At 72.8% G+C, this 54,734-nt stretch carries 56 protein-coding genes (2 of these 56 cut by a window edge); 21 read left to right on the top strand and 35 right to left on the bottom strand.

All coding sequences use genetic code 11. The features are described 5' to 3' along the window. The 4 genes from argC to AC6H2I_RS10780 all read right to left on the bottom strand — a co-directional run. A protein-coding gene (gene argC, locus AC6H2I_RS10795; protein ID WP_497500634.1) for an N-acetyl-gamma-glutamyl-phosphate reductase crosses the window boundary here: on the bottom strand, positions 1-6 show its 5' end (the start). Its footprint begins 1,047 nt before the window's first position; 6 of the gene's 1,053 nt are visible here — the first part of the coding sequence; it begins with the start codon at positions 4-6; its stop codon lies off the left edge, out of view. Between the two features lie 136 nt (positions 7-142). After that, entirely contained in the window at positions 143-637 is a 495-nt protein-coding gene (gene rpsI / locus AC6H2I_RS10790) for a 30S ribosomal protein S9 (RefSeq protein ID WP_497500633.1), read from the bottom strand. A gap of 4 nt (positions 638-641) precedes the next feature. Continuing rightward, a complete protein-coding gene (gene rplM / locus AC6H2I_RS10785; RefSeq protein WP_497500632.1) occupies positions 642-1,106 on the bottom strand; it encodes a 50S ribosomal protein L13 in 465 nt (154 codons plus the stop codon). A 236-nt stretch (positions 1,107-1,342) separates the two neighbouring features. Beyond that, entirely contained in the window at positions 1,343-1,774 is a 432-nt protein-coding gene (locus AC6H2I_RS10780; protein WP_497500631.1) for a PaaI family thioesterase, read from the bottom strand. Positions 1,775-1,961: 187 nt separating this feature from the next. Between AC6H2I_RS10780 and AC6H2I_RS10775 the strand changes: the two genes are divergently transcribed. The 5 genes from AC6H2I_RS10775 (at position 1,962) to AC6H2I_RS10755 (ending at position 6,569) form a co-directional block, all read left to right on the top strand. Beyond that, complete coding sequence (locus tag AC6H2I_RS10775) at positions 1,962-2,903, top strand: DMT family transporter (RefSeq protein ID WP_497500630.1); 942 nt, start codon at positions 1,962-1,964, stop codon at positions 2,901-2,903. A 141-nt stretch (positions 2,904-3,044) separates the two neighbouring features. Then, entirely contained in the window at positions 3,045-3,851 is an 807-nt protein-coding gene (locus AC6H2I_RS10770; RefSeq protein WP_497500629.1) for an enoyl-CoA hydratase, read from the top strand. A 40-nt stretch (positions 3,852-3,891) separates the two neighbouring features. Beyond that, entirely contained in the window at positions 3,892-4,392 is a 501-nt protein-coding gene (locus tag AC6H2I_RS10765; protein WP_497500628.1) for a CoA-binding protein, read from the top strand. 58 nt (positions 4,393-4,450) lie between these two features. Continuing rightward, a complete protein-coding gene (locus AC6H2I_RS10760) occupies positions 4,451-5,743 on the top strand; it encodes an O-acetylhomoserine aminocarboxypropyltransferase (protein WP_497500627.1) in 1,293 nt (430 codons plus the stop codon). Between the two features lie 76 nt (positions 5,744-5,819). Further along, positions 5,820-6,569 (top strand): glycosyltransferase family 2 protein, encoded by a 750-nt coding sequence (locus AC6H2I_RS10755; RefSeq protein ID WP_497500626.1) that lies wholly within the window; start codon positions 5,820-5,822, stop codon positions 6,567-6,569. A gap of 18 nt (positions 6,570-6,587) precedes the next feature. On the opposite strand, the gene AC6H2I_RS10750 is transcribed toward AC6H2I_RS10755, so the two are convergent. Continuing rightward, positions 6,588-6,830 (bottom strand): hypothetical protein, encoded by a 243-nt coding sequence (locus AC6H2I_RS10750; protein ID WP_497500625.1) that lies wholly within the window; start codon positions 6,828-6,830, stop codon positions 6,588-6,590. A 280-nt stretch (positions 6,831-7,110) separates the two neighbouring features. Here AC6H2I_RS10750 and AC6H2I_RS10745 point away from each other — a divergent pair, with 280 nt between their 5' ends. Together AC6H2I_RS10745 and AC6H2I_RS10740 are read left to right on the top strand one after the other, a co-directional pair. Then, positions 7,111-7,332: a hypothetical protein gene (locus AC6H2I_RS10745; protein ID WP_497500624.1), complete on the top strand. Its 222-nt coding sequence runs from the start codon at positions 7,111-7,113 to the stop codon at positions 7,330-7,332. 183 nt (positions 7,333-7,515) lie between these two features. Further along, the gene (locus tag AC6H2I_RS10740; protein ID WP_497500623.1) at positions 7,516-8,445 is read left to right on the top strand and encodes an NAD-dependent epimerase/dehydratase family protein; all 930 of its coding nucleotides are present in this window, start codon (positions 7,516-7,518) and stop codon (positions 8,443-8,445) included. Here AC6H2I_RS10740 and AC6H2I_RS10735 read toward each other — a convergent pair. Further along, on the bottom strand, positions 8,420-8,869 hold the full coding sequence (locus AC6H2I_RS10735) for a hydrogenase maturation protease (protein WP_497500622.1): 450 nt from the start codon (positions 8,867-8,869) through the stop codon (positions 8,420-8,422). The two genes, AC6H2I_RS10740 and AC6H2I_RS10735, sit on opposite strands and share 26 nt — an antisense overlap. A 2-nt stretch (positions 8,870-8,871) precedes the next feature. Continuing rightward, a complete protein-coding gene (locus tag AC6H2I_RS10730) occupies positions 8,872-9,774 on the bottom strand; it encodes a LysR substrate-binding domain-containing protein (protein ID WP_497500621.1) in 903 nt (300 codons plus the stop codon). 117 nt (positions 9,775-9,891) lie between these two features. Here AC6H2I_RS10730 and AC6H2I_RS10725 point away from each other — a divergent pair, with 117 nt between their 5' ends. After that, positions 9,892-10,824, top strand: a complete 933-nt coding sequence (locus AC6H2I_RS10725) for a DMT family transporter (RefSeq protein ID WP_497500620.1) — start codon at positions 9,892-9,894, stop codon at positions 10,822-10,824. Here the strand turns inward: AC6H2I_RS10725 and AC6H2I_RS10720 are convergent. From AC6H2I_RS10720 to AC6H2I_RS10700, 5 genes are read right to left on the bottom strand one after another with little or no spacing between them, the layout of a single operon-like run. Then, a complete protein-coding gene (locus AC6H2I_RS10720; RefSeq protein WP_497500619.1) occupies positions 10,799-12,112 on the bottom strand; it encodes a Ni/Fe hydrogenase subunit alpha in 1,314 nt (437 codons plus the stop codon). The two genes, AC6H2I_RS10725 and AC6H2I_RS10720, sit on opposite strands and share 26 nt — an antisense overlap. Next, positions 12,109-12,975: an NADH-quinone oxidoreductase subunit B family protein gene (locus tag AC6H2I_RS10715; RefSeq protein ID WP_497500618.1), complete on the bottom strand. Its 867-nt coding sequence runs from the start codon at positions 12,973-12,975 to the stop codon at positions 12,109-12,111. The genes AC6H2I_RS10720 and AC6H2I_RS10715 overlap by 4 nt, the downstream gene beginning before the upstream one ends. 2 nt (positions 12,976-12,977) lie before the next feature. Then, the gene (locus tag AC6H2I_RS10710) at positions 12,978-13,850 is read right to left on the bottom strand and encodes an FAD/NAD(P)-binding protein (protein ID WP_497500617.1); all 873 of its coding nucleotides are present in this window, start codon (positions 13,848-13,850) and stop codon (positions 12,978-12,980) included. Positions 13,851-13,861: 11 nt separating this feature from the next. After that, positions 13,862-14,344 carry a cyclic nucleotide-binding domain-containing protein gene (locus tag AC6H2I_RS10705; RefSeq protein WP_497500616.1) on the bottom strand — a complete coding sequence of 161 codons (483 nt, stop codon included), beginning with the start codon at positions 14,342-14,344 and terminating at the stop codon, positions 13,862-13,864. Between the two features lie 3 nt (positions 14,345-14,347). Then, positions 14,348-15,595 carry a 4Fe-4S dicluster domain-containing protein gene (locus AC6H2I_RS10700; protein WP_497500615.1) on the bottom strand — a complete coding sequence of 416 codons (1,248 nt, stop codon included), beginning with the start codon at positions 15,593-15,595 and terminating at the stop codon, positions 14,348-14,350. A gap of 280 nt (positions 15,596-15,875) precedes the next feature. Here AC6H2I_RS10700 and AC6H2I_RS10695 point away from each other — a divergent pair, with 280 nt between their 5' ends. After that, entirely contained in the window at positions 15,876-16,307 is a 432-nt protein-coding gene (locus AC6H2I_RS10695) for a GIY-YIG nuclease family protein (RefSeq protein ID WP_497500614.1), read from the top strand. On the opposite strand, the gene AC6H2I_RS10690 is transcribed toward AC6H2I_RS10695, so the two are convergent. Both AC6H2I_RS10690 and AC6H2I_RS10685 read right to left on the bottom strand, forming a co-directional pair. Then, positions 16,280-16,498, bottom strand: a complete 219-nt coding sequence (locus tag AC6H2I_RS10690; protein ID WP_497500613.1) for a hypothetical protein — start codon at positions 16,496-16,498, stop codon at positions 16,280-16,282. The genes AC6H2I_RS10695 and AC6H2I_RS10690 overlap by 28 nt on opposite strands. 57 nt (positions 16,499-16,555) lie before the next feature. Beyond that, entirely contained in the window at positions 16,556-17,197 is a 642-nt protein-coding gene (locus AC6H2I_RS10685) for a class I SAM-dependent methyltransferase (RefSeq protein ID WP_497500612.1), read from the bottom strand. Between the two features lie 84 nt (positions 17,198-17,281). Between AC6H2I_RS10685 and AC6H2I_RS10680 the strand changes: the two genes are divergently transcribed. Continuing rightward, positions 17,282-17,656, top strand: coding sequence for a hypothetical protein (locus AC6H2I_RS10680; protein ID WP_497500611.1), 375 nt, complete (start codon positions 17,282-17,284; stop codon positions 17,654-17,656). A 63-nt stretch (positions 17,657-17,719) separates the two neighbouring features. Here the strand turns inward: AC6H2I_RS10680 and AC6H2I_RS10675 are convergent, their stop codons facing one another. The 12 genes from AC6H2I_RS10675 to AC6H2I_RS10620 all read right to left on the bottom strand — a co-directional run bounded on the left by AC6H2I_RS10675 (position 17,720) and on the right by AC6H2I_RS10620 (position 27,960). After that, entirely contained in the window at positions 17,720-18,511 is a 792-nt protein-coding gene (locus AC6H2I_RS10675; RefSeq protein WP_497500610.1) for a rhomboid family intramembrane serine protease, read from the bottom strand. 150 nt (positions 18,512-18,661) lie between these two features. Further along, positions 18,662-20,872: a TonB-dependent receptor gene (locus AC6H2I_RS10670; RefSeq protein WP_497500609.1), complete on the bottom strand. Its 2,211-nt coding sequence runs from the start codon at positions 20,870-20,872 to the stop codon at positions 18,662-18,664. Positions 20,873-21,016: 144 nt separating this feature from the next. Next, positions 21,017-21,451, bottom strand: a complete 435-nt coding sequence (locus AC6H2I_RS10665) for a DUF2946 family protein (protein WP_497500608.1) — start codon at positions 21,449-21,451, stop codon at positions 21,017-21,019. 78 nt (positions 21,452-21,529) lie between these two features. Beyond that, on the bottom strand, positions 21,530-21,955 hold the full coding sequence (locus AC6H2I_RS10660; protein ID WP_497500607.1) for a YqaA family protein: 426 nt from the start codon (positions 21,953-21,955) through the stop codon (positions 21,530-21,532). A 79-nt stretch (positions 21,956-22,034) separates the two neighbouring features. Beyond that, positions 22,035-22,211, bottom strand: a complete 177-nt coding sequence (tatA, locus tag AC6H2I_RS10655; RefSeq protein WP_497500606.1) for a twin-arginine translocase TatA/TatE family subunit — start codon at positions 22,209-22,211, stop codon at positions 22,035-22,037. Positions 22,212-22,214: 3 nt separating this feature from the next. Then, positions 22,215-22,634: a hypothetical protein gene (locus AC6H2I_RS10650; protein ID WP_497500605.1), complete on the bottom strand. Its 420-nt coding sequence runs from the start codon at positions 22,632-22,634 to the stop codon at positions 22,215-22,217. A gap of 140 nt (positions 22,635-22,774) precedes the next feature. Further along, positions 22,775-23,419 carry a DUF2076 domain-containing protein gene (locus AC6H2I_RS10645; protein WP_497500604.1) on the bottom strand — a complete coding sequence of 215 codons (645 nt, stop codon included), beginning with the start codon at positions 23,417-23,419 and terminating at the stop codon, positions 22,775-22,777. A 52-nt stretch (positions 23,420-23,471) separates the two neighbouring features. Then, positions 23,472-24,200: a Bax inhibitor-1/YccA family protein gene (locus tag AC6H2I_RS10640; protein WP_497500603.1), complete on the bottom strand. Its 729-nt coding sequence runs from the start codon at positions 24,198-24,200 to the stop codon at positions 23,472-23,474. 335 nt (positions 24,201-24,535) lie between these two features. Further along, positions 24,536-25,654, bottom strand: coding sequence for a molybdenum ABC transporter ATP-binding protein (gene modC / locus AC6H2I_RS10635; protein ID WP_497500602.1), 1,119 nt, complete (start codon positions 25,652-25,654; stop codon positions 24,536-24,538). A gap of 20 nt (positions 25,655-25,674) precedes the next feature. Continuing rightward, the gene (gene modB, locus AC6H2I_RS10630) at positions 25,675-26,343 is read right to left on the bottom strand and encodes a molybdate ABC transporter permease subunit (protein WP_497500601.1); all 669 of its coding nucleotides are present in this window, start codon (positions 26,341-26,343) and stop codon (positions 25,675-25,677) included. 31 nt (positions 26,344-26,374) lie between these two features. After that, the gene (modA, locus tag AC6H2I_RS10625; protein ID WP_497500600.1) at positions 26,375-27,139 is read right to left on the bottom strand and encodes a molybdate ABC transporter substrate-binding protein; all 765 of its coding nucleotides are present in this window, start codon (positions 27,137-27,139) and stop codon (positions 26,375-26,377) included. A 29-nt stretch (positions 27,140-27,168) separates the two neighbouring features. Continuing rightward, entirely contained in the window at positions 27,169-27,960 is a 792-nt protein-coding gene (locus AC6H2I_RS10620; RefSeq protein WP_497500599.1) for a TOBE domain-containing protein, read from the bottom strand. A gap of 406 nt (positions 27,961-28,366) precedes the next feature. On the opposite strand from AC6H2I_RS10620, the gene aroF reads away from it, so the two are divergent. The 6 genes from aroF (at position 28,367) to AC6H2I_RS10590 (ending at position 34,067) form a co-directional block, all read left to right on the top strand. Beyond that, a complete protein-coding gene (gene aroF / locus AC6H2I_RS10615; RefSeq protein ID WP_497500598.1) occupies positions 28,367-29,254 on the top strand; it encodes a 3-deoxy-7-phosphoheptulonate synthase in 888 nt (295 codons plus the stop codon). Positions 29,255-29,652: 398 nt separating this feature from the next. Then, positions 29,653-30,672, top strand: coding sequence for a matrixin family metalloprotease (locus tag AC6H2I_RS10610; protein WP_497500597.1), 1,020 nt, complete (start codon positions 29,653-29,655; stop codon positions 30,670-30,672). Positions 30,673-30,742: 70 nt separating this feature from the next. Continuing rightward, complete coding sequence (locus AC6H2I_RS10605) at positions 30,743-31,420, top strand: glycosyltransferase family 2 protein (protein WP_497500596.1); 678 nt, start codon at positions 30,743-30,745, stop codon at positions 31,418-31,420. Next, positions 31,417-32,100, top strand: a complete 684-nt coding sequence (locus tag AC6H2I_RS10600) for a glycosyltransferase family protein (protein ID WP_497500595.1) — start codon at positions 31,417-31,419, stop codon at positions 32,098-32,100. Before AC6H2I_RS10605 ends, AC6H2I_RS10600 begins: the two co-directional genes overlap by 4 nt. Beyond that, a complete protein-coding gene (locus tag AC6H2I_RS10595; protein WP_497500594.1) occupies positions 32,097-32,801 on the top strand; it encodes an acylneuraminate cytidylyltransferase family protein in 705 nt (234 codons plus the stop codon). Before AC6H2I_RS10600 ends, AC6H2I_RS10595 begins: the two co-directional genes overlap by 4 nt. Positions 32,802-32,852: 51 nt before the next feature. After that, on the top strand, positions 32,853-34,067 hold the full coding sequence (locus AC6H2I_RS10590; protein WP_497500593.1) for a hypothetical protein: 1,215 nt from the start codon (positions 32,853-32,855) through the stop codon (positions 34,065-34,067). 9 nt (positions 34,068-34,076) lie between these two features. On the opposite strand, the gene AC6H2I_RS10585 is transcribed toward AC6H2I_RS10590, so the two are convergent. Both AC6H2I_RS10585 and AC6H2I_RS10580 read right to left on the bottom strand, forming a co-directional pair. After that, complete coding sequence (locus tag AC6H2I_RS10585; protein ID WP_497500592.1) at positions 34,077-35,780, bottom strand: tetratricopeptide repeat protein; 1,704 nt, start codon at positions 35,778-35,780, stop codon at positions 34,077-34,079. A gap of 31 nt (positions 35,781-35,811) precedes the next feature. Beyond that, complete coding sequence (locus AC6H2I_RS10580) at positions 35,812-37,053, bottom strand: glycosyltransferase family 4 protein (protein ID WP_497500591.1); 1,242 nt, start codon at positions 37,051-37,053, stop codon at positions 35,812-35,814. A gap of 346 nt (positions 37,054-37,399) precedes the next feature. Between AC6H2I_RS10580 and AC6H2I_RS10575 the strand changes: the two genes are divergently transcribed. Genes AC6H2I_RS10575 through AC6H2I_RS10560 form a run of 4 tightly spaced genes read left to right on the top strand, consistent with a single transcriptional unit; the run spans position 37,400 to position 42,776 of the window. Continuing rightward, complete coding sequence (locus AC6H2I_RS10575; protein ID WP_497500590.1) at positions 37,400-39,172, top strand: type I secretion system permease/ATPase; 1,773 nt, start codon at positions 37,400-37,402, stop codon at positions 39,170-39,172. Between the two features lie 7 nt (positions 39,173-39,179). Next, entirely contained in the window at positions 39,180-40,562 is a 1,383-nt protein-coding gene (locus tag AC6H2I_RS10570) for an HlyD family type I secretion periplasmic adaptor subunit (RefSeq protein WP_497500589.1), read from the top strand. Between the two features lie 40 nt (positions 40,563-40,602). Further along, positions 40,603-41,547 carry a glycosyltransferase family 4 protein gene (locus AC6H2I_RS10565; protein ID WP_497500588.1) on the top strand — a complete coding sequence of 315 codons (945 nt, stop codon included), beginning with the start codon at positions 40,603-40,605 and terminating at the stop codon, positions 41,545-41,547. Continuing rightward, entirely contained in the window at positions 41,544-42,776 is a 1,233-nt protein-coding gene (locus AC6H2I_RS10560) for a tetratricopeptide repeat protein (protein ID WP_497500587.1), read from the top strand. The genes AC6H2I_RS10565 and AC6H2I_RS10560 overlap by 4 nt, the downstream gene beginning before the upstream one ends. Before the next feature lie 6 nt (positions 42,777-42,782). Here AC6H2I_RS10560 and AC6H2I_RS10555 read toward each other — a convergent pair whose 3' ends face one another. From AC6H2I_RS10555 to AC6H2I_RS10540, 4 genes are all read right to left on the bottom strand, one after another. After that, on the bottom strand, positions 42,783-45,152 hold the full coding sequence (locus AC6H2I_RS10555) for a tetratricopeptide repeat protein (RefSeq protein WP_497500586.1): 2,370 nt from the start codon (positions 45,150-45,152) through the stop codon (positions 42,783-42,785). Positions 45,153-45,341: 189 nt separating this feature from the next. Continuing rightward, positions 45,342-46,907, bottom strand: coding sequence for a hypothetical protein (locus AC6H2I_RS10550; RefSeq protein WP_497500585.1), 1,566 nt, complete (start codon positions 46,905-46,907; stop codon positions 45,342-45,344). A 416-nt stretch (positions 46,908-47,323) separates the two neighbouring features. Continuing rightward, positions 47,324-49,663: a tetratricopeptide repeat protein gene (locus tag AC6H2I_RS10545; RefSeq protein WP_497500584.1), complete on the bottom strand. Its 2,340-nt coding sequence runs from the start codon at positions 49,661-49,663 to the stop codon at positions 47,324-47,326. Then, positions 49,653-50,714 (bottom strand): Gfo/Idh/MocA family protein, encoded by a 1,062-nt coding sequence (locus AC6H2I_RS10540; RefSeq protein ID WP_497500583.1) that lies wholly within the window; start codon positions 50,712-50,714, stop codon positions 49,653-49,655. Before AC6H2I_RS10540 ends, AC6H2I_RS10545 begins: the two co-directional genes overlap by 11 nt. A gap of 107 nt (positions 50,715-50,821) precedes the next feature. Here AC6H2I_RS10540 and AC6H2I_RS10535 point away from each other — a divergent pair, with 107 nt between their 5' ends. Next, a complete protein-coding gene (locus tag AC6H2I_RS10535) occupies positions 50,822-52,498 on the top strand; it encodes a glycosyltransferase family 4 protein (RefSeq protein ID WP_497500582.1) in 1,677 nt (558 codons plus the stop codon). Between the two features lie 48 nt (positions 52,499-52,546). On the opposite strand, the gene AC6H2I_RS10530 is transcribed toward AC6H2I_RS10535, so the two are convergent. The 3 genes from AC6H2I_RS10530 to AC6H2I_RS10520 form a co-directional block, all read right to left on the bottom strand. Beyond that, positions 52,547-53,506, bottom strand: a complete 960-nt coding sequence (locus tag AC6H2I_RS10530) for a replication protein RepA (protein ID WP_497500581.1) — start codon at positions 53,504-53,506, stop codon at positions 52,547-52,549. Positions 53,507-53,582: 76 nt separating this feature from the next. Beyond that, positions 53,583-54,269 (bottom strand): formyltransferase family protein, encoded by a 687-nt coding sequence (locus AC6H2I_RS10525; RefSeq protein WP_497500580.1) that lies wholly within the window; start codon positions 54,267-54,269, stop codon positions 53,583-53,585. Positions 54,270-54,341: 72 nt separating this feature from the next. Further along, positions 54,342-54,734: the end of a peptidoglycan-binding domain-containing protein gene (locus tag AC6H2I_RS10520; RefSeq protein ID WP_497500579.1), read on the bottom strand. It continues 501 nt past the right edge of the window; only the last 393 of its 894 coding nucleotides appear in the window; its start codon lies off the right edge, out of view; its stop codon occupies positions 54,342-54,344.

Here is a 54,734-nt window from a genome sequence, read left to right as displayed (position 1 = left end):
GGCCATGAAGATCCCTCTCGACGCGCGTGGACCCGCGCTCCCGGCGGAACCAGGACAGCGGGCCGCGACGATACCACGAAAAAGGGGCGCCCCAGCGCGGGACGCCCCTCTTGTCGACGATGAACGGCGGGGCCGGGCGCGCTCAGCGCTTGGAGAACTGGAAGCTGCGGCGGGCCTTGGCGCGGCCGTACTTCTTGCGCTCCACGACGCGGGCGTCGCGGGTCAGGAACCCGGCGGCCTTCAGCGGCGGCCGCAGGGCCGGCTCGTAGTAGGTCAGCGCCTTGGAGATGCCGTGGCGGACGGCACCGGCCTGGCCCGAGAGGCCACCGCCGGCGACGGTGCACAGCACGTCGAACTGGCCGGCGCGGTCGACCAGGCCGAAGGGCTGGTTGATCATCATGCGCAGCACCGGGCGGGCGAAATAGACCTCGATGTCGCGGCCGTTGACGGTGATCTTGCCGGTGCCCGGCTTGACCCAGACGCGGGCGACGGCGTCCTTGCGCTTGCCGGTGGCGTAGGCGCGGCCGAACTTGTCCAGCTTCGGCGCGGCGTTCTCCACGGGCGCGGCGTCGGTGCCGGTCGCACCGGCAGCCTGCAGATCCCTGAGGCTGGAGATGGTGGTGGTGACCTGGGCCATGGAATTACGCGCTCCGCTTGTTCTTCGGGTTCATCGCGGCGATGTCGAGCACGTCGGGCTGCTGGGCCTCGTGCGGATGGGCGGGGCCCTTGTAGACCTTCAGGTGCGTCATCTGGCGACGGCCGAGCGGGCCGCGCGGGACCATCCGCTCCACCGCCTTGGTGATGACCCGCTCCGGGTACCGGCCGTCGAGGATCTGCCCCTTGGAGCGCCCCTTGATGCCGCCGGGATAGCCGGTGTGCCAGTAGAAGATGTCGTCGCGGCGCTTGTTGCCGGTCAGCTTCACCTTCTCGGCGTTGACCACGACGATGTGATCGCCGCAGTCCATGTGCGGGGTGTAGGTCGGCTTGTGCTTGCCGCGCAGAATGTTCGCCAGGATGCTGGCGAGCCGGCCGAGCACCATGCCCTCGGCATCGACGACGTACCACTTCTTGTCGATGTCGCTGGGCTTCAGATTGAAGGTCTTCATCGCCACACTCGTTCACGTGAATCGTGGGTCGGCGGACCGCCGGATCCCGCGGCGCCGAAGCGGCCGGTTTTGTACGGGGCGGCGGGGTCCGAGTCAACCGAAAAAAACGCCTTTTGTATCAATGGGTTGTCGGCGCGGTATTATGATACCGCTATCGCAAAGCTCTTGATCTGACACGCTTATTTCCGGCGACGCCGCGCCGTGGTATCATGATACCGCAGCGGCGGCGCCGAGGGTCACCGCCGCGGCGGGATGGAATAGGTGCCGGTGACATGGGCCACCGGCTCGGCCTCGCCGTCGGAATAGAGATGGATCTCGCCATAGGCCAGGCGCCGGCCGAGCTTGAGAAGGCGGGCCTCGCAGACCAGAGCGACCGGGGCGGGGCGGCGCAGGAAGTTGATGGTCATCGACGTGGTCACCGCCAGTTCGACGGGGCCGATCCTCGACAGCACCGCGCCATAGAGGGCGACGTCGGCCAGCCCGAACATGGCCGGGCCGGTGACGGTGCCGCCGGGCCGGACGAAATCCTCCTTGTAGGGCATGCGCATGCGCACGTAGCCGGGGCGCACCTCCTCGATCTCCACGCCGAAGCTCCCGACCAGCGGCACCCCCTCGCGGATCAGGGTCTCCAGGGCCTCTTTCGTGATCGCCGCGTCCTGACCACCCATTGCGCTCCCCCCGTCCCATCTGTTGGCGCACCGACCATAGCCCAGCGGCGGCGGCGGTGCACGTCGACCATACGGCGGCGAACGGGGCCCCGGCCGGGCGAGCAACGCTGCCATCCGGCAGCGTCGATTGCCGCAGCGCACCCTCTGTCCCTATCATTCGCAGTCTCCCCATCAGGATGCGGACACCGTGGATTCCCTGGACAGTGCGGCGGCGGCCGATCCCGCGCAGGCGCAGGCCGAAGAGGCGCGGGCCGAGGAGGCGCGGGCGGCGACACGGGCCGGCATCGTCTGGATGGTCGCCACGACCTTCCTGTTCGTCAGCCAGGACGCCATCACCCGGGTGCTGGTCCAGAGCTATCCGGTGATCGAGGTCGCCTGGGCACGGTTCGCCGTTCATCTCGTGCTCGCGGCCGGGCTGCTGGCCTGGCACTCGCCGCGGCTGATGGTGTCGCAGCGGCCGGGCCTGCAGATGGTGCGCTCGCTGCTGTTGCTGACGGTGACGCTGCTGATGATGACCGCGCTGGGGCTGCTGCCCTTCGTCGACGTCACCGCCATCCTCAACGCGACGCCGGTGCTGATCACCGTGCTGTCGGTGCCGCTCCTCAAGGAGACGGTGGGCTGGCGGCGTGGGCTGGCGGTGCTGGCGGGATTCGCCGGCGCCATGCTGATCGTCGGCCCGGCCAGCGGAGTCTTCCAGTGGACCGTGCTGCTGCCGCTCTGCGCCGCCCTGGCCAACGCCTTCTACCAGATCGTCACGCGGATGCTGAAGACCAGCGATCCGCCGCTGACGACCTTCTTCTACACCACCGTGGTCGGCGCGCTCGGCTGTTCGGTGGCGCTGCCCTTCCTGTGGGTGACGCCCACCGCGGCCGATGTCAGCCTGATGATGCTGCTGGGGGCGCTGGGGGCGGGCAGCCATTTCTGCATGATCCGCGCCTACACCGCGGCCCCCGCCGGGGTGGTGGCGCCGTTCGGCTACACCACCCTGGTGTGGGCGACCGTCTGGGGCGTGTTCGTGTTCGCCGAGGTGCCGGCCTGGACCACCCTGACCGGCGCCGCGATCATCGTCGCCAGCGGCGTCTACATCCTCTACCGCGAGCAGGTGCGGCGGCGGCCGCGCCGCCGCTGAGCACCGGCCGGCCATTTAACGGAATCGGGCTGTTGTACAGGGCGGCGATCCCCGATTCCCGTTGAACTTTGCGCCGCCTTGCCGTCAGATGCCCCGGCCCGCGGACGGGTGCCGCGGGATCACGAGGACGGGAGCACCGCCATGACCGCGTCCGGCACCCCCGCCGACGAGACCGAGCCGCTGGTCCGGCGCGACGACCGCGCCGGGGTGGCGACCCTCACCCTGAACCGGCCGGCCGCCCGCAACGCCCTGTCGCTGGCGATGATGCGCGCCCTGACGGCGGCGCTGGAGGGGGCCGCCGCCGACCCCGCCGTGGCCGCCGTCGTGCTGGCCGGCGCCGGGCCGGCGTTCTGCGCCGGCCACGACCTGAAGGAGCTGCGCGCCGCCCCCGACCAGGCCCTGGTGGAGGAGACCTTCGCCACGTGTACGGCGCTGATGGCGACGGTGCAGCGCGTGCGCACGCCGGTGATCGCCCGCGTCCACGGCGTGGCCACGGCGGCCGGTTGCCAGCTCGTCGCCACCTGCGACCTCGCCTACGCCGCCGACGACGCGCGCTTCGCCACCCCGGGCGTCAACATCGGCCTGTTCTGTTCGACCCCGATGGTGGCGCTGACCCGGGCGGTGGGCCGCAAGGCGGCCATGGAGATGCTGCTGACCGGCACGATGGTCGATGCCGCCCACGCCGAGCGGATCGGCCTGATCAACCGGGCGGTGCCGGCGGCCCGGCTGGACGCCGAGGTCGCCGCGGTCGCCGCGACCATCGCGGCGAAATCGCCGCTGACCCTGGCGGTGGGCAAGGAGGCGTTCCACCGGCAGGTGGAGATGCCAACGGCCGACGCGTACGCGTACGCGTCGGAGGTGATGGTGCGCAACATGGCGGCCGAGGACGCCCGGGAGGGGATCGACGCCTTCCTGGGCAAGCGCGCGCCGGTGTGGTGCGGCCGGTGAGCGGCCGCGGGCCGGGCGGACAGGGGATGGAGAGGGTGGCGTGAACCACGACACGTACAGCGACGCGTTGATCCGGGAGGTGCTGGGGCGGGTGCGTTCCATCGCCGTGGTCGGGGCCAGCGAGGACCCGGTGCGGGCCTCGTACTTCGTGGTGAAGTACCTGAAGGACAAGGGCTACCGCATGATCCCGGTGAATCCCAAACTGGCCGGGCGGGAGCTCCTGGGTGTGCGCGCATACGGCACGCTGGCCGACCTGCCGGAGCCGCCGGACATGGTCGACATCTTCCGCAACGCCGCCGCCGCCGACGCCATCGTCGACGAGGCCATCGCGGTCGGCGCCACGGTGGTGTGGATGCAGCTGGGCGTGCGCAACGACGCGGCCGCCGCGCGCGCCGAGGCGGCCGGGCTGACCGTGGTGATGAACCGCTGCCCCAAGATCGAGTACCAGCGCCTGTTCGGCGAGATCGGCCGGATCGGCGTCAATTCCAACGTGCTGTTCGGCGCGAAGCGGCCGACCAAGAGCTTCAAGAAACTGATGTGAGCGGCGCCGGGCCGACCCGGCGACCGCACCACCAAGCACGAACGAGAGGGACCCCACCATGAGCGAGAAGACCTTCGGCTTCGAAACCCGCGCCATCCACGCCGGTGCGGCCCCCGACCCGGCCACCGGGGCGCGCCAGGTGCCGATCTACCAGACCACCGCCTACGTGTTCGAGGACGCCGACGACGCGGCGTCGCTGTTCAACCTGCAGAAGCTCGGATACATCTATTCGCGTCTGACCAACCCGACGGTGTCGGCGCTGGAGGAGCGGATGGCCAACCTGGAAGGCGGCGCCGGCGCCACCTGCACCGGCTCCGGCCATGCGGCGCAGATGATGGCGCTGTTCCCGCTGATGGCGCCCGGCGACGACTTCGTCGCCTCCAACAAGCTCTACGGCGGCTCGATCAACCAGTTCAAGAACAGCTTCCCGCGCGCCTTCGGCTGGGGCGCCACGTTCGTCGACTTCGACGACCTCGACGCGGTGAAGCGCGCCATCGGCCCGAAGACCAAGGCGATCTTCTGCGAGAGCCTGGCCAACCCCGGCGGCGTGGTCAGCGACCTCGAGGCGCTGGGCCGCATCGCCGCCGACGCCGGCATCCCGCTGATCGTCGACAACACCCTGGCGACCCCGTACCTGTGCCGGCCCATCGAGTGGGGGGCCACCCTGGTGGTCCATTCCACCACCAAGTTCCTGTCGGGCAACGGCACGTCGCTGGGCGGCGCGGTGATCGACAGCGGCGCCTTCGACTGGTCCAAGGACGGCAAGTTCCCGGCCCTGACGGAGCCGGAGCCGGGCTACCACGGCCTGCGCTTCCACGAGACCTTCGGCCACCTCGCCTTCACCATCCACGGCCACGCCGTGGGACTGCGCGACCTCGGGCCGAGCCAGGCGCCGATGAACGCCTTCCTCACCCTGAACGGCATCGAGACGCTGCCCCTGCGCATGGAGCGCCACTGCGCCAACGCCCTGGCGGTGGCAGAGTTCCTGGAGGGCCACCCGGCGGTGGCCTGGGTCAGCTACGCCGGGCTCGACTCGTCCCCGTACAAGGCGGCGGCCGGCAAGTACCTGCCCCTGGGGGCCGGTTCGGTCTTCACCTTCGGCCTCAAGGGCGGCTACGAGATGGGCGTGAAGCTGGTGGAGAGCGTGGAGCTGTTCAGCCACGTCGCCAACCTCGGCGACAGCCGGTCGCTGATCATCCACCCCGCCTCGACCACCCACCGCCAGCTCGCCCCCGAGGCCCAGGCGATGGCCGGCGCCGGGCCGGAGGTCATCCGCCTGTCCATCGGCATCGAGACCGCCGCGGACATCATCGCCGACCTGGACCGGGCGCTGGCCGCCGCCGCCGGCTGAGGCCCTGCCGCTCCACGCCCTGCCCCCGCCGGGGCGCAGGGCGTGGAGCGGCGCCGCGCGCGAAGGACCGCCGCTCATGGCCGACCGGCCCCTCGTCAGCCTCGTCACCCCGACCTTCCAGCGCGAGGCGTTCCTGCCGCTGTGCCACGCCGGGGTGCTGCGCCAGACCTACCCGGCGCTGGAGTGGCTGGTCTACGACGACAGCCCGCAGCCCTCCGCCTATCTGGCGGCCCGCCAGGGGGACCGGCTGCGCTACTGGCACGACCCGCGCCGCGTCACCCTGGGCGAGAAGCGCAACGCCCTGGCCGAGCGGGCGCGGGGCGCCATCATCGTCCATTTCGACGACGACGACTTCTACGCCGCCGGCTATGTGGAGACGCTGGTCGGCTGGCTGGAGGAGGGCCACGACGTCGCCAAGCTGTCGGGGTGGTTCCTCTATTCCGCGGTGCACGGCCGCTTCGGCTATTGGGACACCGCCGCGGGGGGACCGCATTTCCGCTGGGCCCGCCGCTCGCATTCGCGGGTCGAGCAGGACGCCCCGGCCGCCGACGACAACCTCGTCGGCTACGGCTTCTCCTACGCCTACCGCCGCGCCGTGTGGGAGGCGGTGCCGTTCCCGCCGCTCAACGCCCTGGAGGACGCGCCGTTCGCCCGCGCCGCCCGCGCCCGGTTCCGCTTCACCGCCCGGCCCGACCAGACGGGGCTCTGCCTGCACGTGCTGCACGACCGCTCGACCAGCCTGTGCCTGCCCCAGCACGAGCTGCCCGCCTTCCTGGTGGAGCGCCTGTTCGGGGCCGAGGCGCTGCCCCACCTGCGCCAGCCCTGAGGGCGGCGCCGGTCGCCGTCACACCACGATGTCGAGGAACATGCCGCGGCGGTAGTTGCGCGGCAGGGTGAGGATGCCGTTGATGACCAGGCTGGCGAGTTGGCGCACCGACGGGATGCGGCCGCCGCGGCCGCCGATCTCGCCGGCGCGGGCGGCCCGTGCGCTGGGGCCGGCCGGAACCAGCCGGCCGCCGCCGACATCGGCGCCCGAGGCGGGCTGGATCGGTTCGTGACCGCGGTCACCGGGGCGACGTGTTTCCATGGGCCGTATTTACCATAAACCACGGCTCCCGGCAACAGCGGCCGCCGCCGGTGACCGGGAACCCGGAGGCCTGGCCGGCCCGCCTGGGAGACGGAGAACCCAGCCAAGCCATCCTCTTCGCTGTTCAAAGAGGACACTTGCTAGCGTATTTCGTGCATATTACGATTGAGTTTCTTTGAATATGGGTCCTCTGATGCCACCTATGCCGCACGATTGGAACACTTCGGTCGCCGCAGTGCTGCATCGCATACGCGAACGGCGCAAGGAGATCCACCTTGAGGTGATCGACGACGTCGTCGCCGGAATCCTCGACCGACCGTCGCTCATCGCCAAGCACGGGACGATGGATCGGGTAATGTCAGCCCTGGCCTACGTCACCATGACCCTGCAGGGCGGCGGCAGCGTCCGGCCGATTGCCGACGGCGGCTGGTATGCCCGCGAAGGCGATCACTACGTCGTCGCCCCCGGCTTTGCCGCGGCCTGGACCGCCGCTCGCGGTTAACCCCCCTCCTCTCCCACCCCCTTCGGGCAGGACCGACGGCACCGCGCCGCCGCGGACGCACCCCGGCCGGCGAGGCGCGGGTAACGCCGAAGAGGCTTTGCCGATCGCGCGCCCGATGCCCGATCTTCGCCGTTGTTGCGGCGACGGCTGCGACGACGGCAGCGGCGCACACGGAGGAGACGGATGGCGCACTACCTGGTCACCGGCGGCTGCGGCTTCATCGGCTCGCACCTCGCCGACCGCCTGCTCGGCGAGGGGCACGCCGTGTCCATCCTCGACGACCTCTCGACCGGGCGGCTGGAGAACAAGCCGCTGGGGGCGCGGCTGGTGGTCGGCGACGTCGCCGATCCGCAGGCCGTGGCCGAGGCGGCCGCGGGCGTCGACGGCGTCTTCCACCTCGCCGCCGTCGCCTCGGTCCAGCGCTCGCGCGAGCTGTGGTCGGAAACCCACCGCACCAACCTGACCGGCACGGTGTGCGTGTTCGAGGCGGCGCGCAGCGCCAACCCGGAGGGCCCGGTGCCGGTGGTCTACGCCTCCTCGGCCGCCGTGTATGGCGACAACCCGGCGACGCCGCTGGCCGAGGACGCGGCCACCCGGCCCCTCTCCGCCTACGGTGCCGACAAGCTGGGCTGCGAGCTGCACGGCCGCGTCGCCTGGTCGATCCACGGCGTGGCGACCGTGGGGTTCCGGTTCTTCAATGTCTACGGGCCGCGCCAGGACCCGCACTCCCCCTATTCCGGGGTGATCTCCATCTTCGCCCAGCGCATCGCCCGCTCCCAGGACCTCGACATCTTCGGCGACGGCGAGCAGGTCCGCGACTTCGTCTTCGTCCAGGACGTGGTCGACTACCTGGTCATGGCGATGCTGCGCCGGCCGCGCGGCGCCGGCGTGTTCAACCTGTGCACCGGCCGCCCCACCTCGGTCGGCATGCTCGCCACGGTGCTCGAGGAGCTGAGCGGCTGCCGGGTCGGCCGCCGCTTCCACGCCGCGCGCGCCGGCGACATCCGCGTCTCGATCGGCGACCCCGGCCGGCTGCGCCAGGCCTTCGGCACGCCCTGCCGGACCGGCCTGCTGGACGGGCTGGCCGCTACCCTGGACCGGGTTCCGGCGTGAGCTCGGCGCGGATGCGGCGCACCGCCTCCAGCGCCGCCGTCGCCACCGCCGGGCTCAGCGCCTCGCCGAAGTCGAAACAGGCGCCCTCCACCCCGTAGATCACCAGGGCCGGCGGCAGCCGGCCCAGCGCGCGCGCCATCTCCACCGCCTCGGCCACGCCGAACAGGTGGCTGGAGCAACGCAGCAGCCCGCCCGGCAGGGGGGCCGCCAGGGCATCGAGGCGCACCAGCGTGCCGGGTGCCGCGCCCGAGCGCACGGCGTCCACCAGCACCACCCGCGCCGCGCCGTCCCAGGCGTCCATCAGCCCGGCCCCCTCGCCGGAATGCTCCACCACCTCGACGCCGGGACCGGCCAGCCGCCGGGCGATCCACGGGCCGACGCCGTCGTCGCTGCGGAAGGGGTGGCCGACCCCGATCACCCGCACGGTCACAGCACCGCCCCCACCGGATCGGACACGGGTGTCCCCTCCGGCTCCGGCCCGCCATCGGCCAGGGAGCGCCGCAGCAGGTCGGCCACCAGCCCGACGCCGCCCGCGGCGGCGGGCGGCGCGAGCAGGGCCAGCTCGGTGTCGGGCAGTGCCGGCAACCCGTCGCCGGGACCGAGCACCACCGCCCCCGCCGGCACCGCCGAGCGCGCCAGCACGCCGATCCCCAGACCGGCCAGCACCGCCGCCTGGACGCCGGACAGGTTGGGGCTGCAATAGGCGACCCGCCACGGCCGGCCCACCGCGTCCAGTTCGTGCACCGCGCGGTGGCGGTAGACGCAGCCCTGCGGGAACACCGCCAGCGGCAGCGGGTCGGCGCGATGCGGCGGGTCGGCGGCCGACGCCACCCAGCACAACGGCTCGCGCCACACCGACACCGCCCCGGGACGGCCCGGCTCCTGCTTCAGCAAGGCCAGATCGAGCTCGCCGGCCTCGAACCCGGCGCGCAGGCGTTCGCTGATGTCGCAACGCACGTCGAGCCGGAGGGACCGGTTGCGCCGGGCGAAGCGCGACAGCAGCCGCGGCAGGCGGTCGACCGCGTAGTCCTCCGGCACGCCCAGACGCACCACCTCCGGCGGGGCGGCGCCGCCCAGCGCCATCCGCGCCTCGTCGTTGAGGCTCAGCATCCGGCGCGCGTAGGCGAGCAGGCGTTCCCCGTCGTCGGTCAGGGCGAGCGACCGGGTGCCGCGCTCCAGCAACACGACGCCCAGCCCGTCCTCCAGCCGGCGCACCTGCTGGCTGACGGTGCTCTGGGTGCGGTGGACGCGGTCCCCCGCCCGGGTAAAGCCGCCGGTCTCGACCACCGAGACGAAGGTGCGCAGCAGGGCGAGGTCCAGGTTGATCATGGTGGAACCATTCGCTTGTCGAATGATTGAGATTGGATCATTTAATTTCCCGATGCAAGGCGCGACGCCTACCCTCCGTCCGGCCCGCACAGGGGCGGGCCAGGGAGGGCGGACCGGATGGCGCAGGCGACGATCGGAGCGGGCGGGCAGAGTGAGCGCGGGGATGCGGCGGCGGGAGCCCCCTGGCCGCTGGTGGTCCCCTTCTGCCTGGGCTGGAGTTCGGCCTTCGCCGTGGGCAAGGTCGCCATGGCCGACATGCCACCGCTGCTGCTGCTGGCGACCCGGTTCGCGCTGGCCGGCGCAGTGCTGCTGGCGGCGGCGGCGGTGCGCGGACACCTGGCCCGGCTCGACGCGCGGGGCTGGGCGGTGCTGGGCGGGCTCGGCGTGGTGAACACGGCCCTCTACCTCGGGCTCGGCTTCCTGGCGATGGGCGCCGCCTCGTCCGGGCTGGTGGCGATCATCGTCGGCTGCGCCCCCGTGCTGACGGCGGCGGTCGCCGGTCCGCTGCTGGGCGAGGCGCTGACCCGGCGCACGGCGCTGGGGCTGCTGCTCGGGGTGCTCGGCGTGGCGGTGATCGTGCGGGGACGTCTGGACGGCGGGGCCGACACCCCGCTGGGTGTGCTCCTGGCGGCCGGCGCGCTGGTCGCCCTGGTGGCCGGGGCGGTCCTCTACAAGCGCCACGCCCCGCCGGCGGGGCTGCTGGTCAACGGCGGCGTGCAGACCATGGCCGGGGCGCTCGCCCTGCTGCCGGTGGCGGTCGCGGTGGAGGACGCCGGCGCGGTCACCGTCACGGTGCCGCTGCTGCTGGCCGTGGCCCACCTCGTGCTGGTGGTGTCGGTCGGCGCCCACGTCCTGTGGTACGCCCTGCTGGAGCGCACGACCGCGACCACCGCCAGCGCCACCCATTTCCTGATGCCGCCCCTGGGGCTGCTGTACGGGTGGCTGCTGCTGGGTGAGCCGGTGCACCCGCCCGACCTGCTCGGCATCGTGCCCGTGGCCGCCGGGATCTGGCTGGCGTCCCGTCCTACCCCCGCTCCACGGTCAGCCTGAGGAAATGGGTGGCGCACGAGATGCACGGATCGTAGTTGCGGATCGCCTGCTCGCAGCGCCATGTCAGCCGCTCGTCGGACAGGTCGAGGTTGGCGGCCACCACGTCCCACAGGTCGCGCTCGATCTGCTTCTGGTTCTGGGCGGTGGGCGGGACGATGCGGGCGGTGACGATCCGCCCCTCCCCGTCGAGGTCGTAGCGGTGCCAGCAGATGCCGCGCGGCGCCTCGGTGCAGCCGGTGCCGCGGCCGGCACGGACGGTGACGGGGGCGGCGGGCGGATCGGGTTCCTCGTACGCCTCGGCCAGCGCCAGCGCCTCCTCGCAGGCGTAGAGCGTCTCGATGGCCCGGACCAGGATGCTCTGGAACGGGTTGCGCACCACCGGCCCGAGCCCGGCCCCGGCCGCCGCCTCGCGGCACAGCGGCGAAAGCTGGTGGAAGTTGAGGGCGTAGCGGGCCAGCGGCCCGGTCATGTAGGGGCCGCTGCCATCCCGCAACACCCCGTGCAGGGCGTTTGAATGGCGGACGTGCTCCTCGTCGACATGCTCCTCGAAGGCGGCGATGGGGATGTCCAGGCCGCGGTTCGAGACCAGGCGGCCGCGCTCGATGGCGTAGTCGTCGGGGTGGTGCAGGGCGACGAAGGTGTAGTCCTGCTCGAAATCCGGGAAGTCGAGCCCCTGGAACAGGGCGACGGTGGCCAGGCTGTCCTCGATGGCGCGTTTCAGCGGCTCGGCCAGGGCCCGCACCGCGGCGCGCGGCGGCGCCTTGTAGAAGCCGCCGACCCGGGTGTTGACCGGGTGGACGGCGCGGCCGCCGATCACCTCGAGGATGCGGTTGCCCAGCTTCTTGAGGCCGAGCGCCCGCTCCACCACGCCGGGGTGGACCTTGGCGATCTGCAGGGCGTCCTCGAAGCCCATGAAGTCGGGGGCGTGCAGCAGATAGGCGTGCAGCACGTGGCTCTCGATCCACTCGCCGCAGTACATCAGCCGGCGGGTGCGTCGGATGGCCTCCGGCACCACCACCCCCAGCGCCTCCTCCATCGCCTGGCTGGCGCCCATCAGATAGGCGACCGGACAGATGCCGCAGATGCGCGCGGTGATGTCCGGCGCGTCGGAATGGGGGCGGCCCCGCAGCAGCGCCTCGAAGAACCGCGGCGGCTCGAAGATGCGGAACTTGACGTCCTTGAGGACGCCGTCCTTGACCCGCACGTACAGCGCCCCCTCCCCCTCGACCCGGGCGAGGGCGTCGACCTTGATGGTGCGGGTGCCGGCGCCCGCGTCGCGGCTGGTCATCGGGTCACCTCTGCGGGCTCGGCCAACGGGCGATCCCGCCCGTCGTCGTGGGCGTCGCCCTCCTGGCGGAAGGCTTCGGCGTTGGCGGTGAAGGAGCGGAAGGCCAGGGCGATGTCGCGGCGCTCCATCCCCAGCGCCGCCATGCGCCGCGCCAGGCTGGCCGTGTTGGGCGATTCCTGCGGGCCGAAGCAGGCGTAGCAGCCACGCCCCACACCCGGGCACAGGTTGCCGCAGCCCGCCTGGGTCACCGGGCCCAGGCACGGCGTGCCCTGGGCCACCATGACGCACACCGTCCCGGCCATCTTGCACTCCACGCACTGGCTGTGCGCCGGCACCACCGCCTTGCGGCCGTTGAGGAAGGCGTTCAGCACCTCCAGCAGCTGGCGCCGGTCGATCGGGCAGCCGCGCAGCTCGAAGTCGACCGCGACATGGTCCTGGATGGCGGTGGAGGTGGCCAGGGTGTCGATGTACTCCGGGTGGGCGTAGACCGCCCGGGTGAAGGCCTCGACGTCGCGGAAGTTGCGCAGCGCCTGGATGCCGCCGGCGGTGGCGCAGGCGCCGATGGTGATCAGCACCTTGGACTGGCGGCGGATGGCGCGGATGCGCCGGGCGTCGTGGGGGGTGGTGATCGACCCCTCGACCAGCGAGACGTCGTACGGCCCCTTGATCGCCACCCGCGTCGCCTCCAGGAAATAGGCGATCTCCACGGCGCCGGCGACCGCCAGCAGCTCGTCCTCGCAGTCGAGCAGCGAGAGCTGGCAGCCGTCGCACGACGAGAACTTCCAGACCGCCAGCTTGGGCCGCGGCGCGGCGGACCGGGGTGGGGCGGGACGGGGCGCCCTGGGCTTGCGGATCTCGGCCATGGTCAGAGCTCCCACACGGTGAGCAGCGACTCCAGCGCGTCGTAGCGGTAGACCGGCCCGTCGCGGCACACGAAGGTCGGCCCGAACTGGCAATGGCCGCAGAACCCGACGGCGCATTTCATGTTGCGCTCCATCGACAGCCAGGTGTTCTCGCGGGCCGTGCCGCGCTCCACCAGCGCCTCGGCGGCGTAGCGCATCATCACCTCCGGCCCGCAGACGAAGGCGACGGCGTTGCGGCGGTCGAAGCCGCCGGCCTTGATCAGGTTGGTCACCACCCCGACCTTGCCGCCCCAGCTCCCGGTCACCCGGTCGACGGTGACGTGGACCGACACGTCGAACCGGCCCCGCCACTGCTGCAACTCCCGCGCAAACAGCATGTCCTCGGGCGTGCGCGCGCCATAGAGGATCACCACATTGCCGTAGCGCGACCGCTCCGCCAGCACCCGCAGGATGGCCGGGCGCAGCGGGGCCAGGCCGACGCCGCCGGCGACGAACACCACGTCGTGGCCGTGGGCCGTCTCCACCGGCCAGGCCGAGCCGTAGGGGCCACGCACCCCCACCGTCGCCCCCGGGCCGAGGCGGCCCAGCGCCTCGGTCACCTTGCCGACGGAGCGGATGGTGTGGACCAGCACCGAGGGATCGGCCGGGTCGCCGGAGATGGAGATCGGCACCTCGCCCACCCCGAACGTGTAGAGCATGTTGAACTGGCCGGGGCGGAAGGGGAAGGGGCTGCCATCCGCCGCCTCCAGCCACACGGTGAAGGTGTCCGACAGCTCGCGCTTGAACCGCTGGATGCGGAACGGCCGCGGCGTCATCGGGTCGGCGGCCGGGGCGCCGGCCAAAGCGGCTGCGGAGTCGGGGAAGCGGATGGCCATGACCCCCTCCCCTACAGCACCGGCGCCCGGGAGGCGCCGTAGAGATCCTGCATCTGCAGGCGCGCCGCGGTCAGCCGCTCGGCCATCACCGGGACGAAGCGCTGCAGCAGGCGGTAGCCCAGCTCGTGGTTCTCCTCCATCTTGGCGCGCAGGCAGACGGCGTCCAGGCTGACCGCGCGCACCAGGGTGAGGGCGCGGGCGTCGAAGCTCCAGCGGTACGGCGGCACCAGCCACGACCAGCCCAGGATGTCGCCCTCATGCAGGGTTTCCAGCGGCACCCGGCCGCGCCCGGGGATGCCGACCTCCACCACCGCCATGCCGTGGCGCAGGATGTGGAAGCGGTCGGCCGGGGCGCCGCTGCGCAGGATCGCGGCGCCGGCCTCGAACACCTCGTTGCGGGCACAGCCCGCCATCAGGGCGAGCGCGTCCGGCTCGAAGTCCCGGAAGAACGGATGCTCCCGCAGGAGGCGATCCAACCCCTCGACCTGGACCATCGCTCAGCTCCCCTGTTCGCCGGCGCCGGCACCGGCGGTCCCGGGCGCGGTGTCGCGGCCGGACTCCCGGATGGCGCGGGCCTCCTCGGTGATGTCGATGCCGACCGGACACCAGGTGATGCAGCGGCCGCAGCCGGTGCAGCCCGACGTGCCGAACTGCGCGTGCCAGGTCGACAGCTTGTGGGTGATCCACTGCCGGTAGCGTGCGCGCGTCTCGCGCCGCACGCTGCCGCCGTGGATGTAGGAGAACTCGAGGCTGAAACAGGAATCCCACCGGCGCACCCGCTCGCTGGTGGTGCCTGCGAGATCGGTGGTGTCCTCCACGGTGGAGCAGAAGCAGGTCGGGCACACCATGGTGCAGTTGGCGCAGGACAGGCAGCGCGCCGCCACGTCGTCCCAGCGCGGGTGCTCCAGGTTGCCGGCCAGCAGGCCGGCCACGCCCGGCACCATCTCCCGCCCCATCCGCGTGCGCGCCCTCAGCGCCACCGCCTCGGCCATCGCCAGGTCGCGCGCCTCGGCCGGCCGCCCCGGCAGGCGCGCCAGCAACGCGGCCCCGCGCTCGCCCTCCGCCTCGACCAGGAAATCGTGGCGGCCGTCGCCCAGCAGTTCGGTGAGCGCGAGGTCGTAGCCGGACTCGGCCCGCGGGCCGCCGTCCATCGACACGCAGAAGCAGGTGCCGGACGGCCGCGCGCAGGTCACCGCCACCACGAAGGCGGCGCCCCGCCGCGCGGCGTAGCCGCGATCGATATAGGGCGCGGCGTCGCCGCGGTCGGTATAGGACGCGGCGTCGCCGGCCAGCCCGAACACCCGGTCCTGGACCGCCATCGCCCGCAGCTCGCACGCCCGCACCCCGAAGAAGGCGACGCGCGGCGGCGGCCCGGCCGGCGCGGCGATGGAGAACCCGTCCTCCGCGCGCTCCCCGCCCCCCCCGGCCACGCCCGCTGGCCGCCGCGCCGACCACAGGGTCTGGCGGGGCGGGTAGAGATGGCGCTTCCAGGAGTGCGGACCGAGGGTGTAGCCGAACAGCGCCCCGTCGCCTGCCTCCACCAGGCGGTAGCGGCCGCCGTCCTGCTCGTCGACGTAGCCGATGGGAAGGGCGGCGGTGGATTCCAGCGTGTCGTGGACGACGGCACCGTCGCGCACCCGCGGACCGATCACCGTGTAGCCGTCGCCGCGCAACGCCGCGATCAGGGCGTCGAGGCCGCTGCGCCCCACCACCCGGCGCCGCTCGGTCGTCTCGGTCCGATCCATGGCCTCGCCTCCCCGCAGCGACCCGTGGCACCGAGTGTGCGCCATCCCGATTGTGCGCTCCGTGATCTGCCTCAATCACCGCCGCGCCCGACCGGGGGATGCGACGCCATGCCGCTGGTCTTGCGAGGGGGCCGGCGGCCGGGCACGGCGCAGGGGGCCGGCGCGCGCCGCGGCATGAGGTCGCGGCCACGGCACCCATGGCGCCGGATCAGCCTGGACCGCCGTCGCCGGGCGGCGTCATATGATGGTCCGGACTCCGCGCAAACGAAAGGGGACGGCGGTGTTCCACACCTCGGCCGCGACGATTCCCGCGTCCCCCGGCGCGTACGTGCTGGCGGTGCGGCTCGATGGCCCGCTCGCCATCGCCCTGCCGCGCCGGCCGGCGCTGACCCTGCCGCCCGGGCGGTATCTCTATTGCGGCAGCGCCTGGGGACCCGGCGGCCTGCGGGCCCGGCTGGGCCGCCACCTGCGGCACCCGACGGTGGCGCGCTGGCACATCGACCGCCTGACGGAGGCCGGGGTGGTGCTGGGTGGCTGGGCGTTCCCCGGCGGCGACGAGTGCGCGCTCGCCGCCGCCCTCGGGGACCTGCCGGTGCCGGTGCCGGGCTTCGGCAGCAGCGACTGCCGGGGGTGCCGGAGCCACCTGCTGGCGTGGCCGGAGGGCGCCGCCGTGGCGCTTCCGGATCAGCCGCCGCGCGACGGCTCGTCGTAGCGGTCGGCCTTGCGGCGGTCGTCCTCGACCTCTTGCCCCATCTCCTCGCCGATCCTGGGATCGACCGTGCGGGCCTGCTTGGCGAGGTCGCGGGCCTTCGCCTCGTCGCCGGCGATCGCCTTGTCGATGGCGGTGTCGGCGAGGTCGTGGGCCTTGGCGTGCTCGGGGCTGCTCTCGTGCTTGCCGGCCATGGCGCGTCTCCTGCTGCGGTTCGGGGGTGTGGGTCGTCCCCCCTCAACCGCCGGCGGTCAGGGGCGTTCCGCGGCCCCCGCCGCACGGCGGCATTGCAGGACGCTGAACAGGCCCAGGGGCGGGACGGTGTCCATCTCCTCGACCTCGACCGCCGAGCCGGAGAGCAGGGCGTCCATCGTGAAGTCGGGGCGCCAGCCCAGCTTGCGCGAAAAAGGGGCGAGGCCGCGCTCGACGCTGCGGCGCAGCCCCGGGCGGGTCTCGGCGAAGTGGTTGACGATGACGATCTCGCCGCCGGGGCGGCACACCCGCTCCAGCTCGGCCAGGGTGCCCTGGGGATCCGGGACCACCGTCAGCACGTACATCGCGGCGACCACGTCGAAGCTGGCATCGGCGAAGGCCAGCCGGCCGGCGTCCATTTCCGCCAGCCCCGCCACATGGTCCAGCCCCTCGCGCCGGACGCGCTGGCGGGCCACCGCCAGCATGTCGCTCGACAGGTCGATGCCGACCACGGACAGGTCGCGGCGGTACCGGGGCAACGAGATCCCGGTGCCGACCCCCACCTCCAGCACCCGCCGGCCGCCCTGGCGGTTGATCCGCGCCACCGCGGCGCGCAGCCCCGGCGCCAGCAGCCGGCCGAACACCTCGTCGTAGAAGCCGGCGTAGCGGCGGTAGGCGGAGCGGATCGATTCGGTGTCCACGCTGTTCCTCCCCTTCGTGTCTCCGGCACGCGGCGGTCAAGGCCGCGATTGCGCGGGCGGCGATGAAACCTCATCTAGGAACAGATGACCAGCACCGACGCACCCATGAACGAGCAACAGCCCAGCGACACCGCGGAAGGCCACAGCCGCGGCGCCAAGGCCGACCGCATCATCGGCCGCCGCTTCGACCGGGCGGAGCGCCACCTGCCGGAGCTGTTCCGGGCGTGGCTCGTCCATTTGCGCAAACCGTCGGCGAGCTGGGTGCGCATTCCCGTGGGGCTGCTGCTGATCCTCGGCGGGCTGCTCGCCTTCCTGCCCGTCCTCGGCCTGTGGATGCTGCCCCTGGGGCTGCTGCTGCTGGCCCTCGACGTGGCGCTGCTGAAGCGGCCCACCGCCTTCATGGTGGTGATCGGCGAACGCCGCTGGAAGCGCCTCGTCCGCTGGTGGCGCCAGCGCTGAGCGCCGACCGGCGCCTCATCCCCAGCGCCGACCGGCGCCTCACCCCCAGCGCCGGCCGGCGCCTCACCCCCAGGGCCGGCCGCGGTCCCCGGACGCGGGCACGCTGCCACGCCGGCGCATGGCCGCGGAGGCCGGCAGGGTGCTGAAGGCCCGGCTGTGGGACGGCTGCCACAGCGCCACGCCGCGCCGCCGGAAGAAGGGGATCAGCACGACTCCGGCGACGAAGCCGCCGACATGGGCCCAGAACGCCACCCCGCCGTCGCCGCCGGTGGAGGTGGCGACGCCGCTGAGGATCTGGCCCAGGAACCACAGGCCCAGCACGATCACCGCGGGCACGTTGACCAGGGTCACGAAGACGATGATCCACACCAGCACACGCACATTGGCGCGGGGATGAAGGACGAGGTACGCGCCGAGCACGCCGCCGATGGCCCCGCTGGCGCCGATCATCGGCACCTGCGACTGCGGCGCCGCCAGCGCCTGGGCCAGCGCCGCGGCGATGCCGCACAGCAGGTAGAACAGCACGAAGCGGCCGCGCCCCATGCTGTCCTCCACGTTGTTGCCGAAGATCCAGAGGTACAGCATGTTGCCGGCGATGTGCAGGACCCCGCCGTGCAGGAACATGGATGTGATCACGGTCGCCCAGGCCGGCACCGGGGACAGGCCGGGCGGCAGCTCCGCATAGCCGAACAGCAGGGCCGGCACCGTTCCGTAGGTGTAGACGGCCACCGCCTCGGCCCGTGGCGCCAGGGTGAACTGCCAGGCGAACACCAGCGCGCACAGCGCCACGATCGCCAGGGTCACCAGCGGAAACCGCCGGGTCGGGTTGTCGTCGTAGAGGGGAAGGAAGAACATCGGCCGGTCCTGGCTGTCTCGTCGGTGCGCCCGCGTCCGAGCTTACACCGCGCCAACGCCGGCACGTAGGCTGCTGTTCCCACGCGGCCGGCGCCCGGTCCCATGGGTGCCGGCCGGGGGCGGCGGGTCGCCCCCGGGGCCGGACCGACGTCAGAAGGACGCCGTCAGGGTGGCGAAGACGGACCGGCCGGGACCGGGAACGGCCCCGACCATGCCCTGGCTTCCCTCCGCCCGGTAGTCGGCGTAGGCGACGCCGCCCAGCGGCAGGTCGTGGTCCTGGTCGAGCAGGTTCTCCACCCCGACGTCGAGGCGGACGGCGCCCCACTGGTACCCGGTGCGCAGGTTGACCAGGGCGTAGCTTGCGGTCTCCGGCTCGTTGCGGACGTCGGCCACCCGGCTCTTCCGGGACACCGCCTGGACCTCCAGGGCGCTGGCCCAGGGGCCCAGCCGGTGCTCGAGCGCCAGCGCGGCGTTGACCGGCATGATGTGGTAGAGCGCGTCGCCGGTGTCGAGGTTGCGGCCGTGCGTCCAGCCGACGGTGCCCGACAGCCGGAACCGGCCGAGGCGCTCGTCCTGATGGACGAGGGCGGCGGCGCTCAGATTGGCGCCGTAGAGCGCGGCGTCGTGGTTGGCGAAGCGCAGCTGGACGAATCCGTTGCTCAGGGTGCCGATGCGGTCGACGTCGATGAAGTCGCGGACGTAGGTGTAATAGGGGGTGACCCGGACCTCCCACGCCCCGGCCGGATCGTGCAGGGCGGCGGTGGCGCTCACGGTGTGGGCCACTTCGGGATCCAGGTCGGGGTCGCCGACATAGCCGTTGGCGTCGCCGAACCAGCCGTTCATGCTGCTGGACATGGCGCCGGTCCCCCAGGCATACCGCTCGTAGAGGTTCGGGGACCGGGTCTTGCGGGCGTAGCCGGCCTCCAGCGTGAGGGTCTGCGACGCGGCGTAGCGGGCCAGCGCCGTCAGGTCGACGTGCACGTCGGTGCGGGCACGGTCCGCCGCGTTGAACGCGGCGGCGTCGGCCGCATCCGGATTGGGCATCGCCATCATGCCCATGCCGATGGTGCGCTGCCACGAGTAGGGCTGGACCTCGCCGGCGTCCATCCACACCATGTCGTTGCGCACCCCCACCAGGGTGGTCCACGCCGGCGACCACGTCGCCTCCCACTCGGCATAGGTGCCCAGGCGGTTGCGGGTGCCGTCGCTGACGTTCCAGTAGGTCTGCGGCCCCATCATCATCGACCCGGCGACCGCATCCCACCAGTCGTCGATGCGGTGATGGCGGAATTCGTTGCCCACCCGCAGGCGGTGGACGTCGGACAGCGGGATGTCGGCGGCCAGGGCGTAGCCGGCGTCGACCGCCAGCGTGTCCATCGGCATTCCGCCATCGGCCGTGCCGCCCTTGTCGGACAGGAAGTTCATGGTGTGCGACGTGCGCCGCCAGTCGACCCGGGCATCCAGCGTGCCCCAGTCGAAGCTGCCCTCGTAGCGGCCCCGGGCAAACACGCTGCGGTTGTCGGTCAGGTCCATCCGCTGGTTGGGGAACCCCTGATACGGCATGGTCTGCAGGCCGGCCTGGAGGGTGAACCGGTCGTCGCCGTGCCGGACCCCGAGGGTCACCATGTTGTCCTGCACCGCGTAGAGGGTCGAGCGCACCTCGCGACCGTCGCCCGCCGTGTAATTGTCGGCACGGGTCCAGGCACCGCTGTAGGCCAGGCTCAGCGTGTCGCTGGCCACCGACGCCGCGGCGGTGCCGGTGGCCGCGTCCCCGTTCGAGCGGTAGGTCGCCGACAGCGTCCCGGCGGTGCGGATGCCCTCGCCCGCGGCGGCGAACTCGGGCGGCGCGCTGTCGATGGCGATGGTGCCGGCGATGTTGTCGCCGCCGGCGCTGACCGGGGCGATGCCGGCCCACACCTGGGCCCGCGCGACCTGGGACGGGGCGATGGTGGACAGCGCCGGGTTCATCTGGTTGGGGCAGGCCGGGGTGACCGGGGCTCCGTCGATCAGGATGTTCACCCGGTCGGCGGCCAGCCCGTTGAGGGCGGGCAGGCTGGACACCCCGCCGGCGCCGTAGAGGCTGACCCCGGGCAGGCCGCGCAGCAGGGCGGCCGTCTCGGCGGCGGTGAGGCGGCGGGTGGACAGGTCCGCACCCTCCACGGCGCCGCCGGACAGGATCGCCGCGGGGTCCGCCAGGGGCGCGGTGACGACCACCGGGGGCATGGTGTGGACGGTTTGGGCCTGGAGGGTTTGGGCTTGAAGGGTTTGGGCCTGGCCGCCCGCGGGCAGCAGGCAGGTCAGGGCGGCCCCCGACCGCAGGGCCGTGCGCAGGGCGCCGGCCATGGCGAATCGCGACGTCATCTGGATCCTCGAGGTGCAGCCGGCCACGCGCGCGCGGTCGATCGCGCGGCGGCGTGCCGGACGGAGCGGGAATGGCTGGACGAACGGCCGGCGGCGCCGGCCGGGCGGCCGCGTCGACGGCTGGCGCGCCGACGGGGCGCGCGCTCAGGCGGCCGGCGGACCCCGCGCCTGGAGCGTCGACAGGAACCAGCCGGCCACCACGAGGCGGCCGGGCAGCGCCTCCGGTCCGTGGCGCATCACCGCCTGCGGCGCCATCGTCAGCAAGGGCGGCGGCGGTGCCAGGCCGGCCATCAGCGGACACAGCGGGCAGCCCGTCGCGGTGGACGCGGGCGGCGTCTCGTCGTCGCCGGACGGCAGCGGCGCGCCGTTGACGCTGATCGTCACCAGCCCCTGCGCGGTGCAGATGGTGATCCATCCGTCCGACCCGCCGCCCGACCCGGAGAGGGCGGGCATGGTCAGCGCCCAGGCGAAGACCTGGAGCATCAGGGCCAGGGCGCCGGCCGCCAGGCCGGCGAGGCGCACGCGCGATCGGCGCGTCGACGGCACGGCCGCCGGCCCGCCCCACGTCAATCGCCGCACGGCGACTCTATGACCTGCGCCATCCCCCATACGGTGGATATTGCACGGAACCCCCGGGCTGTAAAGGATCGGCCGCGGTCACAGCGCGGTCATCACCAGGCCGTAGCGGATCACCTTGCCCATGGCGACCAGGGACACGAACAGCCAGAAGTTCACGCGCAGGATGCCCGCCGCGAAGGTCAGGGGATCGCCGATGAAGGGCGCCCAGGCCAGCAGCAGCGACCACGCCCCCCAGCGCTCGTACCAGCGCGACGCCCGCTCGATCACCGCCGGCTTGATGGGGAACCAGCGGCGGTCCTTGAAGTGCTCGATGTAGCGGCCGAGGGCCCAGTTGATGGTGGAGCCCAGGGTATTGCCCACCGTGGCGACGATCAGAAGCCAGAAGGTCGAGTAGTCGCCCGAGAGATGAAGGCCGATCAGCACGAACTCCGACTGGATCGGCAGGAAGGTGGCGGCCGCGAGCGAGGTGAGGAACAGGCTGCCGTAGGCCAGGAAATCGTTCACGCCCGCCTCATGCCTTCCCGCCCCCGCGCGCCACGCCCGCAAGGGGAACAGCGCGGCCGGCGATCGGTGCCCGGGCCGGTCAGCGGACGTCCGGCGGACCGTCGCCCTTGGCGCCGCCGTCCTCGTCCTTGAGCCCGTCCTTGAAGGCGCGGATGCCCCGCCCGACGTCGCCCATCACCGAGGGCAGCTTGCCGGCCCCGAACAGGATGAGGAGGATCACCACGAGGATCAGGATCTCCCAGGCGCTCAGTCCCACAGGCTACCCTTTCGGCCGGCACACGACGTCATACCCGATCATGGCGAGCTTGACGGTCTTCGGAATCGGATCCGCCCCGCAGAGGTAGCGCTCAACCGCGTCGCGGTCCAGCCCCAAGGCGTCGGCGAGGGCGGCCGGGCTCAACCGGCGCCGTCCGGCCCACCGGCCCAGGCGCTCGGCGTCCTGGGCAAGGGCGAGCCGCCAGAGGTCGGCCGCCGGCAGGGCCGTGCCGTCGCCCCAGCGCAGCGCCCCGCCCTCCGCCGCCACGGCGACCGCGCGGAAGGGACCGGCGAACAGGTGCGCACAGGCGCCCGACAGGTCGACGTCGTGGTCGGTCCCGTCGTCCCAGGTGATGAACACCACATGCCCCTCTCCGGTCGCCGCCGCGGCGATCCGCCGTCCGGCCGCCGTTCGCTCCGCCATGCCCCGCCCGCCCCCTCGCCAAACCGTGGGGCCAGCGGCCCGCGTGTCCATAGGGTGGGAACGCCGGGGCCGAAACGGAAGGGGCGGCGCGCCAACGACGCGCCGCCCCCTCCGTTCGGGTCGGTGCCACGGCCTGCGGCTCAGAACTCCATGTCACCGCCGTCGTCGAAGCCGCCCCAGCCCTCGTCCACCTGCGGCTCCTCCGCTGGCGCCTCGGCGGCGGCGGAATCCGCCTCGGCCGCGGCATCGGCGGGGGGCTCGGCCGCGGCCGCGTCGTTGCCCATGAAGGCGTCGGCCAGCATGCTGCCCAGCATCACCCCGCCGGCCACGCCCAGCGCCGTCTGCATCGCCCCGGCGAGGAAGCCGCCGCCGCCGCCGGTCATCCGGCCGCGCTGCGCGTAGGCACCGATGCGCGGGTCCATGCCGGGCACCGCCGGCGCCGCCGCCGCACCCCACGGCGACCCGGGCCGCGCGCCGGACGGGACGCGGGGGGCCGGCGGGGCCGGCCTGGCGGCGCCGCCGAACAGGCCGCCGAAGATGCCGCCGGACGCGGCGGGACGGTTGCGCAGCTCCTCCTCCAGCTCCTGGGTGTGGGCCTGGGCGGCGGCCAGCGCCTGCTCCAGCATGACCACGGCCTGGGTCATCAGGTAGGGGGAGGCGGGCTGGGCGGCGACGCGGTCGCGGATGTGCGCCTCGGCCTCGGGATCGCGGGGCCCCGACTGGGCTTCGGCCTGGCGCAGCTTGGCGAACAGCTCGTCGATGATCTGGCGCTCGGTCTGGTCCATGGTGGTCTCGTGTCCTTAAGGGGGGTGCGGGGCGGGGGCGGCGCCGGCGCGCCTACTCCTCGCGCTGGCCCATGAGCTGCATCAGCATCTGGAACAGGTTGATGAAGTTCAGGTAGAGCGACAGGGCGCCCATCACCGCCAGCTTCGTGTTGGTCTCCTCGCCGTGGTGCTCGGCGTAGGATTCCTTGATGTTCTGGGTGTCGTAGGCGGTCAGGCCGGTGAACACGACGACGCCGATCACCGAAATGGCGAACTGCAGCGCCGAGGAGCCGACGAAGATGTTCACCAGGCTGGCGATGACGATGCCGATCAGGCCCATGATCAGGAACGAGCCCATCTTCGACAGGTCGGCCTTGGTGGTGTAGCCCCACAGGCTCATCGCCGCGAACATCGCCGCGGTGATGAAGAAGACGCGGGCGACGCTGGCGCCGGTGAACACCAGGAAGATCGACGCCATGGACACGCCCATGACGCCGCAGAAGGTCCAGAACAGCGCCTGCAGGCCGCTGGCGGACATCCGGTCGAAGCGCCAGGACAGCACCATGATGAAGGCGAGCGGCGCCAGCATCACCACCCACTTCAGCGGCGTGGTGAAGATCGGCACGTAGAGCGCCGGGGTGCTGGCGACCAGGAAGGCGACGGCGCCGGTCAGCGCCAGGCCCAGCATCATGAAGTTGTAGACGCGCAGCATGTGGCGGCGCAGGCCTTCGTCGAAGGCGGCGGTGTCGACGGTGCGGGCGTGACCGCCCCATCGGCTCTGCTGGGGATGCGGATCGAACATGTCGGAAAACTCCCTGTTGAACGCGCGGCGCCCGTCGGCGGCCGGCCGCAGGGGTGCGGCGACCGGAGGGGCGGCGGCAGTGGCGTTGCAAGCGTTTCTTGGTACGGGATCGGCGGACCGGGCGCGCGACGCGGCCGCGGGGGCAACGGCGCCATCGCCGCTCCACCACAGAACCGCCGTCGTCATCGAACCCTCCAGATGCGGTCGCGCCCGTCGGCACAAGAGCAGGTGAAGGGATCCGACATCGCGGTCGACGACTCGACCGCCAGAGGGGCCCGGATCCGTTTCGCGCCGCTCACATAAGCAGGCGCCGGCCACCGTTCAAGAGGGGGCCGTCAGGCGATCAGGGCGATTCCCTTGACCTGGACGTGGACCGCCTCCCCGACCGCAAACTCCAGCGCGTCCCAGGACTTGCGGGTGATGCGGGCGAGCACCCGCGCGCCGTGGGGCTCCACGCCCAGCCGCAGCAGGACGTTGACCTGGGCCGCGTCCTGGACCTCGGCCGAGACGATGCGGGCGGGCAGGGTGTTGACGATGGTGCTGTCGGCGGCGGGGCGGCGCGCCAGGCTGACGTCGGACGCCGCCACGCGGACGCGGCGCCGGGCGCCGACCGGGCCCAGCGCCCCCGGCACCTGCAGCACGGCCCCCTCCACGCCGAGCGCCGTCAGCCCGTAGACGGGGTCGACGCCGAGCACGGTGGCGTGCAGGGTGACCCCGGCCTCCGGCATGCGGGCGATCGGCAGGGTGGGGTCGGCCTGCAGCCGCTCCAGCGGTCCGGCCGCCACGACCCGCCCGTCGCGCAGCAGGACGAGGTGGTCGGCCAGCCGCTCGACCTCGGCGATGTCGTGGCTGACGTAGAGCACGGGAATCGACAGCGCGTCGTGGAGCGCCTCCAGATAGGGCAGGATCTCCTCCTTGCTGAAGCGGTCGAGCGCCGCCAGCGGCTCGTCCATCAGCAGCAGGCGCGGCTGGGTCAGCAGGGCGCGCCCCATGGCGACGCGCTGGCGCTCGCCCCCCGACAGCCGGGCCGGCGCCCGGTCCAGCAGGCGGTCCAACCCCAGGAGCCCGACCACGTCGTCGAAGCGCACGGTCTCGACCGCGCCGGCGCGCAGGGCGCGGCGGCAGCCGAAGGTCAGGTTGGCGCGCACCGACAGGTGCGCAAAGAGGCTCGCCTCCTGGAAGACGTAGCCGATGGGACGGCGGTGCGGCGGCCGGAACGCCGCCCCGTCCTGCCAGGTCTCGCCGCCCAGCGAAAAATGCCCCTCCGCCAGCCGGTGGAGCCCGGCGACGCAGCGCAGCACCGTGGTCTTGCCGCACCCCGACGGGCCGAACAGGGCGGTCACCCCGCGCCCCGGGGCGGCGAACGCCACGTCCAGGCGGAACGCGCCGAGCGCACCGGCGAACCGCGCCGCCATGGCCTGGGGATCGCCGCCTGCCGGCGCCGCCGGGCTCATGTCCGGGTCCGCCGCCGGACTCACGCCCGGGGCCGCCCGATGCGCTTTTCCAAGGTCATCATCGCCAGGATCACGGCGAACGAGAACGCCAGCATCCCGCCGGCCAGCAGATGGGCCTTGTCCCACTCCAGCGTCTCCACATGATCGTAGATGGCCACCGACAGCACCTTGGTCTCGCCGGGGATGTTGCCGCCGATCATCAGCACCACGCCGAACTCCCCCACCGTGTGGGCGAAGCCCAGAACGGCGCCGGTCAGGAAGCCGGGCCGGGCCAGCGGCAGGGCCACGGTGAGGAAGGTGTCGAGCGGCGAGGCGCGCAGGGTCGCCGCCACCTCCAGGGGGCGGTCGCCGAACGCCTCGAAGGCGTTGCGGATGGGCTGGACGACGAACGGCATGGAGTACAGCACCGAGCCGATCACCAGCCCCTCGAAGGTGAAGGCCAGCGACCGCGCCCCCCACAGCCCGGCCAGCAGCCCCCCCGGCCCGTTCGGCCCGAGCAGGACCAGAAGATAGAACCCCAGCACCGTCGGCGGCAGCACGAGGGGCAGCGCCACCACCGTGGCGACCGCCTCCTTCCACCAGGCGGTGGAGCGCGCCAGCCACCACGCCAGGGGCGTTCCCAGCAGCAGCAGGATGCCGGTCGTCAGGAGCGCCAGCTGGAGCGTCAGCAGCACCGGTGTCCAATCCATCCGCCAGCCCCCCTCGCGGCCGCCCCGCGCCTCAGCCCTGGGCGGCCGTGCCGTAGCCGAACCGCTGGATCACCTTGGCCGCTTCCGGCCCGCGAAGGAAGTCCACGAAGGCCTTGGCCGCCTCGTCGCCGGCGCCGGTCTTCAGGAGCACCGCGTCCTGGCGGATCGGATCGTGCAACGTCTCCGGCACCACCCAGCGCGACCCGTCCTCGCGGCCGACGACCTGGGACAGGGCGACGAACCCCACCTCGGCGTTGCCGGTGTCCACGAACTGATAGGTCTGGGCGATGCTGTTGCCCTGCACCAGCTTGCCCGCCAGCGCCGCGTCGACGCCGAGAGCGGTCATCGCCTGCACGGCGGCGGCGCCGTAGGGCGCGGTCTTGGGGTTGGCGATGGCGATCTTGTCGAACGCCGCCGCGGTCAGCGTCTCCGGGCCGGTCACGGCGGCCGCGTCCCTGCTCCACAGCACGAGCCGGCCGATGGCGTAGGGGAACACGGTGCCGGCCACCGCCAGCCCCTCCTCCACGGCGCGGCGCGGACGCTCGTCGTCGGCCGCCAGGAACACCGCGAAGGGCGCACCCTGGGTGATCTGGGTGTAGAGCTGCCCGGTCGAGCCGAAGCTGAGCACGGCGCGGTGGCCGGTCTTCTCCGTGAAGGCCGCGGCGATCTCCTTGGCGGCCTCGGTGAAGTTGGCGGCGACGGCGACGTTGGTGTCCGCCGCCACCGCCCGGCCGGCGGCCATCGCCGGCGCCAGGGCCAGGGCCAGGGCCAGGGTGGACAGGGTGCGTCGAGTCATCGGGGTCTCTCCCGTTCCGGTTGGTGCGGTCAGTCGACGGCCAGCAGCACATCGGAGGCCTTGACCAGGGCGCAGGCCCTGGCGCCGACCCGCAGGTCCAGGTCCTCGGCGCTGCGGGCGGTGATGATGGCGGTCAGGGTCTTGCCGCCGCCGATGTCCAGGACGACCTCGGCGTTGACCCCGCCGTCCTCCCGCCGCACCACGGTGCCGGCGATGCGGTTGCGCGCGGAGACGCGGCCGACCTCGCCCTCGGGCGCGAGCAGCACGAAATTGGCCTTGATCAGGGCCATCGCCTCGCGGCCGGGCACCAGGCCCAGGCTGTGCGCCCCCTCGCGGGTGATGACCGCGTGCACGGTGGTGGCCTCGGAGATGGCCAGGGCGACCTCCGCGTTCACCGCGTCCTCGGTCACCGCCGTCACCGTGCCGCGAAGGGCGTTGCGCGCGCTGGTCTTCATCAGGAATCCCCACATCAGCGTGTTGACCGAAATGCCGGTCCCGTCGAGCTCCGGCTCGAGCGCCCTCAAGGTCCGCGCCAAGTCCGCCTCGAGGCGGTGGAAGGTCGCCACCACCCGCACGCCTTCGGCCGTCAGCGCCGCCCCGCCGCCTTTGCGGCCGCCGGCGCGGGTGCCCACCAGGGGCCGGCCGAACAGGTTGTTCATGGCGTCGACGGCGTCCCACGCGGCCTTGTAGGTCAGGCCGACGGCGCGCGCGGCGGCGGCGATGCTGCCGTGCCGCCCCACCGCCTCCAGCAGGCGGATGCGCTCCCGCCCGACCGGCGCCCCGTGGTCGCCACGCAGCGCCACCGACGCTTCCAGCGGCATCGCCGCGCCCTCCCCGCCGTCACTCGTAATATAGTCACTCTATATAACGCCGGGGGTCCGCTGTCCAGCCATTGCGTGGGGCGCGCCCGGACCCCTGGCCCGCAAGGCGAAAAAAAAGCCATGGCCCCCGGGTCGGGAGCCATGGCTTGGTCGAGGTGGCCTGGCCGCGCACGCGCTCCGCCAGGCAACAATTGTCGGCTCTGACAACATGGGCGCGCCGGAACGATTTGTCCACGGCCGACTCCGCATCGCTCGTGGGGGCAGGCATGCGCGGGGGACACCCGTCGCGCCGCCCCGGGCCGCGGGGGTCCGTCGCACCCCCGCACGCGGTGTTGGCCCCGTCGGCACGGGCGCCTATACTCCGCGCCCGTTCGACGCCCACCGGCTTCACGCACCAGGATCGATCATGGCCATCAGCAACGCCGCACCCGGCAAGGACATCTCCGCCGAGGACCTCGCCACCAAGTTCCCGCTCGCCGCCAAGAAGGACCCCGACCACGTCACCCGCTTCACCGTCGCCGGGGTCGAGTTCGGCGGGCCGCTGGTGCCGATCATGGCCGGCCCCAACACGGTGGAGAACGAGGCGATGATCGTCGACACCGCCAAGGCGGTGAAGGCGGCCGGCGGCCACATCCTGCGCGGCGGGGCGTTCAAGCCGCTGACCTTCCCCTACCGCTCGGAGAAGTACTTCGAGACCCGCGAACAGGGGCTGGAGTGGCTGGCCAAGGCGCGCGACGCCAGCGGCCTGCCGATCATCACCGAGGTGATGGCGACCGAGCAGCTCGCCGCCGTCGCCGCCGTCGCCGACATCCTCCAGATCGGCACCCGCAACATGCAGAACTACCCGCTGCTGAGCGCCGCCGGGCGCACCGGCAAGCCGGTGATGCTGAAGCGGGGCTTCGGCTGCTCCCTGCGCGACTGGCTGGGCGCCGCCGAATACATCATGGTCGAGGGCAACACCCAGGTGATCCTGTGCGAGCGGGGCATCGTCGCGCCGCACACCCACCGCGCCTCCTCGCGGTTCCTGCTCGACCTCCAGGTGGTCCCGGCGGCCAAGGAGGTGACGCACCTGCCGATCGTGACCGACCCCTCCCACGCCACCTTCTGGCGCCCGTGGGTGAAGCCGATGGCGCTGGCGTCCATCGCCGCCGGCGCCGACGGCGTGATGATCGAGGTCCACCCCGATCCCGTGAACGCCGCCGTGGATCCCCTTCAGCCCGTCGACTTCGCCGAGTTCGCGGCGATGGTGACGGCCATGCGCGCGGTCGCCGCGGCGGTCGACCGCACCGTCTGAGTCCGGACCGGCGGGGCGGCGCCGCGGACTCTCCCCCGATGGCGTCCGCGCGGCGCGCCACCACCCCCTTCGCGCGGGGTGGTCGGACGCGCCGCCCACCCCGTTGCGGTGCCTCCCCGCCGCACCCCCAGGCGCCACCCCCTCTGAATAAGCCCTTCCAGAACTCGGAAGACACCGCAAGTCTTATGGCCCCGCCGCGCTGAGTGTCCGAAGGAATGCCCTCAAATCCACTGCCCGGCGTCCTTTTTCTCAAGTGACGTTGTTCTTGCCGAATCCGACGTCGTGAAGGCCACCGGGCAGTCCCGGGGCCTTGATCCATCACGCACGACGGCGTTTCGCCCGGAAGGACCATCCCGTTCCGGCGCCGGACCTCCGTGCGTTCGACACGGGAGACCGGCATGGACGCGACCGCCATCTTGTACCCCGACGGCTGGCGCTGGACGAAGACGGAGCTGACCTACCACATCGACCCGGCCGTGGCGGTGTGGACACCCACCGTCTACACCGCCATGGACGGCTGGGACCGCGCCAGCGGCCTGACGCTGACCCAGGTCGGGTCCGCCGACGCCGCCGACATCCACATCACCACCCTCGACGCCCTGGACGCCCTGGACGCCCCGGAAAACGCCAAGGGCTGGTCGGTGTTCTGGGCCGACGAGGGCGCCGCGCCCACCATCGTCCAGGGCTTCGTCGGGCTGCCGGCATCGCCCGACGTCCATGGCGCGGCGGAATCCATCTGGATCGCCCTGCACGAGGTCGGCCACGTGCTCGGCCTGTCGCACCCCCACCAGACCACGCTGGGCACCCATGGCGACCATGGCGACACCATCATGTCGTACAACCCCGCCGTCGACGGGGGTTACCCGGTCGCCCCGGCGCCGCTCGACGTCGCGGCCATCCAGCGGCTCTACGGGCACGACCGGGTGATCCTCGGCGACGGCGGGGCCGGACCGCAGACCCTGCGCGGCGGCGGCGGGTCCGACCTGCTGAACGGCGGCGCCGGCGCCGACACGCTTTATGGCCACCGCAACCCGGACCGGCTTGCCGGCGGCGCCGGCGACGATTGGCTGCACGGCGGCCAGGGCGACGATACCGTCGAGGGCGGGGGCGGCAGGGACCTGGTGATGGGCGGGGACGGCGCCGACCGGCTCCAGGGTGACGCCGGCGACGACACGCTGGACGGCGGGCCCGGAGCGGACACCTTCGTCTTCACCGCGAACGGCGGCCACGACACGGTGATCGGCTTCGACGCCGCGGCGGGCGACCGGCTGGCGCTGTTCCCCGGCGCGGCGGCCCCGGAGACCGCGTGGTCGACCGCCGCCGACGGCAGCCTGACCCTGGCGCTGGGCGCCGGCAGCACGGTGACGCTGGCCGGGGTCGGCCCCGATGCGCTGGCCGCGGAGTGGTTCGTCGTGTGACGCCGGTTGTGTCCGGGGCCCCGGATGCGGTAGTTGAACGGCACCACACCGGATCGCCGCAACGGGCCCCATGATCAGCGTCGTCCTCCGCTCAAAGAATGAAGCCGCCTGGATCGGGCGGTGCTGCACGGCGTTGCAAAACCAGCGCGTGCGCGACCTCGAAATCGTGCTGGTGGACAACGAATCCACCGACGACACGGTGCCGATCGCGCGGCGGTTCGGGTGCCGCATCCTCACCATCGGCCGCGACACCTTCAGTTACGGCCGCGCCCTGAACGTCGGCATCGAGGCGGCCAGCCACGAGGTGGTTGCGCTGGTCTCGGCCCATTGCGTCCCGGTGGACGAGCTGTGGGGCGACTACCTCCTCGCCCATCTCGGGCCGGAGGGGGACGAGCGGGTGTGCGGCGTCTACGGCCGGCAGGAGCCGCTGCCGGAGACCTCCTACATGGACCGCCGCGACCTGTGGACGACGTTCCGCGAGGAGCGCGTGCGTCAGCGCAAGGACTACTTCTTCCACAACGCCAACTCCGGAATCCGCAAGTCGATCTGGCGCGAGCAGCCGTTCGACGAGGAGATCCGCGGCGTCGAGGACCGGGAGTGGGGCCGCCGCATGATCGCCGCCGGGTACGAGATCGTCTACGAGCCGCACATGCGGGTCTACCATCACCATGGCATCCACCAGGGCCGCGACGAGGGCCGCGCCAAGCGGGTCGCCGAGGTCATCGAGATCATCCGGAGCTCCAAGTGACGACCGCCGTGCCCGAACCGGCCCCCCTGGTCCTCGTCCCGGTGCTGGCGGGGGGGCGCACCGACAGCCTTCTCGCGCCGCTGGCCGGACGCTCCAGCCTGGAGCGCACCCTCGCCGCGGCCGTCGACGACCTGCCCGGCGCGACGGTCGCCGTCACCACCGACTGCCCCCGGGTGCAGGCCGCCGCCCGCGCCTTCGGGCGCGGCGTCGTGGTGCACGAGCGCACCGTGCACGCGTATGTCCCGGCGCTGCTGGCGGCCATGGCCGCGCTGCGGCCGGATGCCGCGGTGGTGGCGGTGCTCGAGGCCACCCATCCGTTCCGCCCGCGCGGCCTGATCGGCCGCACGGTGGCGAACCTGCTCAGCCGGCCCCACCTCGACAGCGTCGCCTGCGTGCGCCAGTTCACGGCCAATCTCTGGCACCTCGAGGGCGATTCCAGCATCACCGCGCTGAGCCCGGGCGGCGACCACCGCGACCGCACCTATTATCAGGAGATGGTCGGCCTCGGCCTGGCGACGCGCCCCCACCTGCTGCGCCAGGGGCGCCGCCTGGGCGACGCCGTCGGCTTCGAGGTGGTCGACCAGTTCTGGGGGCTGGTCGACATCCGCGACCAGGTCAGCCTGGCGGTGGCGCGGGTGATCGCCGACGAACTCGAACAGCTTGAGGGCAACATCCAATGAGCCGCGTCATCGCCATCCTGCCCGCCCGGGGCGGCTCCAAGGGCCTTCCCAACAAGAACATCCTGCCGGTCGGCGGCAAGCCGCTGATCGCCCATTCGGTGGAGCACGCCGTGCGCTCCGGCGTCTGCGACCGGGTGCTGATCACCACCGACAGCGCGGCGATCCGCGACGCCGCCGTCGCCGCCGGCGCCTGGGCCCCCTTCCTTCGCGAGCCCTCGCTGGCGCAGGACCTGACGCCGACGGAGCCGGTGCTGCAGGACGCCCTGGAGCGGGCCGAGGCGGTGGACGGGCCGTTCGACATCGTCGTCTTCCTCCAGCCCACCGACATCTTCCGCGACCCCGCCTGGATCACCCGCGCGGTGACCCTGCTGAAGGAGCGCCCGGAGCTGGAGAGCGCCTTCGCCGCGTACAAGACCCACAAGAATTTCTGGTACCGAACCCCCGAGGGCGAGCTGACCCGGGTCTTCGACTGGATGGCGGTGTACGGGCCGCGGCAGACCCGCACGCCCATCTACCGCGAGGACACCGGCCTGGCCTGCGCCAGCCGCGCGTCGCTGATCCGCCAGGGCCGGCGCATCGGCGACCGCGTCGAGATCATCGAGGTGAGCGACACCGCGTCCGGCATCGACATCCACGACGCCTTCGACCTCTGGCTCGCCGACCAGGCCTACCGCTACCTCAACGGGCCCGGCGAGCGTTGACCACCTCCCGGCCGGCGGCCGGGCGCACCACCGCGGGGTAGCGGGTATCCCATGTGGCGCAGTCTCGTCGCGTTGCTGATCGTCGCGCTCCTGCCCTGGCTGGCCTCCACGCTGGCGGTGCGGATGGGGCTGCGCGGCGATTTCGCCGAGGCCCTGCTCGGCGCGCCGCCGGACGACGGCGTGTGGGCGGAGGACACCCCTCCCGAAGGCTGGCGGGAAAGCGCCTATCTCGCCGCCTACCCCGACGTCGCCGTCGCGGTGCGGCGCGGCGACTTCCCCAGCGGCTATGCCCATTACCGCATGCACGGGGCAGCCGAGGGCCGCGACCTCGGCCAGCCCCTGCCACCGGCTCCCGCACCGGGGCCCTCGGGACCACCGCCGTCCGGCGAGGTCACCGTCACGGTGACCGTCGCCCCGACTGGCGCCCCGACTGGCGCCCCGACTGGCGCGGCGCCGGCCGACCCCGCCGCGACCGCCGTCGCCATGGCACAAGGGGCAGCAGCCGCGACCACGGCCACCGGCACCCCGGCGGAGCCCCCTGGCGATCTGCCGCCGGCTCCGGCCCCCACCGCGCCCGAGGCGGGCGGCGCCCGCTACGTGATCCGCAGTGGCGGCACCCTGGCCCGCGTGGCGGCGATCACCGGCCACACGCCCGAGGCCGTGCGCGCGGCGAACCCCGGCCTTCCCGACACCTGGCTGCCGGGCGGCACGGCGGTGCGCCTGCCGGCAGCGGAGGCGGAGGCGGAGGCGGACGAGGAAGAGGAGGGCGCGGTGGCCGATGCCGTTGCCGGATCGGCGCCGCCCGGATCGGCGCCGCCCGGACCGCCGCGCCCCCCACCGGCCAAGCCGGTGCCGGGCACCGTCGCGCCCGCCACCACCACGCCATCGCCGCCCTCGGCGGCGCCCGCAAGCGGCGGGGCCGAAGCCGCGGCGGTCGCCGTGACCGGTCTGCGCTTCGGCATCCATCCCGAGGCCACGCGCATCGTCCTCGACCTCAGCGGTCCCGCCTCGTCGGCCACCAGCCGTCGCGGCGACGCGCGGACGCTGGTGTTCGACCTTCCGGGCACCCGCTGGACGGTGGCGCCGCGCGGCACGCTGGCCCGCACCACGCCGGGCGTGCGCTACCGGGTCGAGCCGCTGGCTCCCGCCGGCTCCCGCCTCGTCCTCAGCGCCGACGAGCCGATCCGCGTGAAGTACAGCGCGCCCTTCCCGCCCGCGGGCGAGCGCGGCCACCGCATCGTCATCGACGTCGCCCGGGACGAGTGATCGCCGCCGCTACGGGGCGGCGAGCCGATCACCCAGGGCGCCGGCCAGCCGGCCGATCGGCTCCCGCCACTCGCCGGCGGCGGTCTGGCGGACCAGCCGCAGGCTGGGGTACCAGGGGCTGGTCTCGCCGCGGTCGAACCAGAACCACAAGGGGGTGCGCGGCAGCAGCACCAGACCGGGGCGGCCCAGCGCTCCGGCCATATGGGCGTTGATGCCGGCGATGGTGACCACCGCGTCCAGCGCCGCCACCTGGGCCGCGAGGTCCTCCAGGTCGTCGCGCAGGCCTGGGTTGGGGTTGGCGTGCAGGTTGGTGCGGCCGCCCGCCCGCGCCGCCGCGATGTCCGGCCCGGCGTCGCCGTATTGCAGGCTCACGAACGTGACGCCCGGCACGTCGAGGACCGGGACCCAGCGCGCCAGCGGGATCGACTTGCGCCCGCCGGTGCGCGGGTTTCCGCTGGTCCAGGCCAGGCCGACCACCGGCCCCGGGCCGAGCGACGCGAAGGCCGCCCGGTGCCGGCCCACCCGCTCCGGATCGGCGCGCAGATAGCCGCCGTGGGGCCGGAACGATGCCGCGTCGGGGCGCAGCAGGATGGGCAGCCGCATGGTCGAGCTCTGCGCCACGATGTCCGGCGCCCGGGTGCGCGGGTCCGGGGGGTCCTGGCGCGCCACCACCGTCACGGCGGGCCAGGAGCGCCGGAACAGGGCGACGAACCGCCGGTCGGTCTCCAGGACGACGGACACGCCGCGTTCCAGGACCTCGCCCAGCAGCCCGGCCATGACGACCTCGTCGCCGACCCCGAACTCGCCCCACAGCAGCAGGCGGCCGTCGGCCAGCGGCCGACCGTCCCACAGCGGCACCGGGAAGCGGTGCTGGCGCAGGTCGGGCGCCGGTCGGCGCCAGCGCTGGTCGTAGTCGGGATAGCCCGCGGCGAGATCGCCGCGCAGCAGCGCGGTCCAGCCCCGCACGCACAGCGCGGCCGCATCGTCGGGCCGGCGCGCCAGCACGCGTTCCGCCTCGGCCATCGCCTCGTCCAGCCGCCCCTCCTCGTGGAGGGCGGCGACACGGTTGGCGCGCGCGTCCAGGTCATCGGGGTCGGCGGCCAGGGCGCGGGCGTAGAGCGCCTCCGCCAGGTCGGCGCGGCCGCGCCGCTGTTCCACCACCCCCAGCCCGTACCAGGCGCGCGGCGGCGCGTTGGCGCAGGCGATCGCCCGCGCGTAGAACGGACCCGCCGCGTCCAGGTCGCCCTTCTGGACGAGCAGGCCCAGGTTGTACCAGGCCGGGCCATGGCCGGGCGCCAGGGCGACCGCGGCGCGGAGCAGCCGCCCCGCGGCCGCGTCGTCGTCGTCGTCACCGCCGCCGCTCATCAACAGCACCGCCAGGTTGCCGACGGCGCGGGCATCGTCGGGCGCCAGCCGCGCCGCGCGCCGCAGCGCGGCCAGTGCGCTGTCCCGCGCCCCGGCGCCGGACAGCGCCTGGGCAAGGTTGGTGTGGGCCGCGCCGTGCGCGGGATCGGCCGCCAACGCCATGCGGTGGGCCGCAACGGCCTGCGCGGCCAGGCCAAGGCGGGCGTACGCCACCCCCAGGTTGTAGTACACCTGGACGGAGCGGTCGCCGTCGCGAAGCGCGTCGCGCAGGTGCCCGCACACCGCGGCGAAGGCGCCGCGGCGGGCGGCGGCGGCGGCGGCGGCGAGGGGTGCGGCCGCGGCGCTCACCGCCCGCGCTCCCGCCGCCCCGCCACCGGTGTCACGGCGCCCCCAGGCCGCGCGGACGGCGGCGCGCCGCGACGTCCTCGATGAGTTGCATCTGCGCCGGAATGCAGACGCCCCGCAGGTCGTAGCGCTCCTGCACGGTGCGGCGCGCCGCCGCCCGCAGCGCCGCCATGTGGTCGGGGTGGTCGAGCACCGCGTCCAGCCGGTCGGCCACCGCCCGGGCGTCCCAGAAGTCCACCAGCAGCCCGTTGCGCCCGTCCTCGATGACCTCGGCGACCGGCGCGGTGTCGGAACCGACGATCAGGCAGCCGGCGGCCATCGCCTCCAGCATCGACCAGGACAGCACGAACGGGAAGGTCAGGTAGACATGGGCCCGCGAGACCTGGAGCACCCGCAGGAACCGGTCGTAGGGGACCTTGCCCAGGAAATGGACGCGGGCGGGGTCGATCCGCACCTCGGCGAGCATCTTCTCGCGCCAGTTCGCGGCGTCCTTGGGCGCGCTGCCGTAGCTGATGTCGTCGCCGCCGACGATGACCACCTGCGCCTTCGGGCGGCGCCGGCAGACCTCCTCCAGCGCCGTCATGAAGGTGGGAAAGCCGCGGTAGGGCTCGAGGTTGCGGGCGACGTAGGTGATCACCTCGTCGTCGCGGGTGAGCACCGTGCCGTCCGGCAGGGGGAGGGTGGCCGCCGGATCGGGCCGGCACAGGTCGGTGTCGACGCCCTCGTGGATCACCGAGATCCGGTCGCGGAAGGCGTCCGGATGGAGGCTCCATTGCCAGCGCGTCGGGGTGATGCCCCAGTCCATCGCCTCCATGCCGACCAGCATGTGGGCGTTGCGGCACCGCGTGCGGGCCATCTTGTCGACGTCCGGAACGGTCTCCGGGTCGAAGCCGATGTCGGCGCCGCGCGCGCGGTAGTAGAACTCGCAGTAGGCGAGCAGCGGGCTGTCGGGATAGACGTCCTTGATGAACATCGCCTCGCCCCAGCCGGTGTGGGCGCAGATCACGTCCGGCGTGAAGCCCGACTGCTGCAGCGCCAGGGCGGAGCGCACCACGCCCTGGCCGTAGAGGACGTGCCCCTCGAGCTGGCGCAGGTAATGGTGGGTCGACGGGTGCGGTTCACGCGACGGCTTGTAGGTCCCCTTGCGCACCCCAGGTATGTCCGGCTTGCCTTCCCGGGTGATGAAAGCGACCTGATGGGCCTCGTCGGCGGCCATCAGACGGGCCAGGTGCTTGTACTGGCCGGGCATGTTCTGATGGATGAACAGGATCTTCATGGGGTGGGACCGTGGGCGGTGCGTTGTTTCGGAAGGCGGGCGCCACCCGTTCCCTGAAGAATGGGCTGGCCCGCAACGCGGCTCACGGCTATACACTCTCATCCATGAACCATCAATGCGCGATGCGCCCGCCATTGCTGCGGACCCGTGACCGCGGGTGTCCCCGGCGGCGCGCGCAGGCACCACGGCCGGCAACACCTTTTTTGGCAACGCGAAAGCGCCTGCCCCGATTGCCGCCCGATTTCGTAGTATGATGCGATGACACGGCCGCCGTGGACAACCATCCTCTAGTCAACGGCCCTCCCGTCGACGGCCATCGCGCCCCTCAGACCAGGAACGAACGAGAATGAGCGTGTTCGGCAAGCAGCCCGTCCGGACGGCCAGCGGCGACGAGCTGGTGCGCGAGGTGTTCCGCGCCAGCCGCAGCGCCCTGATGGCCGCCGGCGTCTTCAGTCTGGTTATCAATCTGTTCGTCCTGGTGCTGCCCCTCTACATGTTCTCGGTGTTCGACCGGGTGCTGAACAGCCACAGCGTGCCGACGCTGGTGTTCCTGTTCCTGATCGCCAACTTCGCGCTGCTGATCCAGCTGGGCGTCGACGTGGCGCGGTCCTACGTCCTCATCCATCTCAGCGCCTGGATGGACCGTGCGCTCAGCCCGTCGCTGCTCAACGCCTCCATCGCCAGCGCCCTGATCCGCGGCAACCCGCGCAACACCGACGGCCTGAACAAGCTGAACTCCCTGCGCACCTTCCTGTCGGGACAGCAGATCTACGTGCTGATGGACGCGCCGTGGATCCCGGTGTTCCTGGCCGTGCTGTTCGTCCTGAACTTCTGGATCGGCATGGTCGCCGTCGCCGGCTCGGTGGTCCTGGTCCTGTTGACGGTGATCAACAACTTCGTCACGCGGCCCGCCCTGATGCGGGCCAACCGCTCCCACGCCACCGCCAACCGCCAGGTCCAGGCGGCGGTGCGCAACGCCAACGTCGTGGAATCCATGGGCATGACGCCGGCGGTGCTGGCGCGGTGGAACGAGAGCAACGCCGAAGTCCTCCACGAGCAGGGGGCCGCCAGCAAGAAGGCGGCGTATGTTTCGGCCACCTCCAAATACGCCCGCATGGCGATCCAGATGGCCATCATGTCGACGGCCGCGCTGGAGATCATCACCCCCGGCAGCACGCTGACCGGCGGTGCCATGATGGCGGCGACCATCCTGGCCGGCCGGGCGCTGATGCCGTTGGAGCAGATCATCTCCAACTGGCGCTCGCTCAAGGACGCCCAACAGAACTACCGCGATCTGCAGGACATCCTGCGCCGCACGGGGATGCGCCCGCGGGCGAGCGTGGTGCCGCCCAATCCGCAGGGCCGGCTGACCGTGGAGAATGTGAGCTTCCATCCCCGCGGCGCCGAGCGCCCGGTGCTGTCGCGGGTCTCGTTCACGGTCGAGCCGGGCGAGGTGCTGGGCGTCGTCGGCCCCTCGGCCGCCGGCAAGTCGACCCTGGCCCACCTGCTGGCCGGGCTGCAGGCGCCGACCGTCGGCCACGTCCGCCTCGACGGTGCGGACATGGCGTCCTGGCCGTCGGAGGATCTCGGGCGCTACCTCGGCTACCTGCCCCAGGACGTGGAGCTGTTCGGCGGCCCGCTGCGCGACAACATCTGCCGTCTCGACCCCGACGCCACGCCCGAGGCGATCATCGACGCCGCCGAGATGGCCGGGCTCCACGAGATGATCATGCACATGCCGCGCGGCTACGACACCGACGTCGGCGACCAGGCGACCTTGCTGTCGGGCGGCCAGCGCCAGCGCGTCGGCCTCGCCCGCGCCCTCTATGGCAGCCCGCGGCTGCTCATCCTGGACGAGCCGAACGCCAGCCTCGACACCTCGGGCGAGCAGGCCCTGCGCCAGGCCGTGCTGGCGGCCAAGGAGCGGGGAGCCGCCGTCATCATCATCGCCCACCGCCCCAGCATCCTGGCGATCGCCGACAAGGTGCTGGTGCTGCAGAACGGCACCGTGCAGCGGCTGGGCGAGCGCGACCAGATCCTGCCGCTGATCACCGGCCAGCGCGCCGCCGCGGCCCCGGGTCCCAACGTCACCATGATCTCCAAGCAGGCCAACGGGTAACCCAGCCATGAACGGAAGCCTGACCGTGGGCACCGCCGGCGCGCCGCCGGCGGCCCCCCTTCCCAAGCGCCTTCCCGCCTTCTCGGGCGTCGACCAGAACGCACCGAAGCCATGGCGCCGGGCCACCCATGTCGGTTACCTGATCATCGTGCTGTTCTTCGGCGGCTTCGGCGGCTGGGCCGCCATCGCCCCGCTGGGCAGCGCGGTGATCGCCCCCGGAAGCCTGCGCGTCGATTCCGCGCGCAAGACCGTCCAGCCCGCGGCGGGCGGCGTGGTCGCCGACCTGCTGGTGCGCGAGGGCCAGCGCGTCGACGCCGGCCAGGTGCTGGTGCGGCTCGACCGGGTGCGGGCCGAAGCCGAATCCGAGATGGTGCGCAACCAGTACTTCGCCACCTTGATGCAGGAGGCGCGCCTGATCGCCGAGCGCGACGACCTGCCGGCGATCACCGTGCCGGAGGAGGTGGAGGCGGAGCGTGGCGACCCCCTCATCGAATCCATGATCAAGGCGCAGACCAACGTCTTCACCAGCCGCCGGGCGACCCTCGAAGGGCAGATGCGCATCCTCCAGGAGCGCATCGCCCAGACCCGGACCGAGATCGAGGCGTTCCATGGCCAGCGGGCGTCGCTGGAGAAGCAGCTCGCGCTGATCCAGCGCGAGGCCGACGGCGTGCGCGAACTGCACGAGAAGGGGCTGGAGCGTCTGCCGCGCCTGTTGTCGCTCGAGCGCAACCTCGTCAGCCTCGAGGGCCAGATCAGCAACACCGACGCCACCATCGCCCGCGCCCAGCAGCGCATCGGCGAGATGGAGCTGCAGGTCATCGACCTGCAGCAGCAGTTCGACCGGGACGTGGCCAACGAGCTGCGCGCCACGTCGATCAACGCGAACGACCTGCGCGAGCGGATGATCATCGCCGGCGACACGCTGATGCGCCTCGACATCGTCGCGCCGCGTTCGGGCCGGGTGGTGGACCTCAAGCTGCACACCGTGGGCGGCGTGGTCGGCAGCGGCCAGGCGCTGATGGACATCGTGCCCGACGACGAGGACATGATCGTCGAGGCCCGCGTCAAGACCGCCGACATCGACAACGTCACCGCCGGGGCCCCGGTGCAGGTGCGCCTGACCGCCTTCAGCCAGCGCTACACCCACCCCATCGCGGGCACCCTGGACAGCGTGTCGGCCGACGCCGTGACCGACCAGGCGACCGGCCAGCCCTACTACCGCGTGCTCATCAAGCTCGACCCGGAGTCGCGCGAGCACATGCTGCCGGGCGTCGAGCTGACCTCGGGCATGCCGGCGATGGCGATCATCTCGGTCGGCGAGCGGACCCTGCTGACCTATTGGCTGAGCCCGCTGCTGCGCAGCTTCGAGTTGGCCCTGCGGGAACCCTGAGGCACGTTTCCGCCACCACCCGACGCGACCCGGAGCCCCCATGGCGGCCAAGCGCATCCTCTACGTGACCGACAACCCGGAGCGGCCGACCGGCGGCACCATCATCGCGCGCGACCACGTCCGCATCCTGGTCCGCCACGGCTTCGACGCCGCGCTCCTGGTCCGGCGCAACGTGGCCTCGGACTTCTACGACGCCGGCGTGCCGATGATCGCGATGACGCCGGACTTCGTGCCGGCGCCGGACGACATCGTCGTCGTGCCGGAACCGTGGAACGACGTCCTCTCGGCCATGGCCGGCCGGCCGGGGCGCCGGGTGGTGTTCTGCCAGAACCACCACTACGTCTTCTACGGGATGGGCTTGGGGGGAAGCTACGAACACTATGGCGTGTCCACGGTGTTCTGCTGTGGCGAAGTCATCGCGGATTACCTGCGGACCGTGCTGGGCTACGCCCAGGTCCCGGTGGTCCACAACGGCATCGACACCAGCCTGTTCCGCCCCGCCGCCGCCAAACGGCGGCAGATCGCCCTGATGCCGCGGAAGATGCAGGTCGAGAGCGTGTTCCTGCGCGAGACCTTCCGCCGCCGCCACCCGCGCCACGACCGCGTGCCATGGATCGTCATCAACGACGTGCCGCGCCAGGAGGTCGCCCGCGTCCTCGGGGACTCGGCGGTGTTCCTCGCCCTCGGCCGGCTTGAGGGCTTCGGGCTTCCGCCGCTGGAGGCGATGGCCGCGGGATGCCTCGTCGCCGGCTTCACCGGCGGGGGTGGCAACGAGTACGCCACCGAGGACAACGGCCTGTGGTGCGCCGCCGACGACTGGCTCGGCTGCACCGACGCGCTGGCCCGCGCCATGGACCTCTGTCTTGCCCCCACCGACGAGACGCGGCGGCGCCGGCGCGCCGGAATGGAGACGGCACACCAGCACGGCTTCGACCGCATGGAACGCGAACTGCTGGCGTTCTGGAGCGCCGAGGTGGCGCTGTGACCCACCCGCGCAAGCGAGCGTACACGCTTCAGGAGGCCATGGCGCGCGGCGAGCTGGAGATGAAGAAGGGGCGCTACGAACGCGCCGCCGATCTCTACGGCCAGCTCGTTGCGGCGCGGCCCGACTACGTTCCGGCCCTCGCCCAGGGAGCCCGGTCGCTGCACCGCTTGTGCCGGTTCGAGGAGGCGGCCCGCCTGCTGCGCGCGGCGGTCGTGCAGACGCCGGACGATGGCCGGCTGCTCTTCAACCAGGCCAACGCGCTGCGTGCCGACGGGCGGCAGGACGCGGCGATCGCCCTCTACCGGCGCGCCCACGCGCTGGAGCCGGACCGCGAGGAGATGAACGTCGGCCTCGGCCTGGCCCTGATGCAGGCGGGCTCCTGGCCCGAGGGGATGGCGTACTACGAGCGGCGGAACACGCGCCGCGCGTTCCTCGCATGGGCCGCTCAGGCCGGCCTCGCGGTCTGGGACGGCGGACCGGTGGCCGGGCGGCGCATCCTGCTGGTGGCCGAACAGGGCGCCGGCGACGTCATCCACTTCGTCCGCTACGCCCATCTGCTGGCCATGCAGGGGGCCACCGTCGTCCTCAACGCCCACCCTCCGCTGCGCCGGCTCCTGGACGGTGCCCTGGGGGTCGGCGAGGTTCTCGACGGCCCCTTGGACGGCTGTGACATGGCCGAGCTCGTGCTGAGCCTTCCGGCGCGATTCGCCTCGACGCCGGACAGCGTCCCGGCGCCCATCCCCTATCTGACGGCCCCGGCCACCCCGGCCGTCGATCTGCCGGATCAAGGCCGGCCGCGGGTCGGGCTGGTGTGGGCGGGCAATCCCCGCCATGCCCACGACGGCTGGCGGACGATCCCGTTCGACGCGTTCCGACGTCTCCTCGACGTCGAGGCGATCGATTTCTACGCTCTCCAGAAGGGCGCGCACGGCGCCGATCCGCGCATGGCGGACCTCGGCCCGGCGCTGGCGGACTTCGCCGACACCGCGTCGGTGATCGCCCGCCTCGACCTCGTCGTCACCGTCGACACCTCGGTGGCCCACCTCGCCGGCGCGCTGGGCAAGCCCGTGTGGATCCTGCTGGGGGCCCAGGCCGACTGGCGCTGGCTGCGGGACCGGTCGGACACCCCATGGTATCCGACCGCCCGCCTGTTCCGGCAGCGCCGCCTGGGCGACTGGACACCGGTCCTGGACACGGTCGCCACGGCGCTGGCCGCCTGGCGCGGCTGACCCGGGTCAGCGCCCGGCGCGCCACGCCTCGATTTCGCCCCGGACGGTGGCGAGTGGCCCGTCCCAGCGCTCCAGCGCCTTGCGGAAGAACAGCCGCATGCTGGGGTACCACGGCACGTAGGGCATGCCGAGCTGCTGCCACACGCGGTTGATCTCGGAGGTGCGGAACACCCAGGTGGGGACGCCGAGCGCGCCGGCCATCCACGCCACCGAGATCAAGGGTGTGACGACCAGATCCAGGGCCGCGATCAACGCCATCACGTCGTCGAGGTCGTCCTTGAGGTCGATGCCCTCGGGATGAACGAAGCGGAAGCCGTGCTGCCGGCCGAGCGCCTCGAACGCCTCCACCTCCTCCGGCGCCGTGGAATACTGGAGGTTGACGACACAGGCGCCCTCGGGCAGGGCCCGGGCGATGTCCTCCGGCGCGAGGTACTGTATGTCGCGCGTCCGGTTGTGCAGGGCGCTGCGCCAGGACAGGCCGATCAACGGGCTTCCCTCTCCGGCGCGCTCGGCAAGATAGCCGCGCCAATGCGCCAGGCGGTCGGGATCGACCGTGAGATGGCCGTCCGTGCGGACGACGCGGCGGCCGGCATGATGGCAGGTGCGGTAGATCTGCTCCCGGGTCTCGGCCCAGAACAGCTTGGGCAAGTGACCCGCGGGAACCTTGTAGCGGACGTACCCGGCGGCCTTGGACGGGTGCTTCTCGTCCGAACGGGCGATCACCTCGACCCCTGGGAAGCTGCGGGCGAACAGCGGCACCAGCCGCTTGTCGCAATCCAGCACCACCCGTTTGGCGATCCGCCGGAGATGGTGGATGTACCAGGAGAACATGACCTCGTCGCCCATCCCCTGCTCCATGTAGACCAGGACGCCGCAGTCACTGAGGTCCTGGCCGGTCCATTCGGGCTGGGGAAACGCCCGCTTGGGCGACGGGAAATCGGGCAGGGCGAACCGCCAGTCGTAGTGCTGGAACCCCTCACGGATCTCACCCATCATCAACAGGGTGATGGCCAGGTTGTGGTGGGCTTCGGCGTACTCGGCCTTGAGCGAGAGGGCCGTGCGGAAATTGTCCACTGCGGCGTCCAGGCGGCCGAGCGCGCGCCGCGTGATGCCGAGGTTGAGCCAGGCCGACGCCGCGGCGTCGTTGCAGCGGACGGCGTTGTGCGCCGCGGCTTCGGACTCCGTGGCCCGGTACTGGATCGCCAGGGACACGCTGAGCGCGTTCCAGGCTTTGGCGTAGTTGGGCTGGATGCTCACGGCCCGGCGCAGCAGGGTCTCCCCCTCCTCCGCGCGGGTCAGTTCGTTGCAGGTGAACCCGGCGTTGTAGTACAGACCCGCGGCCGATGGGTCCCTCAGGATGGCGGCGCGCAGACAGGTCACCGCCAACGCCTTGTCACCGGCCGTTTTCAGGTGGATGGAGAGGGTGTTCCAGGCCCCCAGGTTCTCCGGCCCGGTGTTCAGCGTGGCACGGATGACGGCGATGGCCTCCGCCTTGCGCTCGGTGGCCAGCAGGCTTTCGACCAGGCGCTGCGCCAGATCGGTGTCGGCCGGGTCGGCGCGGTGCAGCGGCAGCAGATGCTCGGCCGCCTCGGCGTGCCGTCCGGCGGCGTGGAGCAGGCGTCCGGCGCCCGCGTGCGCGTCCGACCGGGCGTCGGGATGGGCGCAGGCCTGGAGGAAGTGGCCGAGCGCCTCGTCCGTACGCCCGAGTCCCTGGCACGCCCTGCCCAGCAAGGTCCGCACCGCGGCGTCGTCGGCCCGTACGCCCTTCAGCACCGCAAGCGCGGCGGCGTGGTCGCCATCGACCAGCAGGCGGCCGGCCTTCAGCAGCGCGGCGGGCCGGTAGGTGGCATCCGACTCCAGCGCACGGTCGACGAAGCCGTCGCCGAGAGCGGCGGCGCCGTGCTTGAGGCAGCACACCGCCACCAGATAGCAGGCGTCGACGTCCAGGGGCGTCGACGCCGTCACCGTACGCGCGAACGCCACGACCGCGTCCGAGTCCCCGATGGAGAACAGAGCCTTCACCAGCCGTTGCGGCGCCGTGGCGTGATCGGGAAAGCGCCGCAACAGCGCCTGGTAGACGGCGGCGGCATCCGAGCGCCGTCCGACCAGGTCCAGAGCGAGCGCCTGATTGTACGCCGACACCGGGCCGTCGTCGCGCCCTGCGGCCAGGGTGAACAGGCGAAGCGCGTCCTGCGGACGGCTGCGGCGGACTTCCACGTTGCCCAGGATGTTCAGGGCGTCCACCGAGGCTGGGTTGCGGTCCATGGCCGCGCGGGCCAGGCGTTCCGCCTCGTCCAGGTTGCCGACGCGCAGCGCGGTGCGCGCGTCGGCGATCAGCGCCGCGTCGGGCGAAGTGCGTTCGTCGACAAAGGTCATTCTGCTGTCGCTCGTGGAAAACCGTCGGATGGTGTCGGTCGCCGGACCCCGTTCGGCCGGCGAACGGCCGCACCATAGCACAGCGGCACGGCCGGCGGCAGCCGCGGCCGTCCACCCGCGCGCTGTCCCAAAAACAAAACGGGGGCGTCCCGAAGGACGCCCCCGCAATGCCAGGCAAGGCCCGAAGGATCAGCCGGTGAACGAGAAGTCGTTCGCCTCGAGCGTGCTGACACCCGTGATCTGCAGGTGCAGGTACTCACCCGCGCTGCCACCCGTGATGTAGACGTCGAGGGTGCTGCCGTTGACCGAGTAGGTCACCGAGCCGAGCGCACCGTAGCTGGAGCCCAGGGCGATGGTCGGCTGGATCAGCGAGCCCGTGCCGAAGCCGGCCAGACGGATCACGTCGTCGGTCTTGAAGTCGGCGATGAGGTGGAACTCACCGGCGACCTGCGAGGCCGCACCCGCGTCGGTGCTGAAGGCGAAGACGTCGGCGCCGTCGCCACCGAACAGGGTGTCGCTGCCGGCCGAAGCGGCACCGGTCACCCACAGGGTGTCGTTGCCGTCACCACCGGAGAGCAGGTCCGTGCCCGAGGCGTTGGCGTACAGCACGTCGTTGCCCGCACCGCCGAACAGGGTGTCGCCCGTCGCCGCCACAGCGTTGGCCATGCCGCCGCCGTAGATGGTGTCGTCGCCGTCGTCGCCGTACAGGGCCTCCGCAGCGGTCGCACCGCCGAGGATGGAGTCGTTGCCCGTACCGCCGAACAGGGTGACCGAGGTCGCCGCGCCCGTGCCGTCGAGGGTGTCGTTGCCGTCCTGGCCGTAGGCCACGCCGCCGCCACCGAGGGTGAAGAAGACCGCGTCGTCGCCTTCCTCGCCGTACATGGTCACGACGCCGCTCGAGGAGAGCAGACGGTCGTTGCCCAGGCCGCCGAACAGCGTGTCGGTGTTGCCACCGCCATCGAGGGTGTCGTTGCCGTCGTTGCCGTACAGCAGGTCGTTGGCCGAACCGCCGCCGACGAAGTCGTTGCCGGCGCCGCCGAACATGGTGTCGTTGCCGTCACCACCGACCAGCGAGTCGGCGCCTTCGTTGCCGTAGACCAGGTCGTTGCCGGCGCCGCCGTCGATGGTGTCGTTGCCGTCACCGCCGTAGATGCTGTCGTTGCCCGCGGTGCCCGCGACGGAGTCGGCACCGAGGTTGCCGTAGATCACGTCGTTGCCGTCACCACCGTCCATGGTGTCGTTGCCCTGACCGCCGAACAGCGTGTCAGCGCCAGCGCCACCGATCACCGAGTCCGCGTCGAGCTGGCCGTACAGCAGGTCGTCGCCGGCCGTGCCGAGCAGGATGTCCGCGCCCTGGCCACCGAACAGCGTGTCATTGCCGGCGCCGCCGTCCATGACGTCGCTGCCGAGGTTGCCATAGATCACGTCGCCGGCATCGTCGCCGTACAGCGTGTCGTTGGACTGGCCGCCGAAGATGGTGTCGGCATCCGTGCCGCCACGGATGCTGTCGGCGCCGAGCTGGCCGTACAGGAGGTCGTTGGCGCTGTCGCCGATGATGGTGTCGCCATCCTGGCCACCGAAGATGGTGTCGGCGCCCGCGCCACCGTCCAGAAGATCACTGCCCTGGTTGCCGTACAGCAGGTCGGCGCCGTCGACGGCGCTGATGGTGTCGGAGCCGGTCAGGCCCGTGATGGTATCAGCGCCCGACGTACCGGTAAGGTTGTCGCTCGACGTGGTACCCGTTGTATTTGCCATTTCTTTCAACTCCCGTAAGCTTCGAAGCTAGTGCGAGCATTGTTGGGGGGCTGAACCACTGATCAGCTCCAACGGGAACTCGGTGATCCACTTTCCATGTCGCCCCCATCAATTCACGAGCCCATGTCCTTGCCGGCCAAGGAGCACAAGGCGCATTCCTTGTACAGGGACCCACACCCGCACGCAAGCACGCCGCGCGATCCAGAATAACCAAATTCGCCAGCTCTTTGATGGTTGGGCTACAGTGTTGCGACAGAGACACACAGCCCTCCCGCACGACCGATGGGCGGCCGACGCACGGCCATCCAGGCGCGCCCCCGCAGGACGGCGCGCCGGCCGCCGCGGGCGATTCCGCAGGTCCGCGGCCACCGGTTGCGCCGTGCCGCGCGATGCGACCTTCGGATGCGCCGGTGCCATCAGGGTGCGGACCCGCCGGGAAACGCCCCCGCGCGCCGCGCCAGGAGGGCCGCGGCCTCGGCCAGCGCCGACTCCCAGCCACCCGCCTGGTCCTGCCACACCGTCTGGACCCTGGGCAGCCACACCGGCCGGGACCCCTTTCGGCCGTAGCGCCAGTCGTCCTGGTCCTTGCGCAGCACCGCGATCGCCGGGCGGTCGACGGCGTGGGCCATCGCCACGGTGGCGTTGGCGATCGACACCACGACGTCGCACGCCGCCACCTGTGCGGCAAATCCGTCGAGGTCCTTCAACGCGTCGATCTCCGGGTCGACGATCACGTCGACTCCGGCGCGCCGGCGCAGCGCCCGGACGTCCTCCGTCACGTCGCCGTACTGGAGGCTGACCAGCGCCGCCCCGGGCACCGCGGCGGCCAGCGCATGCCAGTCCTCCAGCGGCGCCGCGAACGACCGGTGCACGATCGGCTTGCGGCTGCGCCAGGCGACGCCGATGACCGGCGCGCCGCGGCGCCGATAGCGTTGCCGCAGCCGCGCGACCTGGGTGGGGTCCGGTGTGAGGTATCCGGGCTTTGGCGGCCCGGCATGGGGCCAGGTGTGGCGCAGCACACTTCCCAACGGGATCTGGAGGTCGGCGGCCACGGCACGGGGATCCGGGGGATCGGTGTGATCGACGAAGGTCGTGCCCGGGAACGACCGCTGGAACAGCGGGATCAGCCGGCCGATGCATTCGACCACGCACCGACCGGCTCGACCGAAGACGACCGGCAGCGTCCCGGCGTCCCAGATCTCGTCGCCGACGCCCTGCTCCCCCCACACCAGCAGCGTTCGCCCGGCCAGCGGCTCGCCCGACCAGACAGGCATGGCGAAACTCGGCTCCGGGCCGAGGTGCCGGGCCGAGGAGAACGCCGGCAGACGCCAGCGCCACTCATACTCTTCCAGGCCGAGCGCCGTCTCGCCGGCCGCCAGCAGCGCGTAGGCGCGGTTGTAGCGGGTGCGCGGCGCGTCGGGCACGATCGCCACCGCGTGCCCGTAGCTGACCAGGGCGTCGTCGACACGGCCCTGCCCCTTCAGCGCGATGCCCAGCGCGTGGTGGGCCGGCTCGAACCCGTCGGCCAGGCGCATCGATCGGCGCGCCAGCCCCTCCACCAAGGCCCAGTCGCGGGACTCGACGAGCGCCACGGCGGCGTTGCTGAGCGTCGCCGGGTCGTCGGGCCACACGGCGCACGCCCGGCGCGCCAGCTCGGTCGCCCGGTCCGCCAACCCGCCGTCGCGCATGGCCAGGATCAGCAAGGCCGCGGCGGTCCGATCCGCCGGCGCGCGCCGCAGGGCGCGCCGGCCCCAGCGCAGCGCCTCGTCATGCCGGCCCAGGCGGCCGGTGCATTCCGACAGCCGCACCAGGGCCTGCAGGTCGTCGGGATGGCGCGCCGCCAGGGTGCGGGCAACCGCCAGGGCGCGCGCCCACCGGTGGTGGTGGACCAGGCGCGCCACCCACTCGCAGGCCGCCTCGCGGTCGGCAGGGTCAACGACCACGGCGCGCCGCAACAGCCGGTCGCCGCTCCCGTCCGGCCCGTCGTCCGGGGCGCTTGCGCCGTCAACCCGGTCGAGGCGCCGCCACGTCGCCGCGGCGTCCGGGGCGAGCGCGGCGCTGCGGTGCAGCGCCTCCCGCGCCGCCGCGCGGCGGCCCGTCACCGACAGCGCGGTCGCCCGATCACGCCACAGCGCGGCGTCGGCGGGGCGCAGCCGCAGGGCGGCGGTCGACGCCTCCACCGCCTCGGCGCCGGCCCCCGATGCGGTCAGCATGGCCGCCAGATTGACCCGCGCCTCGACGTGGTCGGGCCGCAGCACCAGAGCCCGCCGCACCGCGACGATGGCCGATGGCGTGGCCCCCGCCTCGTGCCGGCACAAGGCGACGTTGACCAGCCCCTCCGCCAGGTCCGGTCGGAGCGCCAGGGCGCGGCGGAACGCCCGCGCCGCGTCGTCGCTGCGGGCCGCGGCGCGCATTAGGTTGCCCGCGTTGAAATGCAACTCGGGGCGCTGCGGGTCCACCGCCAGCGCCCGGCCCAGCGCCGCCTCCGCGGCCGCTCCGGCCCCGGCCCGTCGCAGCGCGCCCGACAGGTTGGCCCAGCCGGCCATGCCGCCCGGCTCGACCACCAGCGTGCGGCGGAACAGGCGCGCCGCCACGGCGGCCCGGTCCATCCGCATCAACGTGCGGCCGAGCAGCATGGCCGCCGGCCCGCACGCCGGGTCGCCGCGCAGCACCGCGTCCGCGACGGCGGCCGCCTCGCTCAAGCGCCCCACCGCGAGCGCCGCTTCGGCGCCGCTCAGCCGGGGGTCAGAGGCCAAGGCGTCGCGACACCGGGGCGTCCGCCAGCGACACCCAGCCGCCCCGCTCCATGCTGGCGTAGAGGGCGTGCAGCAGGCGCAGCGATCCCATGCCCTCGTCGACGCCCACGGGCACGTCGGTGCGCCCGGCGCGCAGCGTCTCGATCACCCCGCGCAGGTAGGGGCCGTGGCCGAGCCCGTAGCCGTTCGGGACGTCCTGGGACAGGCGGGCCGGCACCGTCGCGTCGTCGGCCTGCGGCGTCACCGGCTCCCAGGTCTCGATGCGGTTGAGCGCGATGCCGCCGATCTTGGCCAGCGCCCCCTCGCCGACCAGGTGCAGCGACGCCTCGACGTCGCGCGGCCGGGCCGAGGTGGTGGCCTCGATGGTGCCCATGGCGCCCGACGCGAAGCGCACCGCCGCCACCGCGGTGTCCTCCGCCTCCAGGCGGTTGAGCACGGCCTGGCCATGGGCGCACACGGACTCGACCGGCCCGGCGATCCACTGCAGCGCGTCCAGATGGTGGATGGCCTGCTGGGCCAGAACGCCGCCGTCCATCGACCAGCGGCCATGCCACGGGTCGTCGTAATAGCTCTGGGTGCGGCACCAGTGCACCCGCACGCCGGCCAGAACGATCCGGCCGAACCGCCCGTCGTCCACCGCACCGCGCAGGAACCGAATCGCCGGGTTGTAGCGGTTCTGCTTCACCACCGCGCAGATGGTGCCGCGCGCGGCGGCCGCGTCGCGCATGGCGAGCGCGTCATCGGGACGCAGGGCCACCGGCTTCTCGACGACGACGTGGAGTCCACGCTCGATCAGCGCCAGCGCGTGGCGCGCGTGGTTGCCGGATTCGGTCAGCACGCACACCAGGTCCGGCCGCTCCTCGGCGAGGCCGTCGATGCCGTCGACCACCCGCGCCCCCAGCGCGGCGGCGAAGCGCTCGGCCTTGCCGGCCACCTGATCGGCGCAGGCGACCACCTGCGCCTCCCCCGCCAACTCGTCGCGGAACACTTCGAGGTAGCGCTGCGAAACCCGGCCGCAGCCGAGCACGCCGACACGCACGGGATTGCTCAAGACGGCGCCTTCCTGCTAGTTCGACGATTCAAATCGTACGCTTAGCGGCTCCCGCCGCACCGGCCAAGTGAAAACGGCCGGCCCGCCCCCAAGCCGCCGGACCCGACATGAACGACGCCGCGATCTTCCTGAGCGAGGGCACCAGCAAAACCGGTCCGCGCCTGTTCGGCAAGGACGTCGCCAACGCCGGCCTGATCCGTGCCCTGGTGGCCGACCAGATGGCATCCCCGCCGGCGCGGCCGCAGCACTTCTGCGCGCTCGACCGCCGCACCCCGGCGGCCATCGCCGAGCAGTTCGGCCTCGACGCCGCCACCACCGCCCGCCTGCGCACCGTGCGCCCGGAGCAGATTCCCCAGACGCCGGGGGTCGGCGTGCTGCTGCACGGCCAGCCCAACATCTATCACTTCGCCTGGCAGCGCGGACCCCAGCAGGCGGCCGCCTACAGCCTGTGCGGCCTGATCCACACCCTGGCCCCGCCGGCCACCCAGGAGGTTCTGTCCAAGGTGCTGACGGCGCCGGTGCAGCCGTGGGACGCGCTGGTCTGCACCTCGCGCGCGGTGCTGCGCACCACCACCGATCTGCTGGAGAGCTGGGGCGACTACCACCGCGCCCGGTTCGGGGGAACGCGCACGCCGCTGCCGCAGCTGCCGGTGATCCCGCTGGGCGTCGATTGCGCCGCCTTCGAGGCGACGCCGGAGCGCCAGGAGCAAGGCCGGGCGTGGCGGGGCCGGCTGGGCATCGCCGACGACGAGGTGGCGCTGCTGTGGATGGGGCGGCTGTCGTTCTTCGAAAAGATGCACCCGTTCGCCACCCTGGCCGCCGCGGAGATGGCCGCCCGGCGCAGCGCGCGGCGCCTGCACCTGGTGTTCGCCGGCTGGTTCCCCCATGAGTCCCACCGCGGCCAGTACGCCCGCCTCGCCGCCGGGGTGGCGCCGTCGGTCACGGTGCATTTCGTCGACGGCAACGACCCCGATGCGCGCGCCCACATCTGGTTCGCCGCCGACATCTTCACCTCGCTGGTCGACAACGTGCAGGAGACCTTCGGCCTCGCCCCGATCGAGGCGATGGCCGCCGGCCTGCCGGTGGTGGTCAGCGACTGGGACGGCTACAAGGACACCGTGCCCGACGGGACCGTCGGCTACCGCGTGCCGACCGTCGTGCCGCCGCCCGGGGCCGGCATGGACATCGTCCGTCCCCACGCCGCCCACCTCATGAGCTATCAGAACTATGTCGGTGCCGTGAGCCAGGCCATCGCGGTGGACGTGGCGGCCGCGGCCGACGCGTTCGCCCGGCTGGCCGAGGACGCCGCGCTGCGCCGGCGCCTCGGCGCGGCGGGGCGCGAGCGGGCCCGCACCGTCTACGACTGGCCGGTGGTGGCCGCCCAGTACCGTGCCTTGTGGGGCGAGCTGGCCGCCCTGCGCCACCAGCCGGGGGCCGGCGTCGCGCACCCGTCCTACCCCATGCACCAGGACCCGTTCACGCTGTTCGCCGGCTTCGCCAGCGCCAGCCTGTCGGCCGACAGCGTCCTGGCCCTCGCCGACGCCGCGGCACCGGCCCGCCTGGCCCGCCTGCGGTCGGCGGAGATCAACACGTTCGCCCGCTACTGGCACCTCGAGGACGCGGCCCTGCGGGCCCTGCTGGACGGTGTCGGCGCCGCCGGGACGATGACCCTGGCGCAGATCGAATCCGCCGCCGCGGCGGCGGCCGGCGGCGACGCCGCCAAGGTGCAGCGCAGCGTCGCGTGGCTGCTGAAGATGGGCCTGCTGGTGCGCCACCCGGGGTGACGGCGGCCCCGGCCCCGCCCCCCGGCCCCGCCCCGGCGGACGCCACCGTCAGGGGCCGGCCCAGCGGGCCGGAGCGGCGGAGCGGCCGAAGATGAACAGGCGGCGCGCCGCCACCGCGGGGGTCGACGGCAGCAGCAGGATGCCGTCGCCGCGGATCTCCACGTTGGCCCCGGGATAGACGGCCAGCGCCTCGCGCAGGGCCGGCACGAACTTCGCCCGGAACTGCCGGATCTCCTTGTAGTCCGCGCCGAACTGGCGATGCAGGTCGGGCCAGGGACGAAGGTCCGGCTTGGTGACGCCGGCCAGGCGGTGGCACAGCCAGACATAGATGTCGAACACGGAGCTGGAGTTCTGTATGGCCCGGACCGCCGGGGCCGACACCGGCAACGGGTGGCGCCGCAGCGCCTCGAAGAACGCCGGCGACAGGGTGGCCTGCTCGTCCCAGGTGCCGCGCCGCAGCAGGCGCGGCGACAGCAGCGCGGTGTCGACGATGGGGGCGTCGCAACCCTCCCGGTGACCGTCGCCGGTCCATGTCACGACGACCCGGCACGCGGACAGCCGTTGCGCCTGGTCGCGGACGGCGGCGTAGCCGCTGCCTCCCGGCGCCACGCCCATGCGCACCATCCAGTCGCGCAAGGTGTGGCCGAGCCGCACCTCGGCGGATCCCGTACGCACCGCCTCCGACTGCAGGTACAGGAGGATCAGCCGGCCGCGGCTGCCGTAGGGCACGCCGAACCGGGGGGGGCGGCCGACGCTGCCGGCGAGGGTTCCGGGCTCGATCGTCAGGGAGAACGGGCCGTTGCGGCGGCACCACACCTCCTTGCTGCTGGCCGGCTGGCGCAGCGGCAGCGGCGTCATGGCGAAGCCGGAATAGAGGTGGGCCACGTCACGGCTGTCGTAGGAGAGGGCCGCGGCGGCAACATCGACGAAGGGACGGTCGCACTCCGCCACCAGGGCACGGGCGGCCTCGACCCCGTGGGCGCGGATCAGCTCGTGGATTTTTCCCATCGCCCGGCCTCCGCGATCCGCACCTCCTGTCAGGATGGCGAAGCAATCCGACGAGGCCAATGTGCAAATTCGGGGGTCACGGCGCGCCGCGCTCGGGAACCAGCTTGAAGCGCCGGCCGTGCAGGGTCATCCGGAACGGCTCCGGCGCGATCAGGGAAAAGGCGCGCAAGCGGCGCTCCAGCTCCTCGGCCGGGATGTCCGGCGCGATCTCGCACAGGCGCTCGCGGGTGCGGGCGGTCGAGCGCCGGCCGCTCCACCGGAGGTCGAGGGTGGGCAGCGGGTCGGCCGAACGCACCAGCGCCGGGCCGAAATGCTGGAACAGGCGCAGCGCCGCCTTGTAGGTCCGCGCGTTGAGCCAGTCCAGATCGGCGTCGTCCGGCACGTCGAAGGCGACGACGCCGGCGATCGGCCCGGCGTCGACCCGATCCGTCATGACGTGGAGGGTGGCGCCGAAGCGCCGGGCGCCGTCGTACAGCGCCATGGCCAGGGGATAGCGCCCGGGATAGGCGGGCGGCCCCGGGTGGACGTTGTAGGCGGGACCGTCCAGCGCGGCGAGCACGCCCGGCGGCACCACCACGTCGGTGAAGAAGGCGAGGAACCGCACCGCCGCCACCGCGGCCGGCGGCTCCGCCACGAACCACGCGCGCAGCTCGTCGGCGCTGGACAGGAAGCGCACCTCGGCGCGCGGCTCGATGTGCTCGATCAGGGCGAGCAGCACCACGGTGTAGCGGGGTTCCGTGAGAACGACGATCTTCGGCGCCATCGGCACCCCCTCGCCAGCCGGACAGGTCCCCCGCGGTTTACGCGCCGGCGACCGTCGGCGGCAAGGGCGGCGTCACTCGGCGGTGCCCTGGAACGACCGGCCCAGGCCGCGCAGCACCTCCTCCGCCAGTCCCCCGGGGGTGAGGGCGCCGCCCTGCCCGGCCGTGACGTTGGACGCACGCAGATCGGCGAGCAGCTGGCCGCTGACCTCGCCGGTCGGCTGGAAGCCGCGCATCTCCTGGTACTGCCGGATCGCCAGCGCGGTCCGGGAATCGATGTCCCCGTCCACCGGCCCGACGGCGAATCCCTTGTCCTGCAGCCGCTGTTCGACCTCGAACGCGACGGCGGCGCGGTCGCCGGCGCGGCCGGGGGTGGCCCGCGGCTGGGACGGCCCGCCGGCGCGCCCGCCTTCCAGGGCCGCCAGCAGGCGCCGGTCGGGTTCGCCGGTGACCGGCAGGCCGGCGTC

The organism is Azospirillum sp. NS33 (genome assembly GCF_059703765.1).
This window is presented reverse-complemented; position numbering and strand designations above follow the sequence as displayed.

Excerpts from the sequence above, each read along its gene's own strand:
- rpsI (WP_497500633.1), bottom strand. The coding sequence starts at position 637 with ATGGCCCAGGTCACCACCACCATCTCCAGCCTCAGGGATCTGCAGGCT.
- rplM (WP_497500632.1), bottom strand. The coding sequence starts at position 1,106 with ATGAAGACCTTCAATCTGAAGCCCAGCGACATCGACAAGAAGTGGTAC.
- AC6H2I_RS10780 (WP_497500631.1), bottom strand. The coding sequence starts at position 1,774 with ATGGGTGGTCAGGACGCGGCGATCACGAAAGAGGCCCTGGAGACCCTG.
- AC6H2I_RS10770 (WP_497500629.1), top strand. The coding sequence starts at position 3,045 with ATGACCGCGTCCGGCACCCCCGCCGACGAGACCGAGCCGCTGGTCCGG.
- AC6H2I_RS10760 (WP_497500627.1), top strand. The coding sequence starts at position 4,451 with ATGAGCGAGAAGACCTTCGGCTTCGAAACCCGCGCCATCCACGCCGGT.
- AC6H2I_RS10755 (WP_497500626.1), top strand. The coding sequence starts at position 5,820 with ATGGCCGACCGGCCCCTCGTCAGCCTCGTCACCCCGACCTTCCAGCGC.
- AC6H2I_RS10750 (WP_497500625.1), bottom strand. The coding sequence starts at position 6,830 with ATGGAAACACGTCGCCCCGGTGACCGCGGTCACGAACCGATCCAGCCC.
- AC6H2I_RS10740 (WP_497500623.1), top strand. The coding sequence starts at position 7,516 with ATGGCGCACTACCTGGTCACCGGCGGCTGCGGCTTCATCGGCTCGCAC.
- AC6H2I_RS10730 (WP_497500621.1), bottom strand. The coding sequence starts at position 9,774 with ATGATCAACCTGGACCTCGCCCTGCTGCGCACCTTCGTCTCGGTGGTC.
- AC6H2I_RS10725 (WP_497500620.1), top strand. The coding sequence starts at position 9,892 with ATGGCGCAGGCGACGATCGGAGCGGGCGGGCAGAGTGAGCGCGGGGAT.
- AC6H2I_RS10720 (WP_497500619.1), bottom strand. The coding sequence starts at position 12,112 with ATGACCAGCCGCGACGCGGGCGCCGGCACCCGCACCATCAAGGTCGAC.
- AC6H2I_RS10715 (WP_497500618.1), bottom strand. The coding sequence starts at position 12,975 with ATGGCCGAGATCCGCAAGCCCAGGGCGCCCCGTCCCGCCCCACCCCGG.
- AC6H2I_RS10710 (WP_497500617.1), bottom strand. The coding sequence starts at position 13,850 with ATGGCCATCCGCTTCCCCGACTCCGCAGCCGCTTTGGCCGGCGCCCCG.
- AC6H2I_RS10705 (WP_497500616.1), bottom strand. The coding sequence starts at position 14,344 with ATGGTCCAGGTCGAGGGGTTGGATCGCCTCCTGCGGGAGCATCCGTTC.
- AC6H2I_RS10700 (WP_497500615.1), bottom strand. The coding sequence starts at position 15,595 with ATGGATCGGACCGAGACGACCGAGCGGCGCCGGGTGGTGGGGCGCAGC.
- AC6H2I_RS10690 (WP_497500613.1), bottom strand. The coding sequence starts at position 16,498 with ATGGCCGGCAAGCACGAGAGCAGCCCCGAGCACGCCAAGGCCCACGAC.
- AC6H2I_RS10680 (WP_497500611.1), top strand. The coding sequence starts at position 17,282 with ATGACCAGCACCGACGCACCCATGAACGAGCAACAGCCCAGCGACACC.
- AC6H2I_RS10675 (WP_497500610.1), bottom strand. The coding sequence starts at position 18,511 with ATGTTCTTCCTTCCCCTCTACGACGACAACCCGACCCGGCGGTTTCCG.
- AC6H2I_RS10670 (WP_497500609.1), bottom strand. The coding sequence starts at position 20,872 with ATGACGTCGCGATTCGCCATGGCCGGCGCCCTGCGCACGGCCCTGCGG.
- AC6H2I_RS10650 (WP_497500605.1), bottom strand. The coding sequence starts at position 22,634 with ATGGCGGAGCGAACGGCGGCCGGACGGCGGATCGCCGCGGCGGCGACC.
- AC6H2I_RS10645 (WP_497500604.1), bottom strand. The coding sequence starts at position 23,419 with ATGGACCAGACCGAGCGCCAGATCATCGACGAGCTGTTCGCCAAGCTG.
- AC6H2I_RS10640 (WP_497500603.1), bottom strand. The coding sequence starts at position 24,200 with ATGTTCGATCCGCATCCCCAGCAGAGCCGATGGGGCGGTCACGCCCGC.
- modC (WP_497500602.1), bottom strand. The coding sequence starts at position 25,654 with ATGAGCCCGGCGGCGCCGGCAGGCGGCGATCCCCAGGCCATGGCGGCG.
- modB (WP_497500601.1), bottom strand. The coding sequence starts at position 26,343 with ATGGATTGGACACCGGTGCTGCTGACGCTCCAGCTGGCGCTCCTGACG.
- modA (WP_497500600.1), bottom strand. The coding sequence starts at position 27,139 with ATGACTCGACGCACCCTGTCCACCCTGGCCCTGGCCCTGGCCCTGGCG.
- AC6H2I_RS10620 (WP_497500599.1), bottom strand. The coding sequence starts at position 27,960 with ATGCCGCTGGAAGCGTCGGTGGCGCTGCGTGGCGACCACGGGGCGCCG.
- aroF (WP_497500598.1), top strand. The coding sequence starts at position 28,367 with ATGGCCATCAGCAACGCCGCACCCGGCAAGGACATCTCCGCCGAGGAC.
- AC6H2I_RS10610 (WP_497500597.1), top strand. The coding sequence starts at position 29,653 with ATGGACGCGACCGCCATCTTGTACCCCGACGGCTGGCGCTGGACGAAG.
- AC6H2I_RS10605 (WP_497500596.1), top strand. The coding sequence starts at position 30,743 with ATGATCAGCGTCGTCCTCCGCTCAAAGAATGAAGCCGCCTGGATCGGG.
- AC6H2I_RS10595 (WP_497500594.1), top strand. The coding sequence starts at position 32,097 with ATGAGCCGCGTCATCGCCATCCTGCCCGCCCGGGGCGGCTCCAAGGGC.
- AC6H2I_RS10590 (WP_497500593.1), top strand. The coding sequence starts at position 32,853 with ATGTGGCGCAGTCTCGTCGCGTTGCTGATCGTCGCGCTCCTGCCCTGG.
- AC6H2I_RS10580 (WP_497500591.1), bottom strand. The coding sequence starts at position 37,053 with ATGAAGATCCTGTTCATCCATCAGAACATGCCCGGCCAGTACAAGCAC.
- AC6H2I_RS10575 (WP_497500590.1), top strand. The coding sequence starts at position 37,400 with ATGAGCGTGTTCGGCAAGCAGCCCGTCCGGACGGCCAGCGGCGACGAG.
- AC6H2I_RS10570 (WP_497500589.1), top strand. The coding sequence starts at position 39,180 with ATGAACGGAAGCCTGACCGTGGGCACCGCCGGCGCGCCGCCGGCGGCC.
- AC6H2I_RS10565 (WP_497500588.1), top strand. The coding sequence starts at position 40,603 with ATGGCGGCCAAGCGCATCCTCTACGTGACCGACAACCCGGAGCGGCCG.
- AC6H2I_RS10555 (WP_497500586.1), bottom strand. The coding sequence starts at position 45,152 with ATGACCTTTGTCGACGAACGCACTTCGCCCGACGCGGCGCTGATCGCC.
- AC6H2I_RS10550 (WP_497500585.1), bottom strand. The coding sequence starts at position 46,907 with ATGGCAAATACAACGGGTACCACGTCGAGCGACAACCTTACCGGTACG.
- AC6H2I_RS10535 (WP_497500582.1), top strand. The coding sequence starts at position 50,822 with ATGAACGACGCCGCGATCTTCCTGAGCGAGGGCACCAGCAAAACCGGT.
- AC6H2I_RS10530 (WP_497500581.1), bottom strand. The coding sequence starts at position 53,506 with ATGGGAAAAATCCACGAGCTGATCCGCGCCCACGGGGTCGAGGCCGCC.
- AC6H2I_RS10525 (WP_497500580.1), bottom strand. The coding sequence starts at position 54,269 with ATGGCGCCGAAGATCGTCGTTCTCACGGAACCCCGCTACACCGTGGTG.